Genomic DNA, 44,443 nt, shown 5'->3' with positions numbered 1-44,443 from the left:
CTGAATAGGTTTTCTCGAACTTGCCTTTACGAACTTGTTGCAGGATAGTTCCTCGTTTGATTTCATTATGAATGGTTTGTGGAGCTTTTCCTAGCAATAAGGTTATTTGTCGATTGGATTTGCCGTCTCGTTGCCACCGTTCAATCAAATAACGCTCAGTGATTGTCAAGTGCTTGCCTTTTAGTGTATAATGATGTTGCATCTCAGGGAGCCTTTCTAGTGTGTTTGTGGTGAACTACATGATATCTCTCTGAGGTGTTTTTGTATACTTTTTTCTCAACTAGAAAGTGGCTAACTTCATTTTAGAACTTTCGGATGATCGGGATTTGTAAAAAAGCTATTAAAAAGAATTGAAAAAGGTTGCGAAAGCAATCTTTTTTTGATACTATAAAAAATGCAGTTAAGATTGCGAACGAGAGAGGCGAGTTTTACTTTGCCAAACTTATTGCTGTTTTTATAAACGGTGGCTGGCTAGCAGTAGTCAAAATCCAAGCCATAGTGAAAGAAACAGGTTTGATGTAGTAGAGGGGCTTCGCGCCCATTGAAGAGATAGCATGGCTATCGACTCAAATTTTTTATAACGTGATGGCAACCATTGCGCTTGTGAAAACGATTGGTAAGAGTAGTAAAAGTAAGACATGCTATATAGACTCTAACGTTCTACACTAATAAGACGATAACACCGGGCTAACTGGCCAATTGGTGCGCCTTTTTTAGAAAATGAAAAACCAATGTAAGACTCAAGTGTGCTCTGCCATCCTTGGGTCTTTTTCTGTTTTAAAATATAAACACCTGAGATGAGACCATTCATTAGCGTGAAGGGATCACTGTGTGAGTGAAATAGAAATTAAAATAGCACACTAAATAGATGGAGTCATTTAAAAGCTTTCTCGTTTAGTTGTCAGGAAAGAACCTTCTTAAGAAAGGAGATCGAGTGCAAAACCAAGAGAGGATGCCGATTGTGGAGGCATTGAAAGAATTAAAGCAACGGCGTGTGGTTCCCTTTGATGTGCCAGGGCATAAAAGAGGACGATCCAGTAGGGATTTGACAAATTTTTTAGGGGAACAAGCGGTTTCTATGGATGCCAATTCCATGAAGATGTTGGATAACTTAGGCCACCCAGTATCGGTTATTAAAGAAGCAGAAGAGTTGGCCGCAGAGGCCTTCGGTGCTAAGCACGCCTTCTTGATGGTCAACGGAACAACCGGCGCGGTGCAAAACATGATTTTTGCGACCATCAAGGCCGGTGACAAGGTCATCTTACCGCGTAACGTCCACAAGTCTGTCATCAATGCCTTGGTTATGTGTGGTGGCCTACCGGTTTATGTAACGTCACCTTTGCAGGTGGAGTTGGAAATCTCGACAGGGATGCCATTGGCAGAGCTAGAAAAGACCATCCTCGAACATCCCGATGCCAAGGCGGTCTTGGTCAATAACCCAACTTATTATGGGATTTGTTCGGATCTGCGCCGTATTGTCGAGTTAGCTCATAGCCATGACCTTTTGGTTCTAGCAGATGAAGCCCACGGCGCCCACCTTTACTTTGGTAAAGGCCTGCCCATTTCAGGAATGGCAGCAGGGGCTGATATGGCAGCGGTCAGTATGCACAAGTCAGGGGGATCTCTGACCCAGTCGTCTTTTCTATTGGTCAACAACGAGGTTAATCCTGAGTACGTCCGCCAAATTATCAACCTGACCCAGACGACTAGCGCTAGCTATTTGCTCATGTCTAGTTTGGACTTGGCTCGCCGCAACCTCGTTATCAATGGAGAAGACATCTTTAACACGGTCCAGTGTTTGGCCCAGTACGCCAGAGATGAGATCAATGAGATTGGCGATTACTATGCCTACTCGACAGAAATCATTGACCGCGAAGGCATTTATGATTTTGATACGACCAAGCTCTGTATCAAGACGACTGATCTTGGTCTAACAGGGATTGAAGTCTATGACCTGCTGCGTGATGAGTACAACATTCAGGTGGAATTTGGCGATACAGCCAATATCTTAGCCTATATATCAGTCGGGGATCGGATGCACGACATCGAACGCTTGGTCAGTGCCCTGTCTGAAATTCGCCGCCGTTTCAAACGGCAGAAAAAAGGCCTTCTCATTTTTGATATTGCAAAGACGGATGTTGTGATCTCCCCAAGAGAGGCTTTCTTTGCTGAAAAAGTCAGCCTACCGCTTGCCGAGAGTCAAGGGCAGATTTCTGGGGAAATGGTCATGTGTTACCCTCCTGGGATTCCGATTGTGGCGCCAGGGGAGTTGATTACAGCAGAAGTGATTGAGCACATCCAGTATGCCAAGGACAAGGGCTGTTTCCTCATGGGAACGGAAGATGCTGACGTTAACCACATCAATGTGGAGAAAGACAATCATGCCTAAAGAAAGGAAGAAAACATGGATCTATGGTTTTCAGAATACCACCAAGATGGCGTCAAACTCTCCATCAATGTGGAAAAAGAAGTGTACAGCGAGCACAGTGAGTACCAACACATCGCGGTGCTAGAATCCAAGGAATACGGACGGATTTTGGCCTTGGATGGTGAATTGATTACAACAGAAAAAGACGAATCCTTTTACAGTGAAATGGTGGTCCATGTTCCGCTGAATACCAAGGCAGACATCAAGTCCGTCCTTGTCATCGGTGGCCTAGATGGCGGAGTTCTGACTGAGTTGGAAAAATACCCAACCATCGAAAGTATCGACGTGGTTGAGTTGGACCAAAGGGCGGTAGAAGTCTGCCAGGAATACTTGCCTCAAAGCAAGGTTGCCTTTCAGGATGAGCGGGTCAACCTCTATATTCAAGATGCCCTAAAATTTGTCCGTCGTAAGGAAAATGCCTATGACCTGATTATCGTCGATTCGGCCAATCCTTTTGGACTAAATGAGAGTCTTTTTACTAGGGAATTTTACGGCAATTGCTACAACGCCTTGACGGCTGATGGTATTCTGATCAACCAGCATGCCAATGGTTTTTACCAGGAAGATGTGACGGCCCTTCGCCACATCAGCGATCGCCTCAAGGCTGTATTCCCAGTCAACACGGCCTACTTTACCAGCGTGCCAAGCTATGCTGCAGGCTACCTCTTGGTCGGCTTTTCGTCCAAAGGGATTACCCCTGAGGAGAGTACAGGCCTGGTGGGGCAATTTGACATCCAGACCCAGTATTACAATGACCAAATCCACCGCGGGGCTTTTTACCTGCCCAACTATATCAAGGAGATGTTAACCAGTGAAACCTAATGTAACCACCTTTATCGGCTGTGAAGCCAGCTATGACGAGAGCAAGATGGTCCTTTTCGGTGCTCCCTATGACAGCACGACCTCTTTTCGTCCAGGAACCCGCTTTGCCAGCACAGCTATTCGCAATGAAAGCTTTGGCATTGAGACTTACAGTCCCTACCAAGACAAGGATTTAGAAGACATTGCAGTCTTTGATGCAGGGGATTTGGAATTGCCATTTGGCAATACCGTCGAGACCCTTCGCCAATTGGAAGAGCAGGTTGCGACTATTGCAGGAGATGGCAAGCTGCCGATCATGATTGGGGGCGAGCACTCCCTCACCGCTGGTCCAGTTAAGGCCATGTTGGCCAAATACCCTGACCTGCATTTGATTCAGTTTGACGCCCATACAGATCTCCGAGAAGACTATCTGGGTGTCCGTGAATCCCATGCCAGTGTCATCAAACGTTGTTGGGATATGATGGGGGATGGCCGCATCTTCCAATTCGGGATCCGTTCTGGTCAAAAGGAAGAATTTGAATGGGCCAAAGAGCACACTCATCTCCAAAAATTCAACTTTGACGGTTTGGATGAAGTGGTTGAGCAGCTCAAAGGCAAGCCAGTCTATTTTACCCTTGATTTGGATGTTCTAGATCCGTCAGAATTTCCTGGGACTGGCACACCAGAAGCCGGAGGCGTTCGCTTTACCGAGCTCATGGCTGCCATTGAAAAAATCAGCCAACTCAACATCGTCGCAGCAGACATGAACGAGCTCTGCCCCATTTATGACCAATCAGGCCAATCCACTGCTCTGGCCTGCAAGCTTTTGCGTGAAATCATGCTCTATCTTTACAAATAGAGAGAACAGAAAGGAAAGAAAATGAGTAAAGCCCTTATTATCGGAGCTGGCGGGGTTGCCAGCGTAACGGTTCACAAATGTGTTCAAAACTACAAGGTGTTTGATGAAATCTGTATTGCCTCACGGACCAAGTCCAAATGCGATGCCTTGAAAGAAAAATTAGATGGCCAAGGTTGCAAGATTTCAACAGCTCAAGTCGATGCTGACAATGTGGACGAGTTAATCGCTTTGATCAATGACTTCCAACCAGACATCGTCATCAACTTGGCCCTTCCTTACCAAGATTTGACCATCATGGATGCTTGCTTGGCGACCAAGACCCACTACCTTGATACGGCCAACTACGAACCTGAAGACACAGCTAAGTTCGAGTACAAGTGGCAATGGGACTACAAAAAACGCTTTAAAGAAGCAGGGATCACCGCGATCCTCGGATCTGGTTTTGACCCAGGTGTGACCGGTGTCTTCTCAGCCTATGCCCAAAAACACTACTTTGATGAAATCAACTACATCGACATCTTGGATTGTAACGGTGGCGACCATGGCTACCCATTTGCAACTAACTTTAACCCTGAAATCAATATTCGCGAAGTCTCTGCCAATGGCCGTTACTGGGAAAATGGTGAGTGGGTCGAAACCCAACCTATGGAAATCAAGCGTGTCTACGACTTTGACCAAGTTGGCGAGAAGGACATGTACCTCCTTTACCACGAAGAATTGGAATCTCTGGCTCAAAACATCAAGGGCATTAAGCGTATCCGCTTCTTTATGACATTTGGCCAATCCTATTTGACCCACCTCAAGTGCTTGGAAAATGTTGGCATGACCTCGATTGAGCCAATCGTGTATGAAGGCAAGGAAATCATTCCGCTTCAATTCTTAAAAGCGGTGCTGCCAGACCCAGCTAGCTTGGGCCCAAGAACCGTTGGGAAAACCAATATCGGCTGCATCTTCCAAGGAAAGAAAGATGGCAAGGACGTGAGCTACTATGTCTACAATGTCTGCGACCACCAAGAATGCTATGCTGAAGTGGGCTCACAAGCCATCTCATACACCACAGGTGTACCAGCCATGATCGGTGCTATGTTGGTGTTGAATGGCCAGTGGCAAAAACCAGGCGTCTTCAACGTGGAAGAGTTGGATCCAGATCCATTTATGGAAGCCTTGAACGAGTGGGGCTTGCCATGGCAAGAAGACTTTAACCCTGTCTTGGTGGACTAGATGACAGAGGTAACAATTCAGTGGTCGGTTGACAAGGTCCCGACCCCAGCCTTCGTGGTTGAAGAAAACTTGCTCCGCAAAAACTTGGAAATCTTAGCCCGCGTCAAAGAAGAAGCAGGCTGCAAGATCCTCTTGGCGCAAAAAGCCTTTTCCATGTTTCACTTTTACCCCCTAATCGCTGAATACCTTGACGGGACAACAGCTAGTGGCATTCATGAAGCGAGACTGGGCTACGAAGAATTTGGCGGAGAGACCCATGTCTTCTCCCCAGCCTATCGTCCAGAGGAAATCGAGAAACTGCTTCCGATCTGTGATCACTTGGTCTTTAATTCCTTTAGCCAGTGGCACCGATACAAGGACCAGGTCCTAGCCAGTGGCAAGTCAGCAGGGCTTCGGGTCAATCCAGAGTGTTCGACCCAAGATGACCATGCCATCTATGACCCGTGTTCGCCAGGCTCTCGCTTGGGAATTCTGGATAGCCAGTTTGAGGGCGAAGATTTATCAGGGCTGGATGGCCTGCATTTCCATACCCTCTGTGAGCAAAACTCTGATGATTTGGTGACGACCCTCAAGGCCGTCGAAGCCAAGTTTGGAAAATACTTGTTACAGATGAAATGGCTCAACTTTGGCGGTGGTCATCACATCAGCCGTGAGGATTATGATGTGGACCTCTTGGTTTCAGAAGTCAAACGCATCAAGGAAACTTATGGTGTTGAAGTCTACCTCGAGCCAGGAGAAGCCATCGCCCTAAATGCTGGCTACTTGGTCGCTCAAGTACTGGACATCACGGAAAACCGAGGCGTCTTCAATGCCATCCTTGACACATCAGCAACCTGCCACATGCCAGATGTGCTTGAGATGCCCTATCGTCCGCATATTATCGGCACCAGAGAGGCCCATGAGAAAGCTTATACCTATCGCCTGGGTGGCCCGACCTGCCTAGCAGGGGACCACATTGGCGAGTACAGTTTTGATGAGCCTTTGGAAATTGGCAGTCGCCTAATTTTCTGCGACATGGCCATCTACTCTATGGTCAAGACCAATACCTTTAACGGCATGCCGCTGGCTTCAATCATAGCTGCGGATGCCCAAAATAACTTGACCCTAGTCAAGTCCTTTGGCTACCTTGATTTCAAGGAACGCTTGTCCTAAAGACGTTCAAAACACCACAATACTGTCCTGAGAAGCAGAGTAGTGCGGTGTTTTTAGCTTTTATAAAAATAATCTCAACTATCCGTTAAGATTAACTCGAGATATGAAGGATTAAAAGAAACGCCAAAGGATAGTAATGGGGGTATTGACTGTAAGAGTATAAGTTTACACAAAAAATAGTATACTTTTTCTTTTGAAAACGCTATACTAGACTTATTAAAAAGAGAGCAGGTAAGCAGATGGAATACACAAAACTTGGCAACACTGGCCTTGAGGTCTCAAAATTGTGCTTGGGATGTATGAGTTTTGGGGACGATACAGTTGGATTTCAATCGGGATGGCTTCTCAATGAGGAAGACAGTCGTGTGATTATTAAAAAGGCACTGGATTTAGGGATCAACTTCTTTGATACAGCCAATACCTATGCGGCAGGTACCAGTGAAGAATTTTTGGGTCGAGCCCTCCGCGATTTTACCAATCGTGAGGATGTGGTTATTGCGACCAAGTGCTTTTTCAGCGATTTGCCAAATGGTGAGAAAAAAATTAACCAGCATGGCCTTTCTCGGAAAGCTATCTTTCATCAGGTGGAGCGCAGTTTGAAGCGCTTGGGGACTGATTATATCGATATTCTCTATATTCATCGCTGGGATTACAATACGCCAATTGAGGAAACCATGGCAGCTCTTCATGAACTAGTGGTTTCTGGTAAGGTGCGTTATCTTGGAGCATCCGCTATGTACACCTGGCAGTTCCAAAAAGCTCAGTATGTGGCTGAGAAAAACGGATGGACCAAGTTCTCAGTCATGCAGAATCATTACAACCTGCTCTATCGAGAAGAAGAACGGGAAATGATACCATTTTGTCAGGAAACTGGAGTTGGTCTTGCTCCTTATAGCCCTCTTGCAGCAGGGCGTATCGTGCGGGACTGGACAGCGGATACGGCTCGCAGTCAAACGGATGCTATCGCTAAGGCTAAATATGATACCACAGAGGAGCAGGACCGTCCGATTGTCGAGCGCGTGGCAGCCTTGACCGACAAGTATCACGTCAGTCGTGCTCAGATTGCGATCGCATGGCTTTGGAAAAAAGGCGTTCATTCTCCTATTCTAGGAGTCACTAAAGAAGGTTATCTGGAGGATTACATGGGAGCCTTTGAAGTAACCTTGACGGATGAGGATGTCGCTTATCTGGATGAACTTTACTTGCCTCATAAGGTGATGGGAGTACTGTAAACTTGGAAAAAGTGGTTTTTTAAAACTCCTAAAATGACCTCTATCCGTTTCTAAGTCTACTGGCTGAGGGATGTTGAATTATCTCAGATTTTTTAGTATTCCTAAAAACGATAATAACCCATCTCCAATAACTATTGGAGATGGGTTGTCGATTGTGATAAACTAGTGGCAAAAGAAGATGTGGAGGTCATTAAAATGAAAACAGCAATTTTTGAACAAGCCGGTCAAATGGGGATTGCCGAGGTTGCTAAACCAAGCCTTCAAGCCGAGGATGATGTCATCATCAAGATAGTACGTTCCTGTGTTTGCGGCTCAGATCTTTGGGCCTTTTCGCACGGCGATGACAAGGAAGCCCATTCGGATAACAGTGGGCATGAGGCGTTAGGGATTATCGAAGAAGTCGGCTCAGCCATTACAACTGTTCAACCTGGCGATTTCGTTATTGTGCCCTTTACCCACGGCTGTGGAGAATGCGATGCCTGCCGTGCGGGATTTGATGGGACCTGTGATCGTCACCCAGGATATAGTAACTGGTCCTCTGGTTACCAAGCCCAGTATATTCGGTTCCATTATGCCAATTGGGCCCTCATCAAGGTACCAGGACAGCCCTCAGACTACTCAGAAGGGATGCTCAAGTCTCTGTTGACCCTGGCTGACGTCATGCCGACAGGCTACCATGCGGCACGAGTTGCAGATGTTAAGCCTGGCGATAAGGTTGTCGTCATTGGTGATGGTGCTGTTGGTCAATGTGCCGTCATTGCCGCTAAGATGCGCGGTGCTTCTCAGATTGTCCTCATGAGCCGCCACGCTGACCGTCAACAGATGGCCCTAGCCTCTGGTGCCACTGCGGTTGTGGCAGAGCGCGGAGAAGCAGGGATTGCTAAGGTCCGTGAAATCCTTGGAGGCGGAGCAGATGCTGCTCTGGAGTGTGTCGGTACGGAAGCTGCGATGGATCAAGCTTTAGGGGTTCTCCACAATGGTGGTCGTATTGGGTACGTGGGGGTTCCACACTATGATAACCGTCCGATTGGATCAACCTTTGCTCAAAATATACTATTTGGCGGAGGGTCAGCTTCCGTGACAACTTATAATAAACAGATTCTCTTAAAGGCTGTCCTTGATGGGGATATCAACCCGGGCAGAGTTTTTACAAAGACGTATCCATTAGCAGAAGTCAACCAAGCCTATCAGGACATGGCTGACAGAAAGACGATTAAAGCCATGCTTGTAGTAGATTAAATACCAGAAGTGATTGACCAGGAGGTTGATCGCTTTTCTTTTTGACTGATAAGGAAACTTCTATCATTAACTTAAGATACTTCAGATGCTGAAAATAATGTTAAAACATGATAAAATAAGGCTAGCAAAATCTATTTATCAGATAAAGGATCGCCTATGAAATTTTTAGAATTAAATAAGAAGCGTCATGCCTACAAGTCGTTTAATGATCAACCTGTTGATATTAAAGACGTCCGGACAGCGATTGAGATTGCGACATTGGCACCAAGTGCCAATAATATCCAGTCTTGGAAATTTGTCATCGTCAAAGACCGAAAAAATGATTTGATTCCCTTAGCCTATGGAGCTAATGGTGCTCAGATTGAGAGTGCTCAAGTTGTTGTCGCCCTCTTTTCAGATACAGATTTAGAAAAACGCTCTCGTAAAATTGCTCGTGTGGGGGTTAAAGATTTACCTCAAGAATTTCTAGAGCATTTTATCAAAGTCTTGCCGATGCGTTTTGCTGACTTTGACCCCCAAACAAAAGGGGAATACCTATCGCTTAATGCTGGCATGGTAGCTATGAACTTTGTCTTAGCATTAACTGATCAAAAGATGGCCAGCAACGTCCTTCAAGGTTTTGATAAATCCAAAGTCAATGACGTTTTAGATATTGATGCTCGTTTCCGACCGGAGCTTTTATTCACGATTGGCTACAGCGATGTCCATCCAGAGCCAAGTTACCGCTTACCAGTTGATGAGATTATTGAGTTGAGATAGGAGCAGTTATGACAACAATTGATTTTAAAGCAGAAGTAGACAAACGTAGAGACGCCATGATGGCGGATCTCTTTACTCTTTTGAGCATTAACTCTGAGCGTGATGATAGCTTAGCAGATGCCCAATATCCTTTTGGCCCTGGACCTGTTAAGGCCCTTGAAAAATTCCTTGAGATCGCTGAGCGTGACGGTTATGAGACCAAAAATGTCGACAACTATGCGGGGCATTTCACCTTTGGTGAAGGGAAAGAAGAGCTCGGTATCTTTGCGCACATGGATGTCGTACCAGCGGGTTCAGGTTGGGATACGGATCCTTACACGCCTGTTATCAAAGACGGTAAGCTCTATGCCCGAGGGGCATCTGATGATAAGGGACCTACGGTTGCTTGTTATTACGGTTTGAAGATTATTAAAGATTTAGGCCTTCCTGTCTCAAAAAAAGTCCGCTTTGTAGTCGGAACAGATGAAGAGTCTGGTTGGGCGGATATGGACTATTACTTCGAGCATGTCGGGCTACCTGAACCAGATTTTGGATTCTCACCAGACGCTGAGTTTCCGATTATCAATGGTGAGAAAGGAAATATTACAGCCTATCTCCATTTTGCAGGTCAAAATGAGGGTGATATGGTTCTGCACAGTTTTAAAGGCGGCTTGCGTGAAAACATGGTGCCAGAATCTGCTACAGCTGTTTTATCTGGTGCGGTAACCTTAGAGGATTTAGAAGCTAAATTAAAGGCCTTTGTCGCAGACCAGCCTGTTGTTTCAGGTCATGTTGAAGCTCTATCCGATGGGCAATTTCAAGTGACCGTTGTCGGTAAATCAGCCCACGGTGCCCATCCAGAAGCAGGGATTAACGGGGGGACCTATTTGGCAGCCTTTCTATCGGACTTTGCCTTTGCTGGACCAGCAGCGGATTACCTCAAGGTTGCTGGAACGGTGCTCTTAGCAGACCATTATGCTGAAAAGACTGGTGTTGCCTATACCGATGAGCGCATGGGACAATTGACCATGAATGCAGGTGTCTTTAGCTTTACAGCAACGTCAGAGGACAACACCATTGCCCTGAACTTCCGTTACCCACAAGGAACTAGCCCTGAAGAGATTCAAGAAAAACTCTCTAGTCTTGAAGGTGTTGACTCAGTAACCCTTTCAAGCACAGGGCATACACCACATTATGTGCCGATGGAAGATCCTTTAGTATCGACGCTCTTAGATGTTTACGAGCGCCATACAGGCCTTCGTGGACATGAGCAAATCATTGGTGGGGGTACCTTTGGCCGCCTCCTCAAACGTGGGGTTGCCTATGGGGCCATGTTCCCAGGTTACACCGATACCATGCATCAGGCTAATGAATTTGCAGATGTTGAGGACCTTTACCGCGCAGCAGCTATTTATGCTGAAGCCATCTACGAACTGATTAAATAGAGTCTTAAAAACTGGGGGTACCCAGTTTTTTTGCCATTGAAGGGAAATGTACCAATGACCACCCAAGAAACCATCAAACAAGCCATAATGGCTGATCCTGCTAATCAAGAGTTTACTAAAGCAGGGATTGAACCCTTATTTGCAGCACCTGAGACGGCCAAAATCTTGATTATCGGTCAGGCTCCTGGTCTTAAAACTCAGGAAGCTGGTCTCTACTTTAAAGATCGCTCTGGTGACCGTCTGAGAGACTGGCTAGGAATGGATGAGGCAACCTTTTACGATTCTGGATTAATCAGTGTTCTTGCTATGGATTTCTATTTTCCTGGTACTGGCAAGTCAGGGGATCTCCCGCCAAGGCCAGATTTTGCCCCTCAATGGCATCCCAAGCTGATGGCTCTCATGCCGCAGATAGAACTCGTAATCCTCATCGGCACCTATGCGCAACATTATTATCTCAAGCAGAAGAAGTCTACGACAGTTACTCAGACAGTCCGTAACTACCAAACCTATCTCCCCAAGTATTTTCCTTTGGTCCATCCTTCTCCTCGTAATCAAATCTGGATGGCCAAAAATCCCTGGTTTGAAGCAGAAGTCTTGCCTGACTTAAAAAAACGTGTGGCTACTATTTTAAAAGCAACAGAGTCTTAAAAATTCTTAAAGACATTCATTAAAAATTCCTATTGGACGTCTCTCCTTTCTCGTGATAAGATAGTTCTATCAAAAAAGAGGGGAGAAAGCACATGAGACCAGTCATCGTAGGAATAACAGGAAATGAAAAGGAAATGCCGGCTTTGTCAGGGATTACTTATGATGCTGTACCGCGATCCCTCTCTGATGGGGTTAAAGCAGCAGGAGGACTTCCCATAGTATTGCCTATTGGGACACCTGATATGGCTAAAGCTTATATCGATATGATTGATAAATTGCTCCTTTCGGGTGGTCAAAACGTTGATCCTCGTTTCTATGGTGAAGAAAAGACGGTTTCTAGTGAGGATTATTCCTTGGCAAGAGATGAGTTTGAACTAGCTCTGATTGCGGAAGCCATCAAACAAGAAAAACCAATTTTTGCCGTCTGCCGTGGTATGCAGTTGGTCAATGTCGCCCTTGGTGGAACCTTGAATCAAGACATTGCGGATCACTGGCAGGATGAAGTGTTGGGGACATCTCACGAGATTGAAGTTACCCCAAACAGCAAGGTAGCTCACCTCTTTAAATCTGGGAGTCAAATCAATTCGATACACCGACAGAGCGTTAAGCAACTTGCTCCGGCTCTAGTTGCAACTGCTCGTGACCCACGTGATGGTACTATTGAAGCTTATGAAAGTCGTCAGGGCTCTCCTATTATTGGTCTTCAATGGCATCCTGAATTTTTACTAGACGATGAAAGCAATCAAAGCCTTTTTCGTTATCTTGTTGAAGCTATGTAATCTAAATTTTTAAAAAATGCCCTTGCGTCCTTTTCGGATCTGGTGTATAATATAACAATTATCACATGATCTTAAGGGAGAGTTCTATGCGTAGCACATGTTATGTGACACTTGTGGTCTTGATGAATTAAGGACTTATACAGTATAGTATGAAGTCCTTTTCGTTTTGTTTGCAGGATGGGAACGCTTGGTAGCCACCTGTTCTAAATAGAGCGGGTGGTTTTTTAGTGTTAAAAGGAAACGTCCTAATGCTATGCTAAGAAAATACAGAAAGAATTGTCATTATATCAAATCAAGTCTAGAAGGTCTAAGCCATGACACCATCAGTCACCACTAGCTCATAGCTGTTTATCGTGACAGGATGAGATAGTTGATAGAGTAAACTCGTCTGCGACGAGTCAAAAAAAGGAGATCTGTTATGTCAAAGACATTAACAAGAAAAGATTATGTTTTTATTGGTTCCATGCTTTTTGGAATCATGTTTGGAGCGGGAAATCTGATTTTCCCTGTCCATTTGGGACAAGAAGCAGGAGCTAATGTTTGGCCTGCTATTCTAGGATTTCTAGTTTCTGCGATTGGATTACCCTTTTTGGGCATCGTAGGGATGGCCTTTACCCGCAGTAATAGCGTCTACGAATTGGCCTCCCGAGTGGGGCATCGGTACGGTATCTTCTTTACAGTCTTGCTGTACTTAGTTATCGGTCCCTTCTTTGCCATTCCACGGCTAGCCAGCACCTCCTTCCAGATTGGTTTGGTACCTTTTGTCGGTGAAGGCAATACCTTAGCCCTGGCTCTTTATTCTGTCTTCTTTTTTGCCCTAGCTTGGACCTTGTCAAGGAAGTCTACTAAGTTGATGACCTATGTTGGGAAGGTCCTTAATCCAGCCTTCTTGCTGGTTCTAGGTATGTTATTAGTGATGGTTGTCCTGAACCCTATGGCTGGTGTTTCTGGTGGTGTAGTCCAAGAAGCCTACCTCACAAATGCCTTTACAAAAGGTGTCTTAGAAGGATATAATACACTCGATGTGCTGGCTTCTCTAGCTTTTGCCATTCTTGTCATTTCAGCTCTTAAAAATCTAGGGGTGTCAGAGCCAAGCCAAATTGCGAGGGATATGGTTAAATCTGGTATGGTCAGTATGGTCTTGATGGGAATCATCTATGCGCTCCTTGCCTATGGAGGAGCGACAAGTCTCGGCCAGTTTGCCTTATCTGAAAATGGTGGGATTGCCCTTGCGCAGATTGCCCAGTATTATCTTGGAGCTATTGGTAGTTTGCTTCTAGCCCTTATCGTTTTCTTTGGCTGTCTCAAAACAGCAGTAGGATTACTGACTGCTTTTGCAGAGACCTTCTCCGAAATGTTTCCAAGCGTTCCCTATTCAGTTTTCTTAGCTATTACAACAATTTTTCCTACTATTTTTGCCAATGTTGGCTTGACCAACATCATCGCTTATTCTATTCCCGTTTTGATGTTTATTTACCCCTTGGCCATTGCCTTGGTTATCCTATCTTTATTAGAAAAATGGGTAAAAGGAAATGGGACCGTCTACCGTTGGACTGCCTATTTGACCTTGATTTCAGCTGTTATTGACGGTTTAGCAAATTCGCCATGGAAGGGTCATCCAATCGTGTCTCAGGTTGTTTACTTTGCGCAAAGACTGCTTCCCTTTTCAGAAATTGGTATGGGATGGATCGTTCCGACCTTATTGGGACTTTCGATTGGTTTTACAGTGGCTAACCTACGAGGCGAGCTGAAAAATTAATAACATAAACAGAAAACATCAGCTCTTTTCAGTTGATGGTTTAGAGTCATCAGGCAAGGAAACCTTGTTGAAAGAGGGAATTTTTGCTATACTAGGCTCTAGAAAATGAAAGTGAGAATGAAAATATGGAAAACTTACCAAATTGCCCCCAGTGCCAGTCCCCTTATGTCTATGAAGATGGTATCTTGCTGGTTTGTCCAGAATGTGCTCATGAGTGGAATCCAGCCGACACGACAGTCGAAGAAGATGGCCTTGTCGTTAAAGACAGTAACGGCACCCTCCTAAAAGATGGTGATACGGTAACTGTTATTAAGGATCTTAAGGTGAAAGGGGCCCCTAAAGACATTAAACAAGGGACGCGCGTGAAAAATATCCGCCTCGTTGAAGGAGACCATAACATTGACTGTAAAATTGATGGCTTCGGAGCTATGAAACTCAAGTCTGAATTTGTAAAGAAGATTTAAAATGACATCAAATAAAATCCTATATTATCGTCTTCACTTAACGCTTTTAGCCTTAATTGGCGTCTTCCTTGAAGTGGTTAAGTATGGTGGACACATGTTTATGTACTATACCATTTTATCGAATCTCTTAGTCTTCCTGTTTATGGCTTATCAGGTCTATCTGATGATGACGCAATCAGAGGCTGTCTGGGCTTCGCAAAAGGTCCTTCGAAGCAAGGCTGCAGTAACAATGGCGATTATGGTTACCATGGTAATATACCATCTCTTACTAGCGCCGATTGCAGATGATTTTTGGCGGGTGGAAAATATATTGTGCCACTATTTGGTTCCTGCCCTGATGTTTCTAGATACGCTTTTCTTTGATAAACCACGACAGTACAAATGGTATGACCCCTTCCTATGGACAGGAGTTCCTATCGTTTATTGTGTGCTTGCCCTTTTTAACGGATTGGTCACTAAAATACCGATCAAAGATGCTAAAGATAGCCCTTTTCCATACTTTTTCATCAATGTGACTAAGTATGGTTGGCCCTATGTTCTCCAGATGATTGTGATTATTTGTGTGGTTTATGTCATAGGAGGCTATCTTCTCTATGCCATCAAACAAATCAACTGGACCCGTAATCGGGAATGATAAAAACATGGACTATTTCTTAGGAAGTAGTCTCAGACTCACGTCTGACTCAAGCTATCACTTGCTCTATTTCCAACCTTTAACAGCCTCCCAGACTGTTAAAGCAAACCTAAGTTTTGAGCCTTAGGTCTCAAAACTTCCGTGAGCCTGAAACGCAACTGTTTCAGGCTCTTTTATCACGGCGGAAAGTTTCTATTTTTGTTCGCCACGCTCTCTAAAAATCCATTAATTTAGAATCATTAATCAACCTTTTGAATATCATTACTACAGAAAACATGGTTGTCTACGTTCACGGAGAGTGGGACAGAAGTCATGATTTCAAAGAAATTGACTTCCCTTCACTTTTGCAGTTTTTAGGTTCAGGCTGAGAAGGTCTATCCCAAGACCTTCTCACTCCCACCTCCGCACAGTTGATTAGGATGTCCTCTAACGATTGCGTAGTAAGGGGTTAGGGCTTCCAATCAGCAGTGGCTCATTGGTGCTAAAGCACCTAATGACCTGTACAGGGGTAACACTAAAGCTGGCATAGCCAGTGAGTGTTTCTCCCAACCACTGCGTCTTGTTTAACGGATGATAAATGATTAGAAGGCTAGGACTTTTGTCCCAGCCTCTTTTTTTAAAACAATCCTAGTAGTTTTTTTATTGAAATTGTTAGAGATTTTGGTATAATACAAGTAATACATAATTCCTTTAATCTTGTCCTGTGAGGCAAGTAAGGAGACGGATAAAGCCAGGGATAACAGGATTGTTGTGCCCTGAATTTTGAGCATCTCCTAAAGGGAGGTGCTCTTTTTGGTAAGAGCCGATGATTTGCAAAACAAGGAGATTCAGATGAAAACCAAAGAAATCATTGACAGCATGACGATGAAACGGGCTATTACGCGGATTACCTACGAGATTATTGAACGGAATAAAAATCTAGATAATATTGTTCTTGCAGGTATTCAAACAAGAGGTGTGCCTATTGCCAAACGGATTCAAGAACGTCTGTTTCAATTGGAAGGCATCAAGGTGCCACTAGGTTCTCTTGATACAAAACCTTTTCGTGATGATATTAAAGTTGAAGAAGACACGACGGTCATGGAAGCTGATGTCACAGATCGTGATGTGATTTTGGTGGATGATGTTCTTTATACAGGTCGAACGATTCGTGCAGCCATCGATAATTTGGTGAGCCTTGGTCGTCCAGCGCGGGTAAGTTTGGCTGTCCTTGTAGACCGTGGACATCGTGAATTGCCTATTCGGGCTGATTATGTGGGTAAAAATATTCCAACTAGTCGAGCAGAGGAAATTATTGTCAAGGTAGAAGAAATTGATGGGGAGGATGCGGTTGATCTCTTAACGGTTGACTAAGTGTCTTGACTTCTTTCATTTCGTTAAACCATTGCTTTATCGGAGAGACATCATTCAGAAGAGGGCTTTAATATGTCAATGTTAAATGGTCAAGTTTCCCTACAGAACCTGGTCAGCATGGAATTACTGACCAATGAAGAGGTTCTAGGGCTCATCAGACGAGGGTCTGATTTTAAAAATGGTCGGGCGACCTTTAAGCCTAAACGTCAGTATTTTGTGGCTAATTTATTCTTTGAATCCTCAACCCGAACCCACAAATCTTTTGAGGTTGCAGAGATGCGCCTAGGTTTAAATTTAATTGATTTTGATGCTAAAACCAGTTCAGTTAATAAGGGAGAGACACTCTACGACACTGTATTAACCCTGTCTGCTCTGGGGGCAGATGTTTGTGTCATTCGACATCCTGATGTTGATTACTACAAACAATTAGTCGAGAGTGGGCATATCAACTCAGCCATCATTAATGGTGGAGATGGCTCTGGTCAGCATCCTAGCCAATCACTGCTCGATTTGATGACTATTTATGAAGAATTTGGCCATTTTGAACAATTGAAAATTGCTATTTGTGGGGATTTGACGCATTCGCGCGTAGCCAAGTCAAACATGCAGATTTTAAAACGATTGGGAGCCGAGCTTTATTTTACAGGTCCTGCAGAATGGTATTCAGAAGAATTTGACGTTTACGGTCGCCATGTCGCCATCGATGATGTCATTGATGAGCTAGATGTTGTCATGCTTCTAAGGGTTCAACATGAACGTCATGATGGAGAGACGAGCTTTTCAAAAGAAAGTTATAACAGCCAATTTGGGCTGACTCAGGCTCGGTATGACTGTTTGAAAGATCAAGCAATTGTCATGCATCCTGCACCAGTTAACCGCGGTGTTGAGATTGACGATCACTTGGTGGAGGCACCAAAGTCACGAATTGTAGCTCAGATGGCTAATGGTGTCTTTGTTAGAATGGCCATTATTGAAGCCGTCTTACGTGACAGAGCTTAATATAAGAATGGATAGGGGAGAAGAAATGACAAGAAGACGATTGATTTTAGAAGACGGTACGGTCTTTGAAGGGGAGGCCTTCGGAGCCAATATTGATTCAACTGGTGAGCTGGTTTTCAATACAGGCATGACAGGTTACCAAGAATCTATCACAGACCAATCCTATAACGGGCAAATTTTAACCTTTACCTACCCAATGGTTGGCAATTATGGGATAAATCGAGACGACTATGAGTCTATCCATCCGACTTGTAAGGGCGTGGTCGTTTATGAATGGGCAAGGGAAGGCAGCAACTGGCGTAACCAGATGACGCTTGACCAATTCTTAAAAGCTAAAAACATCCCAGGAATCTCAGGGATCGACACAAGAGCCTTGACACGGATTATTCGCAAGCATGGAACCATGAAGGCTACCCTTTCTAATGTCGGAGACAATTTGGAGCATCAGTTAGACCAACTAAAAGCAACTGTCTTACCTACAGATGGGATTTCTCAGGTTTCAACCAAAACAGCGTATCCAGCTCCTGGTGTGGGAAGGTCAGTTGTTCTAGTAGACTTTGGCCTGAAACATTCGATTTTGCGTGAACTTGCAAAACGTGAATGCAACGTGACGGTTGTGCCTCATGACACAACAGCGGAAACTATTTTAGAACTTAATCCCGATGGTGTAATGCTGTCAAATGGACCTGGTGATCCCGATGATGTGCCGTGGGCTCTTGACATGATTCGAGGAATTCAAGGTAAACTTCCTATTTTTGGCATTTGTATGGGTCATCAACTTTTCAGTAAGGCAAATGGTGCTTCGACTTATAAGATGACTTTCGGTCACCGAGGCTTTAACCATGCCGTACGTGAGATAGCTACCGGTCGCGTTGATTTTACCAGTCAAAACCATGGATTTGCGGTATCACGTGACAATCTGCCAGATTGTCTGATTGTAACCCATGAGGAAATTAATGATAAGTCTGTGGAAGGCGTTCGCCACCGTGATTTTCCTGGTTTTTCAGTTCAGTTCCATCCAGATGCGGCACCTGGTCCACATGATGCAAGTTACCTTTTTGATGACTTTATGGAATTGATGGACGCGTTTAAGCTAGAGCAAGCCAAACGATAATACGATACTCCTAAATGAGAGACAGAAAAAGAAAAGCCTGCCCAAATCCAAGTGCTACTAACGTAGCTCCTTGTCATACGCCAACCACTAGGGTGCCTTGGCTAGGTCAGGCACTAGCTCGAGAACAACCAGAATATCGCTGGTGTTTTCTCACGTCGGAGTCACAGATTTAATGCCGTCCCGAGAGACGGCGAATAGAAAGGAGTAAGCAAAGGTCTCGTGTTTTTTTAGAAATGAACACGGGCTAAAATTCTATTGAAAAAGATAGTCTTTCCTTGTGTGCTAGCACACAGCGTCAGCCTCCTATTTTCATACGGATTTTTAGACGCCCTTTGTATCTTAAATTATGCCAAAACGTACGGATATTAATAAAATTATGGTGATTGGGTCTGGTCCAATCGTGATTGGTCAGGCGGCTGAGTTTGACTATGCTGGGACTCAGGCTTGTTTGGCCCTCAAAGAAGAAGGTTACCAGGTTGTTCTAGTCAATTCGAATCCGGCAACCATCATGACAGATAAAGAAATCGCCGATAAGGTCTATATTGAGCCAATCACTCTTGAATTTGTAACCCGCATCTTGCGCAAGGAACGCCCAGACGCTCTTCTACCAACACTCGGTGGTCAGACGGGGCTGAACATGGCGATGACCTTGTCAAAAGAAGGTATCTTGGATGAGTTAGGTGTGGAGCTTTTAGGAACTAAATTATCCGCTATTGACCGAGCAGAAGACCGAGACCTCTTTAAGCAATTGATGGAAGAACTCAATCAGCCAATTCCAGAGTCTGAGATTGTCAATACGGTAGAAGAAGCAGTTACTTTTGCTAATACGATCGGTTATCCTGTCATTGTACGTCCAGCCTTTACCCTTGGTGGTACTGGTGGCGGGATGTGTGCCAATGAAGAAGAACTGCGTGAAATCGCTGAAAATGGCTTGAAATTATCCCCAGTGACTCAATGTTTGATCGAGCGTTCTATTGCTGGTTTCAAGGAAATCGAGTATGAGGTGATGCGCGACTCAGCTGATAATGCCCTTGTGGTGTGTAACATGGAAAACTTTGACCCAGTTGGGATTCATACAGGGGATTCTATCGTATTTGCGCCAACGCAGACTCTCTCTGATATTGAGCATCAGATGCTGCGGGATGCCAGCCTCAAAATTATTCGCGCCCTTAAAATCGAAGGGGGCTGTAATGTTCAGCTAGCGTTGGATCCTCAAAGCTTTAAATATTATGTTATCGAAGTGAACCCGCGGGTATCGCGCTCGTCTGCCCTAGCCTCTAAAGCGACAGGGTATCCGATTGCCAAGCTCGCAGCTAAAATTGCAGTTGGTTTGACCTTAGACGAAATGGTTAACCCTGTCACAGGCTCGACCTATGCTATGTTTGAACCTGCCCTAGACTATGTGGTCGCTAAAATTCCACGTTTCCCATTTGACAAGTTTGAAAAAGGGGAGCGCCGTCTTGGCACGCAGATGAAGGCGACAGGTGAAGTCATGGCCATCGGCCGTAACATTGAAGAGAGCCTGCTTAAAGCTTGCCGTTCCCTTGAAGTTGGGGTCTATCATAACGAAATGCCTGAATTAGCAGATGTATCGGATGACCTTTTGGTTGAAAAAATGGTTAAGGCCCAAGATGATCGCCTCTTTTACCTTTCAGAAGCTATTCGCCGTGGTTACACGGTTTCAGAATTAGCAGAGCTGACAAAAATTGATACCTTCTTCTTGGACAAATTGCTCCGCATTCATGAGATCGAAAAAGGTCTCTCAGCAGCACCAGGTGACTTGGATATCCTAAAAACTGCCAAGCTCAATGGTTTTGCGGACCGTAAGATTGCTGACCTCTGGGGAACAACGGCAGGTGCTATTCGCCAGATGCGCCAAGAAAACCAAGTCTTGCCAGTCTATAAAATGGTGGATACCTGTGCTGCGGAATTTGAGTCTGAAACGCCTTATTTCTACTCAACCTATGCCTTTGAAAATGAATCAATCCGCTCTGGAAAACCATCGGTCCTTGTCTTAGGGTCAGGTCCTATCCGTATTGGACAAGGGGTTGAGTTTGACTATGCGACAGTTCACTCGGTGAAGGCTATTCAGGCTGCGGGCTATGAAGCTATCATCATGAACTCCAACCCTGAGACTGTATCAACAGATTTCTCCGTTTCAGACAAGCTCTACTTTGAGCCACTCACGTTTGAAGATGTCATGAACGTCATTGATCTGGAGCAACCTATCGGTGTGGTGGTGCAGTTTGGTGGCCAAACAGCCATCAACTTGGCAGAGCCACTGGCAGAAGCAGGAGTTAAGATCCTTGGGACTCAGGTAGCAGATCTTGACCGGGCAGAAGACCGTGACCTCTTTGAACAGGCGCTTAAGGCTCTTGACATCCCTCAGCCACCAGGGAAGACCGCTACAGATGAAGAAGGTGCCGTAGCTGCAGCTAAAGGTATCGGCTACCCAGTCTTAGTGCGTCCGTCTTATGTCCTCGGTGGACGTGCCATGGAAATCGTAGAAAATGAAGCAGACCTCAGAACCTACATGCGAACAGCTGTTAAGGCTAGCCCAGACCATCCGGTTCTTGTAGACTCCTATATTGTTGGCCAAGAGTGTGAAGTGGATGCGATTTCTGATGGCGAGCAGGTATTAATTCCTGGGATTATGGAGCACATTGAGCGAGCTGGTGTTCACTCAGGGGATTCCATGGCTGTCTATCCACCACAAACCTTATCTCAAACTGTCCAAGACACCATTGTGGACTACACGAAACGTTTAGCTATCGGTTTGAACTGTATCGGTATGATGAATATTCAGTTTGTTATCAAAGATGAACAGGTCTTTGTTATTGAGGTTAACCCGCGTGCTAGCCGTACAGTACCATTCTTGTCTAAGGTAACGGGTATCCCCATGGCTCAGGTTGCTACTCAGTTGATCCTTGGCAAATCCTTGGCTGAACTTGGTTATGCGGATGGCCTTTATCCAGAGAGCCAACAGGTTCATATCAAGGCACCAGTCTTCTCCTTTACCAAACTGGCTAAGGTTGATAGTTTGCTCGGCCCTGAAATGAAGTCAACTGGTGAGGTTATGGGTTCAGATACAACCCTTGAAAAAGCCCTTTATAAGGCCTTTGAAGCTAGCTACCTTCACCTGCCAACCTTTGGTAATGTTATCTTTACCATTTCAGATGATAGTAAAGAAGAGACGCTAGAGATGGCGCGTCGCTTCCAAAAAATTGGTTATGGCGTACTTGCGACAAATGGCACAGCCGCTTTCTTGAATAACAATGGCGTGACAGCGCAAAGCGTTGCTAAAATAGATGAAGATGAAGCTGGAGACATCCTCAGCCTTATTCGCCAAGGCAGAGTTCAAGCCATTATCAATACTGTTGGTACTAAGCGGACCGCTGGTGAGCATGGAGCGATGATTCGTCAAGCAGCTGTTGAAAACGGCGTACCGCTCTTCACCGCGCTTGATACAGCAAATGCCATGCTAAAGGTTCTGGAAAGCCGCAGCTTTATGACCCAGCCTATTTAAAAAGTTACGTGAAAAAACAGGAGAAATCCTGTTTTTTAATTCCATAACCTTCCACATAATTAGAATGTCCTAGCTGACTTTCAGCTTTCCTTAAGTTTTTTACAAGATTGCTTTAAGATTTTTCCAGTAGACTAGTGGCACCTCAAAAAGAGCCGAGTATGTTAAGCTTGGCTATGAGGAATCGAGCGGACAGCCGCTAAATCTAGTCTAGGAGGTCATTTAAATGACGATAGAAGAAGGTAAGTATCATTCTCGGAAAGCAAGAACTACGAGAACGAAAAGCAACTCAGGTGGAGACAATGGTTCCCCATTGACAATTCTTCATTCTGCAGCTTCACTAAAACTAGCTGTAGCAACGGGAATATTGGGTGTTGCGTTATGGAGTAATCAAGAGGCTTCTGCCCTTTCATTTGAAGAAGGCGCAGCTAACGAATCTTTTGCATATTACAATGAAGCTGTTTGGCAACCAGATTACGGATATCCTTCCTACAACTACTATACGTACGATACATCCACTTCAACCACTTATGACAGTTCTACTAACTATACGTCGTCTGTAGCTGTCAGCTATGATTCTACGTTTACTATTCCCACCTATACCAATTCAGAAACAAACACTTATCCGATGGGACAATGCACCTGGGGCGTTAAAGTGTTGGCTCCATGGGTAGGCGATTATTGGGGGAATGCGGCAGATTGGGTAGCAAGCGCTCAAGCGGCAGGATACCAAGTCGGAACCACGCCTCAAGAAGGAGCAGTAGCAGTTTGGTTTGATGGTGGTTATGGCCATGTTGCCTATGTCGTTGATGTCCAGTCCGATACAGCCATTCAAGTGTTAGAATCAAACTATAATGGTATTATGCAAATCGGTAATTACCGAGGAATCTTCGACCCAACAGATCCTGCCTATGGCTATAGCGTCATGTATATTTACCCAGCATCCTAAATCAAACAAGTCTCTCATAAATTGAGAGGCTTTTTTGTTTAAATGTATGGACAATTTGGTATGGTGTAATAAAAAAATCAAAAAATAATTGACATGTACGGACAGGAAGGTTATACTATTGGTGTAAGCGCTATCTAAAAAAGAGGAACTGAGTTGATCGTCTGCTTTCTCTTTTTATCGTCAAGCTTGAAATTCATTATGAGTCTCAAGTCGTTCACACATCTATATGTTTAAGTGAAGGGGGTAAATTTCAAATGAAATTGAAACAATGGTTTAAAATGGCAGGTTTACTGCTTGTCACACTGCTGTTCAGTATTGTTTTAACTGCCTGTGGCAGTGCCACACGTGGAGGTGTCTTTGCTGAAAATACACTTCAAAAAGGCGATTTAATTGGTATTTCTATGCCAACAAAAGCTGACCAAAGATGGAATATGGATGGTGGTAATCTTGTGAAGGCACTTGAAGCTCAAGGGTTTAAAACGAAGTTAGCATATGCTAATAATTCACCGTCACAGCAATCAACTGATATTAATAACTTGGTGGCAGCTGGAGCTAAAGCAATTGTAGTAGCTTCTGTCGATGGAACTGCTGTTGGTCCAGCGGTTAAACAAGCATCTGATAATGGAGCGATTGTTATTGCTTATGACCGTCTTATTATGAACACAGAGGCTGTTGATTACTATGTGACATTTGACCTTGAACGTACTGGTATCCTTGAAGCTCAAACCATTATTAATCGTTTAGGTTTAGAAAATGGTGGTGGTAAAGAGACACCATATAATATTGCCTTATTTGCAGGCTCTGATGATGATAATAATGCTCCGTATTTCTTCAAGGGAGCTTGGGATTTATTACAACCATACTTTGAATCAGGACAGTTAGTGGATCCTTCTGGAATTGTAACAAAAGATTTTACAGTCGAAGACTGGAAGAAAATTTCAGTTCATGCTTGGGATCAATCACAAGCTCAGAAGCAAATGGATGCATTTATGGTTAAACTTGGAAATCAGCCACTTGCTGCAGTCCTATCACCATATGATGCTATCTCATTGGGTGCAATGAAATCAATCAAAAATGCGCGTCCAGATATGAGTCCAAATAATCCTTTTGATGCTTCTAATCCATCAAATAAATCTGCTTGGCCTATTATTACAGGTCAAGATGGTATGGATATAGCGATTACTAATATTTATTATGGTGCTCAAGAGCAAACAGTTTTCAAAAATATCGCACTTCTTTCAGAGCAAACGACAGCTTTAATTGTTGATATTGCGGATGGAAAAACTCCTCAATCTGAAGAAACTCCCATGAATAATGGTAAAAAAGATGTACCGACATGGTTGATGCCATCGGATGAACTTGTTAAAAACCCAACCGGAGAACAAAAAGATTTGTATTACGTAGTTGAAACTGGGTTTATTTCTGAAGAACAGTACCAAAAGAATATCAAAGCACCAATCATTGACTAAGAACAGTTGTAAAGAAAGGAAAAATGTATGTCACAATCAGACTTGATTTTGCAGATGCAAGACATAACAAAGACTTTCGGTCCTGTAAAAGCTCTGACCAATGTTAATCTCAATATTAAACGTGGAGAGATTCACGGGATTTGTGGGGAAAATGGAGCTGGGAAGTCTACCCTCATGAATGTTTTATCAGGGGTTTATCCGCATGGGAGTTACTCTGGACAAATCTTATTTGATGGTAAGGAGTGTAAATTCAAAACAATTTCTGATTCAGAAGAGTTAGGTATTGTTGTCATCCAGCAAGAATTAGCTTTGAGTCCATTTTTATCGATTGCTGAGAATATTTTCTTAGGGAATGAAAAACAATCTAATGGTGTTATTGATTGGATGAGGACACGTTCAGATGCTATTAAAGTTATGGGAAAAGTTGGTCTCATGGATTCACCAGAAACCAAAATAATGGATATTGGTGTTGGGAAACAACAACTTGTTGAAATTGCCAAAGCTCTCTCTAAAAATGTAAAACTTCTTGTTTTAGACGAACCTACAGCAGCGCTTAATGATGAGGATTCCGCGCACCTTTTAGGAATCTTACGGGATTTAAGAGATAATCAAGGTGTGACTTCTGTTATTATCTCTCATAAACTTAATGAAATTCAAGATATCACAGATAATGTTACAATTATCCGTGATGGTTCTACTGTCGGTTCGATGCCTAATTCGACAGAAGAGCCGCTGAATCAAGATAAATTGATCGCTGCTATGGTTGGACGTCCTTTGACTAATCTTTATCCAAATCATGATGCAAAATTAGGTGAAGAGCTTTTTAGATTAGAAAATTGGACTGTACATCATCCACTTGATCATCAACGTGTTATTGTCGATAATGCTTCCATTACAGTCAGAGCAGGTGAAATTGTTGGAATTGCTGGATTGATGGGTGCAGGTCGTACTGAACTTGCAATGAGTGTCTTTGGGCATGCTTACGGGTCAAATATTTCCGGTAAAGTATTTATCAAAGGTCAGGAGACAGATACATCTACAGTAAAAAAGGCTATTCAAGCTGGTTTAGCTTATGCGACTGAAGATCGAAAAGGTTATGGACTAAACTTGTTACAAAGTATTCGAGAAAATGTATCGCTAGCAGCCCTTCATAAACACTCTAAAAAAGGTATCATGGATGATCATATTGAACGCATTGCATCTGAAAAATATAGGAAAGATTTCCATATTAAAACGTCTTCGATTGAAGAACGTGTGTCTAATCTTTCTGGAGGAAATCAGCAAAAAGTAGTTTTAGCGAAATGGGTGCTATCGGATCCAGATATTCTCATCCTAGATGAGCCAACTCGGGGTATTGACGTTGGTGCAAAGTATGAAATCTATGAAATTATTGATCAATTAGCAGATCAAGGAAAAGCAGTGATTGTTATTTCATCAGAACTTCCAGAATTGATAGGCATTTGTGATCGTATCTATACTGTCAGTCAAGGAGTTGTCACGGATGATGTTCCTAAAGAACTCTTTAGCCAGGAGTATTTGATGAAGGGAATGACGAAAGAAAGAAATGCAATATAGTGAGGTCAAAAAGCATGAATACACAAACAAACAAGGATGTTAAGCAAGCTAGCTTGTTCTCATCTATCTTATCGAATTCAAGACAATACGGTATCGTCGGTGCCTTGATTGTCATTGTTGCAGTTTTTCAAGTCTTAACAGGCGGCTTATTACTTCAACCAAACACAGTTGTTCAATTAATTCAACAAAATGCCTATGTTATCATTTTAGCAGTTGGTATGGTTATGGTCATTATCGCAACTCATATTGACTTATCAGTCGGTTCTCTTGTAGGTTTCATAGGCGGTTGTATTGCCTTATTGATGCAAGATATGCATATAAATTGGTTGTTAGCTATTTTAGTTGGTTTATTAATTGGTGTGATCATCGGTGTTTGGCAAGGTTTTTGGGTTGCCTATGTCGGTATTCCAGGTTTTATTACAACACTGGCAGGGATGTTGATTTTCCGTGGCCTTGCGACGACCATGATTAACTCATCTATTCCTGTGAACGATTCTTCCTTTAATGCGATTGCTGCCAGTTATTTGCCCAATATCCTAGGGTTCTGGGGACAGTTTGATGTCTTGACAATTTATGTAGGTCTTGCTTTAATCGCCCTTTTCGCCTACAGTCAATTCCGAAACCGTAAAAAAGCTTTTGAGGTGGGACTTGATGTAGAACCAATGTCCGCAACATATACAAAAATTGGTCTTGCTGCAATAGTGATTGGATTTATGACATACTTGATGGCATCTTCTGGTAATGCAACACAGGGTGGAATCCCAATCATGTTGGTTATTGTTGGTGTGTTAGTTGTCGTCTATAATTTTATCTTAACGAAAACAGTATTTGGGCGTCACGTGTATGCAGTAGGTGGAAATCGCCGGGCGGCCATGCTTTCAGGTATTAACACAAAACGCGTTGATTTCTTCTTGTATGTACATATGGGATTCTTATCAGCAATTGCTGCCATTGCCATGCTATCTCGCTTAAGTTCAGCTTCAGCGGCTACTGGTAACTCTTTTGAGATGGATGCTATTGCATCATGTTTCGTTGGTGGTACAGCAGTAACTGGTGGTGTTGGAACGATACCTGGTGTAGTCGTTGGTGCCATTGTTATTGGTGTTATCAACCAAGGTCTCTCTATTATGGGGGTTGACTCAGCATTGATTCAAACCATCAAAGGTTTAGTGTTATTACTTGCAGTAGCAGTTGACATTTATTCTAAGAAAGGCAAACGATAGGAGAAAAAGATGAACAAAGAAATGAGTGATCATGCCAAAGCGCGCTTATATGGCTTGACTGCCTTGGTTTGTAGTTTTTGGCTAGGACAATCGATTTATGACACAATTGTTGCAAACCAGAAATTAGTCACTGTTTTGAATATCATTTTTTATCTGTCAATGATCATTGTTATTGGATATACTGCATACTCTTCTTATGAATTGTTCAAAAAAATAAAAAAGAATAAAAAATAGGGTATTGATAAAATGTCTTCGTTCTAGTCATAGAGTGGAGACGTTTTAATTATGCTATAATAAAATAATGACAAATTTTGTAGTGACAACCAGTTTTAAGGTCGATTTGGATAAGATTAACGAAGCAAAGGCCCTGGCAAATCAATTTGATGTGCCTTATAGAAATAGAGGCAAGGCGAGCCTACAAACAATTATTGGAGAAACGGAGGGAGCTTTGGTCGTTTACAAGGATAGCTTGCGCTATACGACAAAAACAGGTGAGATCCTATCCTTTCATCCAGATACAGCCATGTTGCGGATTAAGGCCCCTAGAGATCCTCTTTTAGAACTATTGGGGCCAAGCCCGTGCCAGATTTTAGATACGACTATGGGCTTGGCTAGCGATAGTATTGTCATGGCTTATGCTGGCCATCAGGTGACAGCCTTAGAGAGTGATCCCCTGATTCACCTGATTGTTAGCCTTGGTCTAAAGCGCTTTGTGACGGGAAATGACCAGATAGATCACGCTATGCGTTGTATCAAGACCCAGTGTGTTGACAGTTTGGCCTTCTTAAAGGTTGCGCCAGATAAATCGGTTGATGTGATTTATTGTGATCCCATGTTTTCCGAAAATATCACAGAGTCTGAAAATTTATCAGGATTAGCATCTTTGGCTAATCCTGCAAGGATGACGTCAGAGTTTCTAGCAGAAGCCAAGCGCGTGGCCAGACAGAAAATCATCCTTAAAGCCCATTACAAAGATTCTGCCTTTGAAAAATTTGACTTTGAAAGACAAGATCGTCCCAATCAGAAATTCCATTACGGACTGATAGCGTTAGGATGAAACAAGAGATTTATCTATTAGAAAACTTTGTAGTAGCTGTCTCTTTCTTTTTTGATTTTGTGTTTAATCAACTAATCAAAAGAGTTTTCAAGAATGTTATAAACCACTATGTCATCTTTTTAGATATGAAGTTAACTTAAAAATTAAAAAGAATCCCAATAATTGTCGTTTTTTGAAAGCGGTTTATGGTAAAATAAGGATATCAGATCCATCAAAATCTTTTTGATTTATGCTTATGTAGAAAGGAAAAGAGATGAGAAAGAAAAAAGTCCTTCTTAGTACCTTACTTGTGGCAATGCTTTTGCCTGTCAGCCCTATAGTCGTTTCATATACTGGTGTCAGAGCTACAGAGATGACTCAGGCAGCACGGGTTGTCACGCCTTTATCTGAGATTAGAAACTCAGGTATCCAAGGGCAGACCTACACGGTTACCGGTCGCATAGTCAGTGCGGTTAATGGCTGGGGCGGCAATGGCTTTTATATCCAAGATGCTTCTGGATCGGGGCTATATATTTACCCCAGGGCATCTTTAGGCTATGCTAGTGGTGACGTCGTTGAGTTGACAGGAGTTTTAGGTGCTTATAATGGCGAAATTCAGTTGACCAATATCTCTGAGCATAAGTTGGCTACTGATCAACTTTTAGAGATAACTCCGACCATTACTGATATTGCTAGTTTACCGACTAACCAGCAATCAACCCTTATCTCCCTTAACGAAGCAACAGTTGGAGAAGTGACATCTGACCAATATCAAAACACACTGTTTTCTGTCACAGATAGTTCAGGAAATAGTGTTGCAGTGCGCTTTGATAGTCGAACAGGGTTTAGCTATTCGGATGTTTCAGCAAAGATTGGTCAGGGAGATATTATCAACCTGACAGCCATTCTTTCGACTTATCGAGATACAGTCCAACTCAAGCCTTTTAGTCTGGATCATCTTGAAGTTCTCGAAAAAGCTAGTCCTGATACTAATCCAACAACAGGCAAGGAAGCCTCTATTGGTCAGATTCAAGGAACTTCCCATGTTTCACCTTTAGTTGACCAAGCGGTTACGGTCAAAAACGTAGTGGTGACCTACGTTGACACTCGGAGCCGTTTCTTTATTCAAGATTTGGAACCAGATGATGATCCCGCAACTTCGGATGGTTTAAATGTCTATATGAACAACCACGGTGTTCAAGTTGGAGATTTTTTAACGTTGTATGGAACGGTTGAAGAATATCTTAGTAGTGGCTATGAGGAGAAGGCAACTACCGATTTAACAGTCACCCAGTTAAAAGCATCCTCTATTGAGAAAACAGGGACTGCTCCTTTACCTGCTCCAATTGTTTTAGGCCAAGATCGCATAGTGCCTCCAAATGTGATTGACAGCGATGGCATGTCAGTCTTTAATCCTGATCAAGATGCCCTTGATTTCTGGGAATCTTTGGAAGGCATGTTAGTCGCAGTTGACGATGCCAAGATTTTAGGACCTTCTAAATACAAAGAACTCTATGTTCTGCCTGGACAGTCAAGTGCTCCACTTAATAATGTCGGAGGTATTAATTTACGCCCAGATGGTCATAATACAGAGATTATTCCAATCTTATTGAAGAAGGATTTTGTTGCAAAAGCTGGCGATTCTTTCACAGGAAGAATCGCGGGACCTGTTTGGTATAGTTATACCAATTATAAGGTATTAGTGGATAATGATAGCCTGCCTACCTTTAACGATGGCGGATTGCTTCCTGAAAAAACTAGTATCATCAAAAATGACCAAAAACTTAGTATTGCCTCTTACAATATTGAAAATTTCTCTGCCAACAAAGAGTCAACATCTGACGAAAAGGTCACACGCATTGCCCAATCCTTTGTCAACGACCTGAATAGCCCTGATATCATCGGCTTGATTGAAGTGCAGGACAATAATGGTGCGATAGACGACGGCACGACAGATGCTAGTCTGAGTGCCCAGCGTCTGATTGATGCAATCACAAGCCTTGGTGGCCCACAATATACGTATCTGGATATCGCTCCTGAAAATAATGCCGATGGCGGTGCTCCAGGTGGTAATATTCGGGTGGGCTTCCTATACAATCCTAATCGTGTGCAGTTATCATCAAAACCAGTTGGTGGGCCAACTGAGGCGGTCTCCTGGTCCAAGGATGGTCTGAGCCATAGTGTTGGACGGATCGACCCTACAAATCCTGCTTGGAACAGCGTTCGCAAGTCTTTGGCAGCTGAATTCGTATTTGACGGTGAGAAAGTTGTTGTTGTCGCTAACCACCTCAACTCTAAACGAGGCGATTTTGGACTCTATGGCCGCGTGCAGCCGCCAACCTTAGGCTCCGAACCACAACGGCATGCTTTAGCCAGTCTTCTAAATCAGTTTGCCCAAGAAGGTCTTGCACAAAATGAAAAGACCAACCTTGTCATGCTGGGTGATTTTAACGATTTTGAGTTCACCCCAACGATTCAATTAATCGAAGGTAATTTGCTCTCTAACCTTGTGAGCCGCCATCCTGAAGGCGATCGGTTCTCCTATTTTTACCAAGGTAATAACCAATCTCTGGATAACATTTTAATCAGTAACCATTTGTTAGATACCGCTGAATTTGATATGATTCATGTGAATTCGCCGTTTATGGAAGAACATGGCAGGGCTTCTGACCACGACCCCCTCTTACTACAGCTGTCCCTCCCTCAATCGGATAAAACAAGTCAGAATGGGCAGACTTCTATCGATCAAACAGAAACTTCTCACGGAATAGGAACGGAGACACAAAGCTCTACTGGTGATCAAAAAGATAAGCTAGTTCCTTCGACTTCAGTGACTGAATCTGAAACTAGTTGGGATAAAAATCAGGTCCGCGAAAAAGAGGATGCGACCTACAAAACCGTTCAAAGTGGTCAAAGGCGTATTTTACCTCGTGCTGGTGAAGAACTAACATCGTGGTTTACTTATCTTGGGATTGCTATAGCAATAGCAGTTGGTTTAATCGTTTGGAAAAAAAGATATACCTGACTATCTATTGAGTAAATCATCCTTTGAGCGTTTGTAAAGAGCCTTTTCTACCTAAATAAAGTTTCTTCTGCTTTCTAATTTTTTGGAAAGAGGCCTCGATCCTTCTTTATAAGGACTGTTAGATACTGATCTTAAAAGTCTGTCTCGCTCTGCTCGCAAGTTTAGAGAGATCTTTTTAGATTGGAAATATCATCAGACACTTAAAAACACTCTTAAATTTTTGTTCGTTATGAAAAACGTGAACTAGACGTTTCATAGTGATCGTTTACTTACGCCATTGAGAATTGTTAAGGTAGAGAAAGAATTTGCAAAAAGAGTCTGCAATTTTCTAAGCCATTGTACCATAAATCCATAGGCGAAAACATCCTAAGGTTTTTAATGATAGCTATGTCAAATTTTTTAACCAATACGACTCATGAGCGCTGGACGAAAGTCCAGCCTCAATTCTTTTTAAGACTTTCTCTAAGTTATGAAGGTAAAAGTTAATAGACGATTAACTGCTATAACTTTTAAAAGTCATTGAATCAAATATTTTTCTCTATCATTTCATTTATTAAATTTCTATCTCAACCCTCTATTTTAATTGACTTGACTTGCTCATTTTAATAAAGTAAAGGAAAGTATAAAAGGAGATTCACATGTCAAAAAACCAAAGATTAGAAAGAGAAAATCAAAAAGATTGGGTCATGGTTACTGGAGGAGCAACAGGCATTGGATTTTCATTAGCAAAAAAATTCCACCAGGCTGGATATGGAGTGATATTAGTAGGACGTCGTGAGAGTAAATTAAAAGAAGCAGTAGCCACATTGCCTAATGCCATCATAGAAGTTGCTGATATCAGTAAAGTGGAAGACCGCCAGCGATTGATCTCGAAATATTCATATATATCAGTCTTGGTAAACAATGCTGGAATTCAAATCAATCAACCTCTGATAGAACAGGATCTTAGTCAAATTGAACAAGAGCTTGAAATCAATTTAATTGCCCCAATTCTTTTAACGAGGCTATTTCTGCCTTATTTAGTCCAAAAAAAGAAGGCGTCAATTGTAAATGTTACTTCAGGATTGGCCATAGTCCCCAAAGAGTCTGCTTCTGTTTATTGTGCATGTAAGGCAGGGCTTCACAGTTTTTCTAAAACGTTAAGATGGCAGCTTGCTAATACTAATGTCAATGTTCATGAATTGGTTCCTCCCCTTGTTAGTACTGATATGACTTCTGGGAGAGGGAAATCCAAGATAGACCCTGATGAACTTGTGATAGAGTTTTGGAAAAACTTTCAAAAGCATCGTGAAACGACGTTAGGCGGTAAAACTAAGTTATTGGTCTTTCTTAACCGTTTTATTCCTAGTTTAGCAGAAGGTATTATGCGAAAGGGAGCATAATAATCGCTCTCTCAGAAACTTTGTCAAGTTTTTTTCTTGACAGCTGAGGAAAATCTGTTATACTAGATAAAGTAAGATGATAGCTCTGCTATTGTCCAACCATAAATTATAAAAAAGAAAAGAGAACATTTCAAAATGGCAGTAAAAATCCGTTTGACTCGTATGGGTTCTAAAAAGAAACCTTTCTACCGTATTAACGTTGCAGATTCACGTGCACCACGTGATGGTCGTTTCATCGAAACAGTTGGCACCTACAACCCACTTGTCACTGAAAACCAAGTGACTCTTAAAGAAGATCGCGTGCTTGACTGGTTGTCAAAAGGTGCTCAACCATCTGACACTGTACGTAACATTCTTTCAAAAGCTGGTGTTATGGAGAAATTCCACAACGCTAAGTACGCTAAAAAATAAGAAAAGTAGTGTAAGCCTATGGACATGATTGAAAATCTGATTATTGCGATTGTGAAACCTTTGATTTCACAACCCGACAGCCTCACTTTAAAAATTGAGGACACACCGGAGTTTTTGGAATACCATCTGGACCTCGATCAAAGCGATATTGGTCGTGTTATCGGTCGCAAAGGTCGCACGATCTCTGCGATAAGAACGATTGTTTATTCTGTCCCCACAGATGGCAAAAAAGTACGTCTCGTCATTGATGAGAAAGATTAAGTGGGCTCGAAAGAGCTCTTTTTTGCTGTCTAAATTGAGAAATATAGGCCAACATGGTAAAATAAAAGAACTTGAGAAAATCAGAACCTCATCTCATAATGGGAAGATAGGGTTATAGACTAACGGAGTAGTTATGAATTATTTTAATGTAGGCAAAATTGTTAATACCCAAGGGTTGCAAGGTGAGGTGCGGGTAATGGCGGTGACTGATTTTGTAGAGGACCGCTTTAAAAAAGGCAGCAAGCTCTCTATTTTTAATGACAAGGATGAACCTATCTTGGAAGTAGAAGTCGCCAGTCACCGCAAGCAAAAGAACTTTGATATAGTTAAGTTCAAGGGGCTTTACCATATTAACGATGTTGAGAAATACAAGGGTTGCTCGCTCAAAGTCGCTGAAGACCATTTGACAGAGCTGGAGGAGGATGAGTTTTACTACCATGAAATCATTGGTCTAGAGGTCTACGAGAAGGACCAGTTGTTGGGAACAATTTCTGAAATTCTCCAACCAGGTGCTAACGATGTCTGGGTAGTCAAGCGCAAAGGCAAACGTGATTTGCTTTTGCCGTACATTCCGCCTGTGGTGCTCAATGTCGATGTGGCTAACAAGCGTGTTGATGTTGAGCTCTTGGAAGGATTAGACGATGAAGATTGATATTCTGACCCTTTTCCCAGAAATGTTCGCCCCACTGGAGCACTCTATTGTTGGCAAGGCTAAGGAGAAGGGCTTACTAGACATTACCTATCATAATTTCAGAGAGTATGCGGAAAAAGCCCGTCATGTCGATGATGAGCCCTATGGGGGAGGGCAAGGCATGCTGCTCCGAGCCCAACCGATCTTTGATGCCTATGAAGCTATCCCTAAAAATGGGCAACCGCGCGTGATATTGCTAGACCCAGCCGGAAAGACCTTTGACCAGGCTTACGCAGAAGACTTGGCCCAAGCAGACCATCTGGTCTTTATCTGTGGCCACTATGAAGGTTATGACGAGCGGATTAAGACCCTGGTCACGGATGAAATCTCCCTAGGAGACTTTGTCCTAACAGGTGGGGAATTGGCAGCCATGACCATGGTCGATGCGACGGTGCGTCTCATTCCAGAGGTGATTGGTAAGGAAGCCAGTCATCAGGACGATAGCTTCTCATCAGGTTTACTGGAGTACCCGCAGTATACCCGCCCTTATGATTTTCGTGGCATGAAAGTGCCTGAAATTTTGATGAGAGGGCATCATGAGAATATTCGGAAGTGGCGGCTCGAACAAAGCCTGCGCAAAACCCTGGAACGTCGACCTGATTTATTGGAAGACTATGAGTTTACAGAGGAAGAAGCTCAGATTTTCCAAAAGATAAAAGGAGGCATCGAATGAAACTGGTCTTTTTACATGGACTAGGGCAGACTGCTAAGGCCTGGGACAGGGTGATAGCCTCTTTAGGAGACCATGACTGTTTAGCGCTTGAATTATTTGACAATGGGCGTTTGTCAGAAAGCTACGAGGTAATGGATGCCCATGTCCGACAGGAGTTGGCTTGCATGGATGATGATGTCGTGGTCTTTGGCTTATCTCTGGGAGCTAGCCTTGCTTTTCGACTGTTAGACAATCCGCCTGCCAATGTGAAAGGCATTATCGCCTGTGCAGGTCAATACAATCTGCGGGGGAATCCATTTTATTACCTGCAAAAGGCTATGTTTAAACTGCTCCCAAAATCAACCTTTGCCAAGCAAGGTGTGGATAAGGTAAATTTGAACAAATTCTATAACTCTCTAGCAGAATTAGATTTAACGGAAGTCCTCACTCATACCAACCTACCTTGTGCCATCATCTGTGGCGCGAAGGACAAGCCCAATCTGAAAACTTCCCAAAAAGCAGCAGATCTCATTCCAAATGCTACTTATCATACCATACCCAATGCCGGTCATTTGCTGACAGACGAAGCACCAGAGGCGTTGGCAGAAGTCGTTCAGGCGTTTTTGAAGAAAATCAAATCAGAAAAACTTGAAAATTGAGGTCACACGACCTATCTGTTTAACCTTTCTATTACAATAGTCCGATTCTGGCTTAATGTTTTGAATCTGATGTATTTTTAAGACTTCCTTAGCCAATCTTAGCTACCAAGAGATGTTGCTAAGCCAGTCTTTTTTCTTGCCCTGTGGTATAATAGACCTATGGAAAATAAGACGAATAAATTACTTTTGATTGATGGCTCTTCAGTGGCTTTCCGAGCCTTCTTTGCTCTTTACCATCAGATTGACCGTTTTAAAAGTCCTGCTGGACTGCATACCAATGCCATTTATGGCTTCCACCTCATGTTGGACCATATTTTAAAGCGCGTTCAACCGACCCATGTACTTGTGGCCTTTGATGCTGGGAAAACAACCTTTCGATCAGAGATGTACGCGGACTATAAGGGTGGTCGCGCTAAAACACCAGATGAGTTTCGGGAACAGTTTCCCTTTATTCGTCAAATGCTTGATGTCCTTAGCATTGAACATTATGAGCTGGACCAGTATGAGGCTGATGATATTATTGGGACTCTGGCGAAACAGGCTGAGCTGATTGACCAGGATTTTGAAATCACCGTGGTTTCTGGGGATAAGGATTTGATTCAACTAACGGACAGCAATACCACAGTGGAGATTTCCAAAAAAGGTGTGGCCGAGTTTGAATCCTATACACCAACCTATCTCATGGAGAAAATGGGCATTACACCTAGTCAGTTTATCGACCTCAAGGCCCTGATGGGAGATAACTCTGATAATATCCCCGGTGTCACTAAAATCGGTGAGAAAACAGGGCTCAAGTTGCTTCATGAATATGGCAGCTTAGAAGGAATCTATGACCATATTGATGCTATGAAGGCGTCTAAAATGAAGGAAAATTTAATTAACGATAGGGAACAAGCTTTTCTCTCTAAGACACTAGCCACGATTGAAACGAATTCACCCTTGACCATCGGTCTAGATGATATTACTTACTCGGGACCAAGGGATATTGCTGCCCTGTCGCGTTTCTATGATGAAATGGGTTTCAAGCAACTCAAGGCGCAATTGCCTGTGGCTGGCCAACAACCCGATACAGCCACGGCAGAGGTTGCTTATCAGGAAGTGACAGAAGTGACAGCAGATATGCTACATGACCAGCAATTCTTCTATATAGAGATTTTGAATGACACCTACCATACAGAGCCTGTGATTGGTATAGCTTGGGGGGATGCTGAGAAAATCTACGCTGCGGCAGGGGACGATATATTAACCTCTTCTGTCCTTAAATCCTTTTTAGAAGAGACTGCGCTAAAAACCTATGACTTTAAGCGCAGCAAGGTCCTGCTCAGCCATTACGGAATTGATCTGCCAGCGCCTAGCTTTGACAGTCGATTAGCTAAGTACTTGCTATCGACTATTGAGGACAATACTGTCGCAACCATTGCAGAACTCTATGGGCAGCGTCAGCTAGCGCCAGATGAAGTCGTCTATGGCAAGGGGGTCAAACGGGCGGTGCCTGAAAAAGCAACCCTGCTCAGCCATTTAGCCCAAAAAGTCGCTGTTCTCCTCGAAACGGAAGAGCCGATGCGTGAGCGCTTGACTCAACATCAGCAATTGGATTTGCTTCTAGAGATGGAACAGCCCTTAGCTAATGTGTTGGCTAAGATGGAGATTGCGGGCATCAAGGTCAATCGTGACACCTTAAAAGCCATGCAGTCAGAAAACGAGGTGGTCCTAGAAAGTCTGACGCAAGACATCTACGAACTAGCTGGGGAAGCATTTAACATCAACTCACCCAAACAGCTGGGAACGATTCTTTTTGATAAGTTAGGTCTGCCAGTCGAGATGACTAAGAAGACCAAGACAGGTTATTCGACAGCAGTTGACGTTTTGGAACGCCTTGCACCCCTGTCGCCAATCGTGGCTAAGATTCTCGACTACCGTCAGATTGCTAAACTGCAATCGACCTATGTCATTGGCCTTCAGGATTTTATCACTGATGAAGGGAAGATTCACACTCGCTACGTGCAGGATTTAACTCAAACAGGTAGATTATCAAGCGCAGATCCAAACTTACAAAACATACCGATTCGATTAGAACAGGGTCGTTTGATTCGTAAAGCCTTTGTCCCGTCTTGGGAAAAAAGTGTGCTGATGAGCTCAGACTATTCGCAGATTGAGCTTCGCGTCTTGGCCCATATCTCAGGCGATCCTCATCTGGTTCAGGCTTTCAAAGACGGATTAGACATCCATACTTCAACGGCTATGCGGGTCTTTGGGATTGAAAAACCTGAGGATGTAACACCTAATGATCGTCGTAACGCTAAGGCTGTTAACTTCGGTATTGTTTATGGGATTTCTGATTTTGGTCTGGCCAATAATTTAGGTATTCCTCGTAAGTTGGCTAAAAACTATATCGATACTTACTTTGAGCGGTATCCAGGTATCAAAGACTATATGGAGCGTGTGGTGCGTGAAGCTAAGGATAAGGGCTATGTTGAAACCTTATTCCACCGTCGTAGGGAGTTACCAGATATCAATTCTCGTAATTTCAATATTCGGCAGTTTGCCGAGCGAACAGCTATCAATTCACCGATTCAGGGATCAGCTGCAGATATTTTAAAAGTAGCTATGATTAACTTGGACAGAGCTCTGGTTCAAGGAAACTATCAGGCACGCATGTTGCTCCAAGTGCACGATGAAATCGTTCTTGAAGTACCAGAAACAGAAGTGACAGCAGTTGGCGCCCTTGTCAAGAGGACGATGGAAGATGCTATCCGTTTGTCAGTTCCTCTCGTAGCAGACGAAAGTACCGGTCAGACCTGGTACGAAGCTAAATAATTTATCATGCCATTTGTTTTAGGAGGTTCTTATGTCTTATTCTTTTCAAAATCCGAGTCAAGAAACCATTTTCCAGTATCTGAGAGATGCCAAGACCATAGCCGTTGTCGGTCTTTCTAGTCGCACGGAGACGGTGGCTTATCAGGTTAGCCAAATCATGCAAAATGCTGGCTACAAAATCATTCCAGTCAATCCTAGAGCCGTCGGTGAAACCATTCTCGGAGAAACTGTTTATGCACGTTTACAGGACGTTTCCGTTCCCATTGATATTGTCAATGTTTTCCGGCGCAGCGAATTTTTAGCAGACGTCGCTAGGGATTTCATTCAGACGGATGCCAAGATTTTCTGGGCGCAATTGGGCCTAGAGAGTCAAGAGGCAGAAAATATCCTCCGTGTAGCGGGACGAGATGACATTGTTATGAATCGTTGTATCAAAATCGAATATAAAGCTATGAAGGTCTAATGAATTATCAACTGATAGATTCAGCTTGAAGCCAAAATCATTTTTTGAAACCTAACTTTCCTAGGTTATTAAAGATGCTAGTGACTGACATCAAAATTTCAAACCTAACTTTTTGAGCTTTCCCTTTCTTTTGGATTTTAAGCTCAGACCTGAAATAGCCCTATTGATTAATTACCCTAAAAGTTCTAAGTGTCTGAAAACCTAGTCTTTTTTGTCAATTATGTCACTGCGGTAGATTTCAGTTTCGGCTCGTTACTTTATTAGCAAGATATTGAAAATCTCTAGTAATAGTCTTCAATGCTATTACTACAGAAAACAAGAACTCTCACCTGTAACTCAGGTGATTTTTTGTTCAATAAGACTATACCAATTTTATAGTTGACAAATCCTCAAACATTGCCTATACTTAATTTATTGTATTCTATGATACAATTACGCTATACCAATTTTGAAAAAATTATTAAGAAAAGGAATAATTAATTATGTGTGGAATTGTTGGAGTTGTTGGAAATCGAAATGCAACGGATATTTTAATGCAAGGTTTGGAAAAGCTTGAATACCGTGGCTACGATTCAGCCGGCATCTTTGTTGCAAACGGGGCTAATAATGGGCGGTTAATCAAGTCTGTTGGTCGTATTGCGAATTTACGTGAAAAGCTAGGAATCGATGTAGCAGGTGAAACAGGTATTGGGCATACACGTTGGGCAACTCATGGTCCAGCTTCAGAAGAAAATGCACACCCCCATACTTCTGCAACTGGCCGGTTTGTATTGGTCCACAATGGTGTGATTGAAAACTATTTGGCCATCAAAGATGAATATTTAGCAGGACATGACTTTAAGGGCCAAACTGATACTGAAATTGCTGTTCACTTAATCGGGCAATTGGTTGAAGATGGGTTATCTGTTTTAGAAGCATTCAAAAAAGCTCTTCATATCATCGAAGGATCATACGCTTTTGCCTTGGTAGATAATGAAAATCCAGATGTGATTTATGTAGCTAAAAACAAGTCTCCACTCTTGATTGGTGTGGGTGAGGGCTACAACATGGTCTGTTCAGATGCCATGGCTATGATTCGTGAGACTTCTGAGTTTATGGAAATCCACGACAAAGAGTTGGTTGTTTTGACCAAAGACAGCATCACTGTCACAGATTACGATGGGACCCCATTGGAGCGTGAAACTTACACTGCAGAACTTGATTTATCCGATATCGGTAAGGGGACTTATCCGTTCTACATGCTCAAAGAAGTGGATGAGCAACCAACGGTTATGCGGAAATTGATTTCGACTTACGCTGATGAAGCAGGCAATATGAAGGTTGATCCAGCGATCATTAAATCGGTTCAAGAAGCGGACCGCATTTACATCTTGGCGGCTGGAACATCTTATAATGCTGGTTTTGCTTCAAAAGCCATGCTGGAGAAATTAACTGACACACCGGTTGAATCGGGAGTGGCTTCTGAGTGGGGTTACAATATGCCACTCTTGAGCAAAAAACCAATGTTTATCCTTTTGAGTCAATCAGGTGAAACAGCGGATAGTCGCCAAGTATTGGTGAAAGCTAATGCCATGGGAATTCCGAGCTTAACTGTTACTAATGTACCAGGGTCAACTTTATCACGTGAGGCGACCTACACCATGCTCTTACACGCAGGACCTGAGATCGCCGTAGCGTCAACTAAGGCCTACACGGCCCAAATTGCAGCCCTTGCTTTTCTTGCAAAAGCTGTTGGTGAAGCTAATGGCAAACAAGAAGCTATTGAATTTGACTTGGTACGTGAACTGTCATTGGTTGCACAAGCCATTGAAGCAACTCTTTCGGAAAAAGATATGATTGCTGATAAGGTTGAAAAACTCTTATCAACCACTCGCAATGCTTTTTATATTGGACGTGGAAATGACTACTATGTAGCCATGGAAGCATCTTTGAAATTAAAAGAAATTTCCTATATCCAATGTGAAGGTTTTGCGGCAGGAGAATTGAAACACGGAACCATTTCCTTGATTGAAGATGGGACTCCAGTGATTGGCTTGATTTCATCTAGTGAGATTGTAGCTAGTCATACACGCGGAAATATTCAAGAAGTGGCTGCGCGTGGAGCTAGCGTCTTAACTGTGGTCGAGGAAGGATTGGACCGCGAAGAGGATGATATTGTTGTCAACAAGGTGCATCCATTTTTAGCGACAATTACGATGGTCATTCCAACCCAGTTAATTGCCTATTATGCTTCCTTGCAACGCGGTCTTGATGTAGACAAACCACGTAATCTCGCAAAAGCTGTTACCGTTGAATAATCAAAATCTACCCTTGTGCTTGTGCTAGTTTGAGAACATAGACAAACACTGTTTTCTTTGATAATGGTGTTGAAGAGTTCAGCTAGAGAATTTATTAAATGAACTCCTTCCGAGGGAAGCGAGCAAAAACAAAAACTTTCTGCTGTGATAAAATAGCCTGAAACTCAACCGTTTTAGGCTCAAAACTTAGGTTTGGAAGCCCTTAGGAGTCGGCTACCGTCCGTTATCATCTAAGGAAAGTTTCAAAAGACTTTGTCTTCAATCTGTAATCTACCCTTGGGGTAGATTTTTTGTGTCACAAAATTTGTGACAAGGTTTGAGTTTTCTTGCTAGGAGGGTCATTATATAATAGACTTATCAATAAATGACTGCCTTATCTTTGATAAGGCAAATTTCCAAAAGGAGTAGAAAAATGGAAAATGGATCTTCATTGAAAGTTCGGATTCAAAAACTCGGAACTTCCTTGTCAAATATGGTCATGCCTAATATTGGTGCTTTTATTGCTTGGGGTGTATTGACTTCTTTGTTTATTGCTACTGGATGGGCGCCAAATGAACAATTGGCGACGATTGTAGGACCTGCAATTACCTATCTCTTGCCACTTTTAATTGGTTATACCGGTGGACATATGGTTCACGGTCAACGTGGAGCCGTAGTTGGTGCCATTGCTACCTTTGGTGCTATTGCAGGCGCATCAGTACCTATGTTTATTGGTGCGATGATTATGGGACCTCTTGGGGGTTGGGTCATTAAAAAATTCGACCAATTATTTCAAGATAAAATTCGTCCAGGTTTTGAGATGTTGGTCAATAACTTCTCTGCGGGTTTAATTGGTTTTGCCCTTATCATTTTTGCTTTCCTTGCAGTTGGTCCAATCGTATCAAGCTTGACAGAAATCATCGGAAATGGTGTTCAGGCAATTGTGGATGCTAAACTGTTGCCACTTGCAAATATCTTGGTTGAGCCTGCCAAAATTCTTTTCTTGAACAATGCAATTAACCACGGTATCTTTACACCACTTGGAGCAGATCAGGTTGCTGCAACTGGTAAATCGATTTTATTCTTAATTGAAGCAAACCCTGGTCCAGGTCTTGGTATCTTGTTGGCTTATGGTATCTTTGGGAAAGGGTCTGCCAAATCTTCTTCATGGGGTGCTTCCATTATCCATTTCATTGGTGGAATCCATGAAATTTACTTCCCATATATCATGATGAAACCGTTGATGTTCTTAGCAGTTATTGCTGGTGGTGTAACTGGTACCTTTGTCAACCAATTGTTGAATTCAGGATTAACAGGTGCAGCATCACCAGGTTCAATCATTGCAATCTTGGGAATGACTGCCAAAGGCTCTCATTTCTCAGTACTAGCAGGTGTCATAGCCGGTGCTGTTGTATCTTTCCTTATCGCTTCCCTTATTCTGAAAGCTGATAAATCAGAAGCAGATGACCTTGCTGATGCACAAGCTGCAACTAAGGCGGCTAAGGCTCAAGCCAAAGGCCAAGCAGTTGAGCGCGTAAAACCTTCACAAATTTCAACCGATACCGTTCACCAAATCATCTTTGCCTGTGATGCTGGAATGGGTAGCTCAGCAATGGGTGCATCCCTTCTACGTGATAAGGTGAAAAAAGCTGGTTTAACAATTCCAGTCACAAACAAGGCGATTTCAAACTTGACGGATGAGCCAAATACATTGATTGTAACACAAGAAGAATTGACACCGCGTGCAGCTCAACGCACTCCACGTGCTATTCATGTATCCGTTGATAACTTTTTAACATCTCCCCAATACGATGATATTGTTTCTCGATTAGCAGGTGACAACTCCCCAAAGTCTGAAACAACTTCAGTAGCCGGTCATACTGGAGTAGACCTCCATACCATTGACACACTCGTCTTTCCTTATAATAAAGGGCTAGGTTCGGCAACAATGGCTAAAGAAACAGCTCGCTCAGTCTTTGCCCAAAAAGGTATCTCTCTTCCAGTAGAAACAATTGATTATGCCAACTTGTCTCAGTTCAATCATACGAGAGCTTTAGTGGTTGTAAAAGTAGAAAACCTAGCACAAGTGCAACAGATTGTACCATATGCACAATTATTAACTGTTGACAGTTTACTAATGACACAAACTTACGAAAAATTAGTTGCCAACAGCCAAAACTAATGAATAAAGTATTATAATAGAGATATGTTATTAACGAAACGTGAAGAACAATTACTGAAAGCTTTCCTCCAGGTAGGGAAGCTTTCATTGAAAGAGATGGGAGAAATCTTACATGTCTCATCTCGTACAGTCTATCGGACACTCTCAGACTTAACAGATAGTCTACGTAAAGAGGGAATTGAAATTGAAAAGGATGGTAGAAAATATTTTTTAGTCGGAAATACTGATACCATTGTTTTGACTGACTCTTCAGAGGAATGGACGGTTAGTCACCGCCAACTGATGATGACCTATCGTTTACTAACTAGTCATAAACCTGTTATCAATGATGAATTGCAAGAAGAATTCTATGTGTCAAATGTGACAGTCATACAAGATATTGCAGATATTGAAACACGTTTGATGGAATTTGGTTTAACACTGTCTCGGAAAAAAGGCTACTTGATTGAAGGGGAGGCTTTTAAGCGAAGACGTCTCTTGGCGATTCTATTGAGCAACGCTATCTCTATTCAAGATTTTTGGAATGATGACTACCCAGAGTTTTCAGTTCTATCAGTGGATAGGATTCAACACATTCGTCATTTCATTGACCTAGCGGCTAACGACTTGGGAGAAATTGATTCCAAGCTCAAACAGTTCTTGACCATCCTGGTGAGTTTAACGGATAATCAGGAAATCATTATAGTTCCTGGGACTGTTTCAAAAGAAGCTTTGGATTTTTCAAAAAAATTATTTGCCAACTTGGCCAAAGAGAGCAAACAATTTTTTAACTTACAAGAAATAATGTATATTGCTAATGTATTGGACGAAACCATTATCAAACGCCAAGAAGTGCCCTTGTTTCGAGAGAAATTTGATAGTGAATTCTATTATAGCTTGACTCAGTTGGTCGATGCTGTTTCACGGTTTACAAAGATTGATTTTTTCAAAGACAAATTGCTCTTTCGACTCTTGTTTAATCACATGAGATTAGGTTTGGCAGTC

General features: G+C 42.9%; 36 protein-coding genes and 1 pseudogene (1 of these 37 only partly in view). 36 read left to right on the top strand and 1 reads right to left on the bottom strand.

Annotation, left to right across the window (positions count from 1 at the left end):
- A partial coding sequence (locus ACVRYP_RS02210; RefSeq protein ID WP_447467137.1) for a helix-turn-helix domain-containing protein occupies window positions 1-202 on the bottom strand: 202 nt, incomplete at its 3' end.
- A gap of 750 nt (window positions 203-952) precedes the next feature.
- On the opposite strand from ACVRYP_RS02210, the gene ACVRYP_RS02205 reads away from it, so the two are divergent.
- The 36 genes and pseudogenes from ACVRYP_RS02205 to ACVRYP_RS02030 form a co-directional block, all read left to right on the top strand.
- Window positions 953-2,389, top strand: coding sequence for an aminotransferase class I/II-fold pyridoxal phosphate-dependent enzyme (locus ACVRYP_RS02205; protein WP_447467143.1), 1,437 nt, complete (start codon window positions 953-955; stop codon window positions 2,387-2,389).
- Window positions 2,390-2,404: 15 nt separating this feature from the next.
- On the top strand, window positions 2,405-3,250 hold the full coding sequence (gene speE / locus ACVRYP_RS02200; protein ID WP_447467136.1) for a polyamine aminopropyltransferase: 846 nt from the start codon (window positions 2,405-2,407) through the stop codon (window positions 3,248-3,250).
- Window positions 3,240-4,088, top strand: a complete 849-nt coding sequence (gene speB / locus ACVRYP_RS02195) for an agmatinase (RefSeq protein WP_447467135.1) — start codon at window positions 3,240-3,242, stop codon at window positions 4,086-4,088. Before speE ends, speB begins: the two co-directional genes overlap by 11 nt.
- A 21-nt stretch (window positions 4,089-4,109) precedes the next feature.
- Window positions 4,110-5,309 carry a saccharopine dehydrogenase family protein gene (locus tag ACVRYP_RS02190; RefSeq protein WP_447467134.1) on the top strand — a complete coding sequence of 400 codons (1,200 nt, stop codon included), beginning with the start codon at window positions 4,110-4,112 and terminating at the stop codon, window positions 5,307-5,309.
- Window positions 5,310-6,461 carry a carboxynorspermidine decarboxylase gene (nspC, locus tag ACVRYP_RS02185; RefSeq protein WP_447467133.1) on the top strand — a complete coding sequence of 384 codons (1,152 nt, stop codon included), beginning with the start codon at window positions 5,310-5,312 and terminating at the stop codon, window positions 6,459-6,461. It abuts the gene before it with no gap.
- A 239-nt stretch (window positions 6,462-6,700) separates the two neighbouring features.
- Window positions 6,701-7,693 carry an aldo/keto reductase gene (locus ACVRYP_RS02180; RefSeq protein ID WP_447467132.1) on the top strand — a complete coding sequence of 331 codons (993 nt, stop codon included), beginning with the start codon at window positions 6,701-6,703 and terminating at the stop codon, window positions 7,691-7,693.
- Between the two features lie 195 nt (window positions 7,694-7,888).
- Complete coding sequence (locus ACVRYP_RS02175) at window positions 7,889-8,932, top strand: alcohol dehydrogenase catalytic domain-containing protein (protein ID WP_447467131.1); 1,044 nt, start codon at window positions 7,889-7,891, stop codon at window positions 8,930-8,932.
- Window positions 8,933-9,088: 156 nt separating this feature from the next.
- Window positions 9,089-9,691: a nitroreductase family protein gene (locus ACVRYP_RS02170; RefSeq protein WP_447467130.1), complete on the top strand. Its 603-nt coding sequence runs from the start codon at window positions 9,089-9,091 to the stop codon at window positions 9,689-9,691.
- An 8-nt stretch (window positions 9,692-9,699) separates the two neighbouring features.
- A complete protein-coding gene (pepV, locus tag ACVRYP_RS02165) occupies window positions 9,700-11,115 on the top strand; it encodes a dipeptidase PepV (RefSeq protein ID WP_447467129.1) in 1,416 nt (471 codons plus the stop codon).
- 54 nt (window positions 11,116-11,169) lie between these two features.
- Complete coding sequence (locus ACVRYP_RS02160; RefSeq protein ID WP_447467128.1) at window positions 11,170-11,763, top strand: uracil-DNA glycosylase family protein; 594 nt, start codon at window positions 11,170-11,172, stop codon at window positions 11,761-11,763.
- A gap of 92 nt (window positions 11,764-11,855) precedes the next feature.
- Window positions 11,856-12,542 carry a gamma-glutamyl-gamma-aminobutyrate hydrolase family protein gene (locus tag ACVRYP_RS02155; RefSeq protein WP_447467127.1) on the top strand — a complete coding sequence of 229 codons (687 nt, stop codon included), beginning with the start codon at window positions 11,856-11,858 and terminating at the stop codon, window positions 12,540-12,542.
- 418 nt (window positions 12,543-12,960) lie between these two features.
- Window positions 12,961-14,301, top strand: a complete 1,341-nt coding sequence (gene brnQ, locus ACVRYP_RS02150; protein ID WP_447467126.1) for a branched-chain amino acid transport system II carrier protein — start codon at window positions 12,961-12,963, stop codon at window positions 14,299-14,301.
- 125 nt (window positions 14,302-14,426) lie between these two features.
- Complete coding sequence (locus ACVRYP_RS02145; RefSeq protein WP_447467125.1) at window positions 14,427-14,765, top strand: zinc ribbon domain-containing protein YjdM; 339 nt, start codon at window positions 14,427-14,429, stop codon at window positions 14,763-14,765.
- Window position 14,766: 1 nt separating this feature from the next.
- Window positions 14,767-15,399, top strand: coding sequence for a Pr6Pr family membrane protein (locus ACVRYP_RS02140; RefSeq protein WP_447467124.1), 633 nt, complete (start codon window positions 14,767-14,769; stop codon window positions 15,397-15,399).
- Window positions 15,400-16,230: 831 nt separating this feature from the next.
- Window positions 16,231-16,752 (top strand): bifunctional pyr operon transcriptional regulator/uracil phosphoribosyltransferase PyrR, encoded by a 522-nt coding sequence (gene pyrR / locus ACVRYP_RS02135; RefSeq protein ID WP_447467123.1) that lies wholly within the window; start codon window positions 16,231-16,233, stop codon window positions 16,750-16,752.
- A gap of 72 nt (window positions 16,753-16,824) precedes the next feature.
- The gene (locus ACVRYP_RS02130) at window positions 16,825-17,751 is read left to right on the top strand and encodes an aspartate carbamoyltransferase catalytic subunit (RefSeq protein ID WP_447467122.1); all 927 of its coding nucleotides are present in this window, start codon (window positions 16,825-16,827) and stop codon (window positions 17,749-17,751) included.
- 25 nt (window positions 17,752-17,776) lie between these two features.
- Window positions 17,777-18,865 carry a carbamoyl phosphate synthase small subunit gene (locus tag ACVRYP_RS02125; RefSeq protein WP_447467121.1) on the top strand — a complete coding sequence of 363 codons (1,089 nt, stop codon included), beginning with the start codon at window positions 17,777-17,779 and terminating at the stop codon, window positions 18,863-18,865.
- Between the two features lie 346 nt (window positions 18,866-19,211).
- Complete coding sequence (carB, locus tag ACVRYP_RS02120; protein ID WP_447467120.1) at window positions 19,212-22,391, top strand: carbamoyl-phosphate synthase large subunit; 3,180 nt, start codon at window positions 19,212-19,214, stop codon at window positions 22,389-22,391.
- A 604-nt stretch (window positions 22,392-22,995) separates the two neighbouring features.
- Window positions 22,996-23,337: pseudogene (locus ACVRYP_RS02115) on the top strand (CHAP domain-containing protein); the annotation flags it as partial.
- A gap of 254 nt (window positions 23,338-23,591) precedes the next feature.
- Window positions 23,592-24,806: a substrate-binding domain-containing protein gene (locus ACVRYP_RS02110; RefSeq protein WP_447467119.1), complete on the top strand. Its 1,215-nt coding sequence runs from the start codon at window positions 23,592-23,594 to the stop codon at window positions 24,804-24,806.
- Window positions 24,807-24,833: 27 nt separating this feature from the next.
- Entirely contained in the window at window positions 24,834-26,381 is a 1,548-nt protein-coding gene (locus ACVRYP_RS02105; RefSeq protein WP_447467118.1) for an ATP-binding cassette domain-containing protein, read from the top strand.
- A 14-nt stretch (window positions 26,382-26,395) separates the two neighbouring features.
- Window positions 26,396-27,604 carry a multiple monosaccharide ABC transporter permease gene (gene mmsB / locus ACVRYP_RS02100; protein WP_447467117.1) on the top strand — a complete coding sequence of 403 codons (1,209 nt, stop codon included), beginning with the start codon at window positions 26,396-26,398 and terminating at the stop codon, window positions 27,602-27,604.
- 9 nt (window positions 27,605-27,613) lie between these two features.
- Window positions 27,614-27,838: a hypothetical protein gene (locus ACVRYP_RS02095; protein ID WP_447467116.1), complete on the top strand. Its 225-nt coding sequence runs from the start codon at window positions 27,614-27,616 to the stop codon at window positions 27,836-27,838.
- A gap of 67 nt (window positions 27,839-27,905) precedes the next feature.
- Window positions 27,906-28,661, top strand: a complete 756-nt coding sequence (locus ACVRYP_RS02090; protein ID WP_447467115.1) for a class I SAM-dependent methyltransferase — start codon at window positions 27,906-27,908, stop codon at window positions 28,659-28,661.
- 253 nt (window positions 28,662-28,914) lie between these two features.
- Window positions 28,915-31,665 (top strand): DUF8508 domain-containing protein, encoded by a 2,751-nt coding sequence (locus ACVRYP_RS02085; RefSeq protein ID WP_447467114.1) that lies wholly within the window; start codon window positions 28,915-28,917, stop codon window positions 31,663-31,665.
- A 638-nt stretch (window positions 31,666-32,303) separates the two neighbouring features.
- Window positions 32,304-33,047: an SDR family oxidoreductase gene (locus ACVRYP_RS02080; RefSeq protein WP_447467113.1), complete on the top strand. Its 744-nt coding sequence runs from the start codon at window positions 32,304-32,306 to the stop codon at window positions 33,045-33,047.
- A gap of 135 nt (window positions 33,048-33,182) precedes the next feature.
- The gene (rpsP, locus tag ACVRYP_RS02075; protein ID WP_307121858.1) at window positions 33,183-33,458 is read left to right on the top strand and encodes a 30S ribosomal protein S16; all 276 of its coding nucleotides are present in this window, start codon (window positions 33,183-33,185) and stop codon (window positions 33,456-33,458) included.
- Between the two features lie 18 nt (window positions 33,459-33,476).
- Window positions 33,477-33,719: a KH domain-containing protein gene (locus tag ACVRYP_RS02070; protein ID WP_447467112.1), complete on the top strand. Its 243-nt coding sequence runs from the start codon at window positions 33,477-33,479 to the stop codon at window positions 33,717-33,719.
- Between the two features lie 133 nt (window positions 33,720-33,852).
- Window positions 33,853-34,371: a ribosome maturation factor RimM gene (rimM, locus tag ACVRYP_RS02065; protein ID WP_447467111.1), complete on the top strand. Its 519-nt coding sequence runs from the start codon at window positions 33,853-33,855 to the stop codon at window positions 34,369-34,371.
- Window positions 34,361-35,083 (top strand): tRNA (guanosine(37)-N1)-methyltransferase TrmD, encoded by a 723-nt coding sequence (trmD, locus tag ACVRYP_RS02060; protein ID WP_447467110.1) that lies wholly within the window; start codon window positions 34,361-34,363, stop codon window positions 35,081-35,083. The genes rimM and trmD overlap by 11 nt, the downstream gene beginning before the upstream one ends.
- Complete coding sequence (locus tag ACVRYP_RS02055; protein ID WP_447467109.1) at window positions 35,080-35,721, top strand: alpha/beta fold hydrolase; 642 nt, start codon at window positions 35,080-35,082, stop codon at window positions 35,719-35,721. Before trmD ends, ACVRYP_RS02055 begins: the two co-directional genes overlap by 4 nt.
- A gap of 159 nt (window positions 35,722-35,880) precedes the next feature.
- Window positions 35,881-38,538, top strand: coding sequence for a DNA polymerase I (polA, locus tag ACVRYP_RS02050; protein ID WP_447467108.1), 2,658 nt, complete (start codon window positions 35,881-35,883; stop codon window positions 38,536-38,538).
- Between the two features lie 31 nt (window positions 38,539-38,569).
- Window positions 38,570-39,001: a CoA-binding protein gene (locus ACVRYP_RS02045; RefSeq protein WP_447467107.1), complete on the top strand. Its 432-nt coding sequence runs from the start codon at window positions 38,570-38,572 to the stop codon at window positions 38,999-39,001.
- A gap of 482 nt (window positions 39,002-39,483) precedes the next feature.
- The gene (glmS, locus tag ACVRYP_RS02040; RefSeq protein ID WP_447467106.1) at window positions 39,484-41,298 is read left to right on the top strand and encodes a glutamine--fructose-6-phosphate transaminase (isomerizing); all 1,815 of its coding nucleotides are present in this window, start codon (window positions 39,484-39,486) and stop codon (window positions 41,296-41,298) included.
- A 412-nt stretch (window positions 41,299-41,710) separates the two neighbouring features.
- Window positions 41,711-43,459: a PTS mannitol transporter subunit IIBC gene (locus tag ACVRYP_RS02035; protein ID WP_447467105.1), complete on the top strand. Its 1,749-nt coding sequence runs from the start codon at window positions 41,711-41,713 to the stop codon at window positions 43,457-43,459.
- Window positions 43,460-43,483: 24 nt separating this feature from the next.
- Window positions 43,484-44,443, top strand: the beginning of a protein-coding gene (locus ACVRYP_RS02030) for a BglG family transcription antiterminator (protein WP_447467104.1). 1,017 nt of this gene lie beyond the right edge of the window; only the first 960 of its 1,977 coding nucleotides appear in the window; the start codon lies at window positions 43,484-43,486; its stop codon lies off the right edge, out of view.

The organism is Streptococcus rifensis (genome assembly GCF_053203525.1).
This window is presented reverse-complemented; position numbering and strand designations above follow the sequence as displayed.

Excerpts from the sequence above, each read along its gene's own strand:
- pepV (WP_447467129.1), top strand. The coding sequence starts at position 9,700 with ATGACAACAATTGATTTTAAAGCAGAAGTAGACAAACGTAGAGACGCC.
- rimM (WP_447467111.1), top strand. The coding sequence starts at position 33,853 with ATGAATTATTTTAATGTAGGCAAAATTGTTAATACCCAAGGGTTGCAA.
- ACVRYP_RS02045 (WP_447467107.1), top strand. The coding sequence starts at position 38,570 with ATGTCTTATTCTTTTCAAAATCCGAGTCAAGAAACCATTTTCCAGTAT.
- ACVRYP_RS02175 (WP_447467131.1), top strand. The coding sequence starts at position 7,889 with ATGAAAACAGCAATTTTTGAACAAGCCGGTCAAATGGGGATTGCCGAG.
- pyrR (WP_447467123.1), top strand. The coding sequence starts at position 16,231 with ATGAAAACCAAAGAAATCATTGACAGCATGACGATGAAACGGGCTATT.
- ACVRYP_RS02085 (WP_447467114.1), top strand. The coding sequence starts at position 28,915 with ATGAGAAAGAAAAAAGTCCTTCTTAGTACCTTACTTGTGGCAATGCTT.
- ACVRYP_RS02190 (WP_447467134.1), top strand. The coding sequence starts at position 4,110 with ATGAGTAAAGCCCTTATTATCGGAGCTGGCGGGGTTGCCAGCGTAACG.
- ACVRYP_RS02170 (WP_447467130.1), top strand. The coding sequence starts at position 9,089 with ATGAAATTTTTAGAATTAAATAAGAAGCGTCATGCCTACAAGTCGTTT.
- ACVRYP_RS02180 (WP_447467132.1), top strand. The coding sequence starts at position 6,701 with ATGGAATACACAAAACTTGGCAACACTGGCCTTGAGGTCTCAAAATTG.
- polA (WP_447467108.1), top strand. The coding sequence starts at position 35,881 with ATGGAAAATAAGACGAATAAATTACTTTTGATTGATGGCTCTTCAGTG.
- ACVRYP_RS02080 (WP_447467113.1), top strand. The coding sequence starts at position 32,304 with ATGTCAAAAAACCAAAGATTAGAAAGAGAAAATCAAAAAGATTGGGTC.
- ACVRYP_RS02155 (WP_447467127.1), top strand. The coding sequence starts at position 11,856 with ATGAGACCAGTCATCGTAGGAATAACAGGAAATGAAAAGGAAATGCCG.
- speE (WP_447467136.1), top strand. The coding sequence starts at position 2,405 with ATGGATCTATGGTTTTCAGAATACCACCAAGATGGCGTCAAACTCTCC.
- ACVRYP_RS02145 (WP_447467125.1), top strand. The coding sequence starts at position 14,427 with ATGGAAAACTTACCAAATTGCCCCCAGTGCCAGTCCCCTTATGTCTAT.
- ACVRYP_RS02140 (WP_447467124.1), top strand. The coding sequence starts at position 14,767 with ATGACATCAAATAAAATCCTATATTATCGTCTTCACTTAACGCTTTTA.
- mmsB (WP_447467117.1), top strand. The coding sequence starts at position 26,396 with ATGAATACACAAACAAACAAGGATGTTAAGCAAGCTAGCTTGTTCTCA.
- carB (WP_447467120.1), top strand. The coding sequence starts at position 19,212 with ATGCCAAAACGTACGGATATTAATAAAATTATGGTGATTGGGTCTGGT.
- trmD (WP_447467110.1), top strand. The coding sequence starts at position 34,361 with ATGAAGATTGATATTCTGACCCTTTTCCCAGAAATGTTCGCCCCACTG.
- brnQ (WP_447467126.1), top strand. The coding sequence starts at position 12,961 with ATGTCAAAGACATTAACAAGAAAAGATTATGTTTTTATTGGTTCCATG.
- ACVRYP_RS02035 (WP_447467105.1), top strand. The coding sequence starts at position 41,711 with ATGGAAAATGGATCTTCATTGAAAGTTCGGATTCAAAAACTCGGAACT.
- nspC (WP_447467133.1), top strand. The coding sequence starts at position 5,310 with ATGACAGAGGTAACAATTCAGTGGTCGGTTGACAAGGTCCCGACCCCA.
- ACVRYP_RS02070 (WP_447467112.1), top strand. The coding sequence starts at position 33,477 with ATGGACATGATTGAAAATCTGATTATTGCGATTGTGAAACCTTTGATT.
- ACVRYP_RS02110 (WP_447467119.1), top strand. The coding sequence starts at position 23,592 with ATGAAATTGAAACAATGGTTTAAAATGGCAGGTTTACTGCTTGTCACA.
- ACVRYP_RS02055 (WP_447467109.1), top strand. The coding sequence starts at position 35,080 with ATGAAACTGGTCTTTTTACATGGACTAGGGCAGACTGCTAAGGCCTGG.
- ACVRYP_RS02130 (WP_447467122.1), top strand. The coding sequence starts at position 16,825 with ATGTCAATGTTAAATGGTCAAGTTTCCCTACAGAACCTGGTCAGCATG.
- rpsP (WP_307121858.1), top strand. The coding sequence starts at position 33,183 with ATGGCAGTAAAAATCCGTTTGACTCGTATGGGTTCTAAAAAGAAACCT.
- ACVRYP_RS02160 (WP_447467128.1), top strand. The coding sequence starts at position 11,170 with ATGACCACCCAAGAAACCATCAAACAAGCCATAATGGCTGATCCTGCT.
- ACVRYP_RS02205 (WP_447467143.1), top strand. The coding sequence starts at position 953 with ATGCCGATTGTGGAGGCATTGAAAGAATTAAAGCAACGGCGTGTGGTT.
- ACVRYP_RS02090 (WP_447467115.1), top strand. The coding sequence starts at position 27,906 with ATGACAAATTTTGTAGTGACAACCAGTTTTAAGGTCGATTTGGATAAG.
- ACVRYP_RS02105 (WP_447467118.1), top strand. The coding sequence starts at position 24,834 with ATGTCACAATCAGACTTGATTTTGCAGATGCAAGACATAACAAAGACT.
- glmS (WP_447467106.1), top strand. The coding sequence starts at position 39,484 with ATGTGTGGAATTGTTGGAGTTGTTGGAAATCGAAATGCAACGGATATT.
- ACVRYP_RS02125 (WP_447467121.1), top strand. The coding sequence starts at position 17,777 with ATGACAAGAAGACGATTGATTTTAGAAGACGGTACGGTCTTTGAAGGG.
- ACVRYP_RS02095 (WP_447467116.1), top strand. The coding sequence starts at position 27,614 with ATGAACAAAGAAATGAGTGATCATGCCAAAGCGCGCTTATATGGCTTG.